Below are 48677 nucleotides of genomic sequence, written 5' to 3'. Positions count from 1 at the left end.
TGATGTCCAAAATTTTGTTTCGTTCACTTACCGAAGTTAGCTACTAAAAACTTTATTGATTACGTTTTGCTTGTTCAGTTTTCAAGGTTCATGTTATCACCGCTTTGTTTCAGCGACTTTATTATCATAACTCGTTTTTAACAAGAAGTCAACAACTATTTCGAAATATTTTTTCTCAAGTAATCCTTCTTGTTAAGGACAAGTAATAATATATAATATCATTCATTTTAAATCAAGCTTTTTTTGAAAAAAACTTTAAAATCTTTTTATCATCTATAACAAACAAAATTATACCGAATAGAACAATTAAACCACCAATGATTTGCGTTGCTATTAAATACTCTTGGAAAATAAAAATCGCTAATACCGCTGCACCAATCGGTTCAAATAAAATAGCTATTGATACAACATTCGTACTTACGTATTTAATAGACCAATTAAATACTGTATGACCTAATAAATTTGGTACAATTGCTAATAAAATAAACCATATCCAATCCATTGTTGCGTATGGACCGAATGACTCTCCTTTAATAAGTACATATAAAAACAACGTAATCGTACTTACTACATAAACAATCATGGTATATGTCACAAGTGATAGCCGTTTACGTACATCTTGACCAAATAATAAATAGGCGGTAATAAGTGCACAAGCGATAAGTGCAAGTATGTCCCCATAAAATGCTGAACCGCTTAATTTAAAATCTCCCCAACTTATCAATACACTTCCGATTATAGCAATCCCACCTGCAAAAATTGTTTTCACAGTAATTTCCTCTTTAAAGAAAAAATATGTACCAACAAACGCAAATAGTGGCTGTAGCGTCACAAGAACCGTAGAACTCGCAACAGAAGTGTAGTTTAGTGATTCAAACCACAGAATAAAGTGGAATGATAAGAATATACCCGCAATTGAAGAAAACAACCAATCCCGCTTCGATAATTGTTTTAACTCAGCAGTATATTTCCAAAAAAATAATGGTGCCATGATTATCACCGAAAACAACATTCGATAAAAGGCGATGATGCCCGCTTCCGCATTTGCTAACTTCACAAAAACGGCCGATAAAGAAACAGCCATAACACCGACAAAAATAGGGATATACGGATGAATTTTTGGTTGCTCCATTGAATTCCACCTCCAGTTGAAAAATGCTTATACATCAACAGGTTCGTGATGTACAATACAAAAAAGTAATGCACATATAATAATGACAGCTTGCATATCTCTTAGCAATACGAAATATCGGTGGAGGGTTGAGAATGGGAACACTATTAGAAAATATGATTACATATGAAGTTGGCATAAAATTAGTCATTGCAGCCACATTAAGTTTAGTAATCGGTATTGAAAGGGAATTAAAAAAGAAACCTGTGGGATTGAAAACGAGCTTAGTTATTGCGACGTTCAGCTGTCTACTAACAATTATTTCGATTGAGACCGCCTACTCAACACCCCCAAGAGCAGATATTAATATTACAATGGATCCACTTCGTTTAGCAGCACAGGTGGTGAGTGGCATCGGCTTTCTTGGAGCAGGGGTTATTTTAAGACGCGGTAATGATAGTATTTCAGGCCTAACAACTGCCGCGATGATATGGGGAGCCGCGGGTATTGGAATAGCAGTTGGCGCAGGTTTCTATATGGATGCTACATTAGCTGTTATTATCATTGTCTTTGGTATTGAAGTATTGTCCCCATTCCTTATGAAAATCGGACCAAAACGAATTCGAATGAGAGAGATATCATTAAAAGTCCAGATTGAGGATGATTGTCATGCGGAATCTTTTCTTCAGTTTTTAAAGGAAAATAATATTATTATTGAAAACATACGAATTAAAGATATACCACTAAGAAATGATACTGTATTACATGAATTGGATTTACGATTATCATTAATTATCTCAGATAACTTACTGTCGTTTTACCGTTCATTGCGAGCCTTATCTTATGTAGAAAAAATTGAGATGGAAATTTTAAACTAGTTGGAGGAAACTTCTATGGCAGAATTATTGAAACTATTAAAAGATGGCAATAAACCCTCCCTCCTGGCTGCATGTGTCAATGCCTTTTTAGGGATCATTAAAGGCATTGCATTTTCATTCACAGGGAATGTTGCCATGTTTGCAGAAATGATGCACTCACTTGGCGATGCAGCAAATCAGTTATTCGTTTATATTGGTTCAGCACTTTCAAAAAAAGCACCTACGAAGCAATTCCCTGGTGGGTTTGGTCGAATCGTTAATCTAGTATGTCTATTCGCCGTCATTATTGTAGCAATTCTTTCTTATGAAACTGTAAAAGAAGGCTGGCATCATTTCATGCATCCTTCTGGTGAGTCAAAAGGAATGCTCATTGCACTTGGTGTTTTATTTATTGGGATTGTGTTAGAGAGCACAGTACTTGCTAAAGCAGCTGTCGAAGTGTTACATGAGGCTGGGCAAGAAAAAGCTGGCATGGCTTCTATCGCTAAATCATTCTCTTATTTAAATCGCGCCAAACCTGCAACAAAGTTAGTGTTTATGGAAGATTTAGTAGCCACAGCTGGTAATGTATTAGCATTTGCTGCTATTTTAATTGCACACTTTACAGGGTGGGTAAGAATTGAAGGCCTTGTATCAATCATTATCGGCTGTATGATGTTTTATGTAGTCGGCAAGGTATTTCTTGATAATGCTCGCGGTGTTATCGGTGAAACGGATGAGGAAATGCTCAATCATATCGCCCACCTGGTAATGGGTAATCCTAATATTAAAGACATTGTACGTTTAGAGGTTGTTAAAGAAGGTGAGTTTTTACATGTCGAGCTCGTTGCAGAAGCTGACGCTCATTTATCACTTGCTTACTTAGATGATGTACGCGACCATTTGACAGCGGTTATTTTAAGTCAGAAAGGTGTATCAAAAGTAGCCATTTTATTTGATGAAGATGATGGTCAATTCAACTGGATACATGTCGGGGACAAACCAACAAGCTCGACGACTGAACATTAAAACAATAGCCAATTGCCTTATTTCAGGCAGTTGGCTATTGTTTATACAGGTACTAAATGATACCGTTCACGTTTGATTTTTATTTCACTTAAGCGATCAGATATTTCCTCACTACTAACAAAAACATGGTTTGTCACCATAAAAGTTAATAACATTTTTAATGCAATGATTTTTTTCACACCTTGTTGTTGGATGACTATTTTAGAGAATTTTAATGTTGCTAAACGATTGGCTAAGGCGTATTCTTCAGCTTTTGAAATCTCACTTCCATCTGCATGACACCCTAAAATAAAATTACCAGCATGGGAATCCTTCAACACATTAGGATGCATAGATTGGTAATGCACCTCTACAATTGAATCTTCAGCATTCATCATTTGATGGGCGACCAAATAATATTTTAAAGCACCTTTTAAATCAATCGCGATCGCTGTATCCGCTAAAATTGTCCGATAATAAACTAGAACAATTTCAGCATTTCCTATGTAAGGCTCCACTTCTACAACGATTTCACCAGAAGGACGTACAAATAATTGTACAATTGCTTTATTTACACCATCTGTACATATAATATTTGTCTGGCCGAATTGGAGACTCTTGAAAAATATACTTTTATCAACAATATATCCAGTGACAATTTCTTCATTTTCAATAATCAGCGACTTCGCGTCAATTCCCAACACTTTTATACAATTATGCATTTTATAAACTTGCTGTTGGAATGGCGTTTCTATACAATGCAATGTGACAATTCGGTCTTCAATCAATTGTTTCAACATTTTGTTTTCTCTCCAATCTTTGTTTAATATTGACTTTATTTTAATAAAGCTAGTTGAACAAATTCTGAACAATCCTACAATTAGCGAGAGAATGCGACAAAAAACCTGTTGTTTCCTATAATTTGAATTTACAACCAACAATCCCTCTACTTTGTTTTTCGACAACTAATGTTAATTAATACCAAACAATTTTTCCGAATATTCTGAAATTACAAAATACATAGATATAAAGGATTACATTTTTACTCTATTAATACAAATTTTAAATATCAACTTATTTTATATCGGTCTATTTAATTATATTGTAGTACTAAAGAAACTACCACGACAAATTTCAACATTTATCGTTAAGTTTTCTTAACCTTTGCAAAAAAATGTGAGACTACAAAGCGTAGCCTCACATTTACAATATTAAAGAGAGTTTTGTAAAATTGTACGGACATCTTCTTCCTGTAACTTATTAAAATTACCAAAAGGTCCATTATGCATGGCATGTTCCACAATTTGATTGAATTTCGAATCATCAATATCATAATCTGCTAAGCGACTTGGTGCACCTAATGATGTCCAAAATGCTGATAGACGGTCGATTCCTTCATAAGCAACTTCCTCTGTTGTTTTACTCGTCCCATCAACACCGAAGACACGTATCGCAATTCCAGCAAAGCGCTCTGGATTTACCGGTACACTTAAACGCATCCAATGTGGCTGTAAAATAGCTAAACCACCCGCATGTGGGATATCATAAATCGCTGATACAGCATGCTCGATATCATGTGATGCCCAATCGCCGCGAGAACCCATCGATAAAAAGCCGTTTAAACCTATTGTTCCAGCTAATAGAATCGTTTCACGTAACGCAACATTCTCTAAATCCTCAATTAGTTTTGGTGCTGTAGCAATTACTGTACGTAAGACACCCTCACACATTTCATCTGTGATTGGCGTATTCGTTGTATTATGGAAATATTGCTCAAATACATGTGACATCATATCAACCATACCGTATACTGTATGATTTTTCGGTACTGATACAGTGTACGCTGGATTTAAAATTGAAAATCTCGGAAATGCTGCTGGACTACCCCAGCTTAACTTTTCTTCGGTTGCGGCGTTCGTGATTACAGAACCAGCATTCATTTCAGAACCTGTTGCAGCTAGCGTTAATACCGTTCCTAATGGTAATGCCTCTTTTGCAAATACCTTTCTCTTTACGATATCCCACGTATCACCATCATATTTTGCACCAGCAACTATTAATTTTGAACAATCAATAACGGAGCCACCACCGACAGCAAGGACAAGATCAATACCTTCTTTTTTACATATATCAATACCGAGACGTGCTGTCTCAACACGAGGGTTCGGCTCAACACCGCTCAATTCAAAAATTGTTTTATCCGCTTTTTGTAATTTCTCAATGACAGCATCGTATAGACCGTTATTCTTAATGCTACCTCCCCCATACACAACCAACACCCTATTACCGTACTGCGTTAACTCCTCTGATAATTTCTCTAGTGCATCTTCACCAAAGTGTAATCTAACTGGATTATGGAATGTAAATGAATTCATGGAAATCGCCCCTTTCTAGTTGGATTTTCTCATATTTATAAGAGGGAAAGCAAAGATTTAAGCACCCTACTAAACATGTATCATGTAATCGGCATAAACTTTGACAATTTTATCGGGAATAGGCACACCTAATTCTTCTTTTAATTTTCTCTTGATTCTCTCATAACATCGTACACACTCTTGTTTTTTATTTTGCACGGTTAAAAATCGCAATAGTAAATACATATAATGCTCATTAAATTCATCTAATTCTAGCATTTTTTATAAACAGTTTAATTTGAGCAATGGATTGATTTCATTCGTCTTTGTGATATACGTTTCAAGTAAATGTAATACGCTTTGTTTTAAACGTAACTGAATTTGAAATGCCCAAGGGTATTCCTCATCTTCTAAGAAGTCCCCTTCATAGCAGTTTAAAAGCTGCTGTATAGACCATTCATCATGATTTTCACGTTCTAACAATTGACTAATCTCTGCATAATCACTATCGATTTCAATATTCAACTGATAATGATTATTGATTAATTGAGAACCTTTACTTTGACATGATAAGTTCCAAAAGCAAGACCCTCTTCATTCTCCTGAACAAAGTCATGCCAGTTTGCAGGTACATCAATCGTCATACGCCTATCTTTATAGGTATCCAAAGACTCCTGCTGTGAAATTAGGACATTCGGATAAAAGGACCATTCCCCTTCAAGTTTTACAATGTTATTCTTTTGTAACTGCCCCTCTTCAATCGTTACAGCACCATCTACTACAATTTGTGGGTTTTCAGTGGAAAAATAATGCCAATTCCCTATAAAAAATACAACTATAAACAGCATGATAATGCTCACGATAATCAAGATATTTTTTTTCATTATCAAGCCTCCTGTTAAACTATTAAGTAAGTAAGAAATCCATCTGACAGTTTGTATAGAGCGAACCTTTTATAAATTACACCAATGATATTGCTTATTTACATTTTCAATTAACTTGCACATATTCGTTATGTAAAACACGACTTTCTACTATTATATATGTAACGCCTTATATCGGCTCCTATCGTAAACTCTATCATAGGACTATTGAACAAAATCTGAACATCTATCAATTTTAATTTAAAGATTGCATGAGCCCATACTAGGTCAATATTTTTCATTAGCACAGAACGATTAGACGGCAGATGATGTACCTATTTCATATTCTTTTTAAAAAGAACTTTTAGTAGCTATGTTAAAAAACAAAAAGCGCCACAAAAAAAAAAAAAAAAACGAACCATCCCATTAATTGGGAATGATTCGTTTTTCATTTATATATTGATTAAACCCATCCACGGAAGCGAGATGCTTCTGCAGTGCGGCGAACACCTACCATGTAAGCAGCTAAGCGCATGTTAATGTTACGTGTAGTCGCTGTTGTATAAACATTGTCAAAGGCTTCAACCATTTTTTTGTAAAGGCGTTCTTCTACTTCTTCTTCTGTCCAGTAGTAACCTTGGTTATTTTGAACCCATTCAAAGTAAGAAACTGTAACTCCACCAGCAGATGCTAATACATCTGGTACAAGTAGAATGCCACGTTCAGTTAAAATTCTAGTAGCCTCAGATGTTGTTGGACCATTCGCTGCCTCTACTACAATGTTTGCTTTAATGTTATGAGCGTTGTCGGCAGTAATTTGGTTTTCTATTGCAGCCGGTACTAAAATATCACAATCAAGCTCTAATAATTCTTTGTTTGAAATTGTGTTTTCAAATAAAGTTGTTACTGTACCGAAACTATCACGACGATCTAATAGGTAATCGATATCTAAACCTTCCGGATCATGGAGTGCACCATAAGCATCAGAAATACCGATTACTTTTGCACCTAAATCATGCATGAATTTTGCAAGGAAGCTACCCGCGTTACCGAAACCTTGAATAACGATGCGAGCACCTTTAATGTCAATTCCACGTTTTTTTGCTGCTTCTTCGATAACAATTGTTACACCTTGTGCAGTTGCACGGTCACGACCTTGCGAACCACCAAGTACAAGTGGTTTACCTGTAATGAAACCTGGTGAGTTGAATTCGTCCATACGGCTGTATTCATCCATCATCCAAGCCATGATTTGTGCATTTGTAAATACGTCTGGAGCTGGAATATCTTTTGTAGGTCCTACGATTTGACTCACTGCACGAACATAACCACGGCTTAGGCGTTCGATTTCGCCCATAGACATTTGGCGCGGGTCACAAATAACGCCGCCTTTACCACCGCCATACGGTAAATCAACAATCCCACATTTCAATGTCATCCACATTGAAAGCGCTTTAACTTCTTCCTCAGAAACAGCTGGGTGGAAGCGTACGCCACCTTTAGTTGGTCCTACAGCATCATTATGTTGCGCTCGGTAACCAGTGAATACTTTTGTTGTACCGTCATCCATTTTAACTGGGATGCGGACTTGTAACATGCGAAGTGGTTCCTTTAATAATTCATACATTGCTTCGTCATAACCAAGTTTATTTAAAGCATCTTGAATGACATCTTGAGTTGATGTGAACAGATTTAAGTTTTCAGACATATTAAATCGCCTCTTTGTTTTTATTAATGATAGTATATCGGCATCATTGTAACACACTTCCGAATTAAAATGTGAACATTTTGTTAAAGTTTAAAAACTTTTTCAATTTGCGCGATTGACCAATCTAAATCTTCTTGTGAAATGACAAGTGGTGGTGCAAAACGAATTACTGTATCATGTGTTTCTTTACATAATAAACCTAATTCTTTGAGCTTTTCACAGTATGGACGAGCTGATTCTGTTAGTTCCATTCCGATAAATAATCCACGACCACGAACTTCCTTAATAACAGGGTTATTAATATTTTGAAGCTTTCCTTTGAAATATTCGCCAAGGTCATGTGAACGCTCTGCTAGTTTCTCATCTAGTAATACTTTAATTGATGCAATCGAGACTGCACAAGCTAAAGGATTTCCACCGAAAGTAGAACCATGTGAACCTGGGTTGAATACGCCTAAAATGTCTCGGTTTGCAGCAACACAAGAAATTGGGAATACACCGCCACCTAAAGCTTTCCCTAAAATATACATATCCGGTTCAACGTTTTCCCAATCACATGCAAACATTTTACCAGTACGTGCTAGACCAGCTTGGATTTCATCAGCGATAAATAACACATTGTTTTCACGGCATAGCTCACGAGCAGCTTTTAAGAAACCTTCTGAAGGAATGACAATACCAGCTTCTCCTTGAATCGGTTCAATTAAGAATGCAGCTGTATTTGGTGTAATTGCCGCTTTAAGCGCTTCTAAATTACCATAATCTACAAGTTTCACATTTGGTAGCATTGGACCGAAACCACGACGATACTCTTCATCAGAAGATAAAGATACAGCAAGCATTGTACGACCATGGAAGTTCCCATTACATGCAATTAGTTCTGCTTTGCCATCTTCTACACCTTTTACATCGTATGCCCAACGACGAGCCGCTTTAAACGCTGTTTCTACTGCTTCTGCACCAGTGTTCATCGGTAATACCATTTGTTTATTCGTTAATGTCCCAACAAGCTCATACCACTCACCTAGGTTTTCGCTATAGAAAGCACGAGAAGTTAATGTCACTTTGTCAGCCTGTTCTTTTAACGCCGCGATGATTTTCGGATGTCTGTGCCCTTGATTGACAGCTGAATAAGCTGATAACATATCTAAATATTTGTTACCTTCTGGATCTGTTACCCATGCACCTTCAGCCTCCGCTATAACGATTGGCAGAGGATGATAGTTTGCAGCACCATAATTTTGCGTTTGTTCAATTACTTGTTGCGATTTTGTCATATAGTATTCTCTCCTTATACTTCATGTTGAAATAGTTCTATAAAAGAGAGAGACAGGCTAAGTCTTTTTCGAAGCCCATCTTTCTCATCAATAAGGTCTCTTTATAATGTTAAAAATTAAAGCATTTCTGAAGTCGTTTTAGCTTGCATATGAAGTTGTAAGTAGTCAGGGCCACCTGCTTTTGAGTCAGTACCTGACATATTAAAGCCGCCAAATGGTTGGTAGCCAACGATTGCACCTGTACAACCACGGTTGAAGTATAAGTTACCCACATGGAAATCTTCACGTGCTTTTTCTAAGTTCATACGGTTCGTAGTAATGACCGCACCCGTTAAGCCGTATTCTGTATCGTTTGCAATTGCAATTGCTTCGTCAAAATCTTTTGCTTTCGCAATGGCAACGACTGGTCCGAAAATTTCTTCTCTCATGATTCGTGCTGAAGGATCTACATCTGCAAACACTGTTGGTTGTACGAAGTATCCAACTGAGTCGTCTGCTGTACCACCTGCAACTAGGCGACCTTCATTTTTACCGATTTCGATATACTCAGTAATTTTATTGAAAGCTGCTTGGTCAATAACAGTTGCCATAAAGTTGCTGTTGTCTGTTGGGTCACCCATTGTTAATGCATTTGTTAGCTCTTGTACACGATCAACAACAGTGTCATAGACATCTTCTACGATTACTGCTCGAGAACAAGCTGAACATTTTTGACCTGAGAAGCCGAATGCAGATTTTACAATAGATTGTGCAGCAAGCTCTAAATCTGCTTCTTTATCGACTACGATCGTGTCTTTACCGCCCATTTCAGCGATTACACGTTTAATCCAAATTTGGTCGTCGTTATGTGTTGCTGCACGTTTATTAATGCGTAAACCAACATCACGAGAACCTGTGAAGCTGATAAATCGTGTTTTCGGGTGATCTACTAAGTAATCACCAACTTCTGCACCTGAACCTGGTACATAGTTCACTGCACCTGCAGGAAGACCAGCTTGCTCTAAAACTTCAATGAATTTATATGCCACAACAGGAGTTGTTGAAGCTGGTTTTAATAATACTGTGTTCCCTGTTACTAAAGCTGCAACAGTTGTACCTGCCATAATGGCAAACGGGAAGTTCCAAGGTGAAATAACTATACCAATCCCTAAAGGAATGTAATCATAACGGTTATATTCACCTGGACGACTTTCTACAGGTTGGCCGTCTTTAAGACGTAACATTTGGCGACCATAGTATTCTAAGAAATCGATTGCTTCTGCTGTATCAGCATCTGCCTCATTCCAAGGTTTACCTGCTTCTTTTGTTAATAATGCAGAGAATTCATGTTTACGACGACGAATAATCGCTGCCGCTTTGAATAACACATCAGCACGAATAGCTGGATCTACTTTTTTCCATGTTTTAAACGTTTCATCTGCTACTTGCATTGCTTTTTCAGCTAATTCTTGGTTCGCCTTCGATACGCGACCAATCACTTCTGATTTCTTTGCAGGGTTATAAGAAACAATTTTATCTTCTGTTGTAATTCGTTCCCCACCAATAATAAGTGGGTAGTCTTGCCCTAAATAACCTTCTACTTTATTTAATGCTTCTAGATAAGCATTGTGGTTTGCCTCTTGAGAAAAATCTGTAAATGGTTCGTGTTTGTATGGAATCATACTAAAATCCTCCCTTTGTGAGATGTAAAAGTTTAGTGTGCAAAAAACATTGACGCAAATTTTTTTTGCGTATAGAATATTCTTACACTTATTATAATGCAAAATTTTGTTGCATATTTCAAGTAAAAAATTTTTGAGGTGCAAATTTTATGAAAAATTCAGAACCTTTACTACCTTTTTATGATTTTATTGCAACGAATGTATCCGTTGGTATCCATGCAATTGACGTGACTGGCAAAACAATTATCTATAATACAAAAATGAAAGAAATCGAGGGCTTTCATTTTGATGAATTAGCAGATCGATCAATAATTGAACTGTTTTCTTTTCGTCAACATGAAAGTACTTTAATGCGTGTTTTACAAACGGGCAAGAAAGAAATAAATGTAAAACAAACTTACTGGAATAAAAATGGACATGAAATCACGACTATTAATGATACATTTCCGCTTTTTGATGAAAAAAAACTAATAGGGGCTATCGAATTTGCACGTGATATTACATCACTCGAAAAATTAGTGTATCAACCACTTCGCCGCTATGATGAACCTTTAACATTTGACATGATTACTGCCGTGTCAGAAACGATGAAGCAAGTAATCGCTAATGCAAAAAAAGCTGCAGCCGTAAAATTACCCATTTTGCTAATAGGGGAATCTGGTACGGGAAAGGATTTAGTTGCAGAGGGAATTCACCATGCTGCGTCGGCCGATCCAGAGGCGTTTATAACACTATTTAGTCGACGCTCTGCGCAATCGGTTCTTGATAAAGTGAAAGAGCTTTTACAAGATGACAAGGGCTATACATTTTTCTTTGAACGTATTGACTTCTTAAGCCTGGACTTACAAGAACAATTATTAGCATTATTACAGTCTCTTCCACAATCGAAATACATGTTGATTGGCAGCGTAGGCAGTGACCCGATTACATTAATCGCAGAGAAGAAACTTTCAAAATCGTTGTATTATTTTTTCGCAACAATGGCTATTACAATTCCGAATTTAACAGATCGAAAAGAAGATATTCTACCGTTTGTCGATGATTATTTTAGCAGACACCGCGAACGTTTTGCATCAAATGTGCTAGAGCTTGCACCTGATGTTCAAGTATTGTTCTTACAATATGATTGGCCTGGAAACCTGAAGGAGCTTGAGTTATTACTGGATGAAATTGTGTCATTTATGACAACGGAGACAACGGTTACCCATGATTTACTACCGCTTCATTTCCGCTTTAAAGTACAGCAGCAAGACGCATCAGATCGCGAGCCAGAGTTCTTTATGTTTCAGCAGCAAAATGATGTCATGCCGCTTGATGCTTATTTACGTGAAGCCGAATCCTATTATGTGCAAAATGTATTGAATTTATATGAAGGCAATATTACAAAAGCTGCAGGTGCGCTTGGTATGAGTCGACAAAACCTACAATATCGAATACGAAAAATCAAGAAACAGTAGCTTTGGTGTGAAGAGATGGCGTCAATTGTTAAATCATGTAGCCTATATAAAAAAAAATGAGGATGCTTTCACATGAAAGCATCCTCATTTCTTTATTGTCCTGACTGTTCGATCCAGTCCTGTAATTTGTCTTTTAGAGAGTTAAAACCATTGGCATCTGACTCGTCTACTCGGTCCTGCAATGATTTACGCGGTGGCGCATCTTTTTTTCGTAACGTTGCTGGGCGTTCTTGTAAAGCTCGGATCGATAAACTAATTTTTTCGACCGCTTCATCGATTTCAAGTACCTTTACTTCTACTTCTTGCCCAACTGATAAAAATTCACTCACGTCTTTTACAAAGCCGTACGTAATTTCGGAAATATGCACAAGTCCTTGTGTTTCTTCATCAAGTGCTACAAATGCACCGTACGGTTGAATACCTGTAACTTTTCCGGTTAACACGTCTCCTAATTCATATTTTTTTACCATAACCTTTGCCCACTTTCTATATGTTTGCTACGTATATATCACGTTAAATTATAACATAGGTAAATAAGTGGGGCAAAAAATCGTCTTATCAATCACTAATCTCTATTATACGATAATGACCTTCCTTATTGTACGATACTTTTATGATAAACTGTCTGCCATACTTGTCCTGATACCCTTCAGTAACACGGACCGCTACAATTGGCTGAATACCATCATATTCACCTAACTCACTAAATACATCTAAGCTTTTTATCTGTTGTAACGTGTTTGCATTAATTCGCGCATCTTGCATCAATAAAGATTGTTTCACTGACTCATTTCCATTAATGCTTGCATATAAATAAAGTGCAACTAAGTTAATAGGCCGTAGTTGGTTAATGATTGCTTCATCACCGTTCATTGTATATTGCTCATAAATTGCCTTAATTTGCTCCTTAATTGATTCATTCATACCAACAATGTTAAAATCACTATCATTTATATAGCCTATTGTTTCTTCACGTCTCTGCAATAATATCTTCCAAATTTCAAATGTAGATAATTGTACCAATGTTTCAGAGTATCTGTCTTGTTGAATTTCTTTTAAGATCTTTTCAGCAAAAACTCTCATTATCTCTCCATAGGTCCCATCAGAAACCTTCTGTAAAAAGTCAATATATTGTTCATTCATTTCGCCCGTCTTCGTCGTAGCTGGATAATTCTCAGTACCTTTCAATAAAGCCAACCAAGTATTTTCGAAGTTCTTTCTTATCAACTTATAATTAGGAGATCCTGCATTCAAATTAACTAGTAATGAGCGTTCCATTATTTTTAAGGATTTCAAAGTTTCTTCTCGTGTGTAGCGTAAGTCATCCGCTAATAGTAAATCTCCCTTTTGTAAGTATTCAAAAAAACCGAAAATATCTGGATGTAATTGATTTATATAGTTCGGTGCAAATTCCCCATCTATTGGATTTGCTTTAAAGTAAAATACTCCTACTTCATCCATATGAAGTTCCATAAATTGATTGTTTGCCGCTTCAATAATTACTTTTACATCAGATGGTAACTGTTCTTTATCTTTTGTCTTCATTAAAACATGGGCATACGGTTCAAGGAGCTTACTGTAAAAACGCTCAAGTTCTTCAACAGATTTTACGTATATTCTATAAACTTCATACGATTCGTCAAAGGTTAAACTATTATAATTCTTAACGCTCTCCAACGCCCTCCTGGGTGTCATCAAATCATTGAATATAACTTCTTCGGTACTCTTTAAATACTCGACATCGCTTGACAACAAATGCAAATTACTTTTTATATAATAATTTAGCGTTGAATCGGCAGTTTTAATAAATTCAAATGCTGCCAGTTCATCTGCAGAAACTTTCAACTCTTTTCTAATTTGCTCTTTTTTACTTTGATATTTTTTAGTAATATTTTCAATCCACTCATCATTTTCTACTTTCGTTGGAGCCAATTCCTGCGGTTCTTCGCTCTGTAAATTTTCTGGTTGCTTAATAAAATACGGCATCACCAACACACCAACTAAGAGCACACTAGCTATGCTAACCGCCCAAACAGCTGGTTTTTGCCATTTGGCGGGGTGCTTCTGTGGTGAGGACACAATTTGCTTAGATGGGGCGACTTCCTCTGTTTTGATTTGCGCGAATACATCTACTGGATCTAATTGGGGTTCCATGCGGTCGTATGATTTTTTCAAGAGCGCCATGCGTTTGTCAAATTGTTGCTCATCCATTTTCTATACTCCCTTCCTGCATCAAAACTGCTTTGAGTTTTTCTTTTGCACGTAAAATACGAACTTTTACTGTTGACAACGAAATGCCAAGCACCTCTGCAATTTCCTCGTACTTTAATTCGTGAAAGTAGAATAATACGAGCGGATAACGATATTTTTCATCGAGTGTTTGAATGGCGTTATGCAATAACCTGTCTTCCTCAAAATTAAGGACATGCCTTTCCGCTGAAGCACTAGGAATATGTTGCAGTGTGCTTAGCAACTCCTCTTTTGCTTGCTGCCGTTGTTCCTTTCGATAATAATCACGTGTCGCGTTGAGTGTAATTTTATAGAGCCATGTGGTAAAACGGTCCTGCTTAAACTGATGTAAAAAACGATATAGCTTTACAAACACCTCCTGTGAAACATCTGCTAAATCACTGCTATGTACGCCACATTGAAAGGCGAATTTTTCAACTGTTCGCTGGTGAATACGAATTAGTTCGATATAGGCTTCTTTATCACCTTGCTGTGCCTGTTCAATTAATTCAGATTCAGTCACTGTTCTCCCCCCTTATTTGCTTTGTGTGTATGTAACGAAGTATATCTCCTAATTGTTACATATTTAAGTGAATTTGGATTCCCTCGGATAAATGCTGGTAAAAGTGCTGATTGTTGGAGCTGGTAGACCGATAGATTTGTCGTATCACTTGTTGTATAGCCTGTGGCGCTGGTTGAATCCTTTATCGAAGAAAGCTGTTCAATCTATAGTCAATTTTCAGATATTTGCCTTGTGTTATGAAATTTTTGCGGTAAAATAAAACTTTAGTATAAGGAGGCTTTATTTTCGTGTCATCAAGAGATCAATTTACATCTAAAATAGGATTTATCTTAGCAGCTGCTGGCAGTGCCATCGGGCTAGGAGCAATCTGGAAGTTCCCCTATATGGCGGGGACAAATGGCGGTAGTGTATTTATTCTGCTGTTCATTTTATGTACATTCTTTATCGGTTTACCCGTGTTAATTGCTGAATTTATGATTGGTCGTCGTGGACAAAAGGATGCCGTGACATCATTCAAAGAGCAAGCGCCAGGAAAACCATGGTATTTGATAGGTTGGGGCGGCATGATAATTGCTGGTTTAATCTTATCTTTCTATAGCGTTGTTGGCGGTTGGATTTTAAGTTATTTAGGGCGTTCACTAACGTTTCAACTAAATAATGGTGGCAATGATGCCAATTACGCTGATTTGTTTGGAAGCATTATTTCTAGCCCATTTGAAGCAGTACTTGTGCAAGGATTATTCTTGCTATTAACCATTGCCATTGTTTCTGGGGGCATTAAAGGCGGTATTGAAAAGGCGAGTACGTGGATGATGCCACTACTGTTCATTTTCTTCATCGTATTAGTGGTGAGATCATTAACACTTGATGGTGCAATGGAAGGCGTAAAGTTCATGTTCGTACCTGACTGGTCTTACCTGAATGCTGAAACATTTTTAAAGGCACTCGGTCAAGCATTCTTCTCGTTAAGTGTCGGTATCGCGGTCATGATTACCTACGCATCTTACCTTTCAAAAACAGAAAAAATTGGTAATTCAGCGATAAATGTAGCCTCTATGAATATCATCATTTCGCTACTTGCAGGCCTTGTCATTTTCCCAGCAGTGTTCGCTCTTGGATATACACCTGATCAAGGACCTGGTCTGGTATTCATCATCTTGCCAGCTGTCTTTCAACAATTACCGCTTGGTGGCCTGTTCTTAACCATTTTCTTTATCCTATTACTATTCGCCACTGTAACATCTTCCATTTCAATGCTAGAAATTGTAGTTGCAATAGCGATTGGGGACAAGCCTGAAAAACGTAAAAAAATTGCATGGATTGGTGGATTCATTATATTCATCTTCGGTATTCCAAGTGCATTGTCATTTGGTATCTTATCCGATGTGCAAATTTTAGATCGTTCTATCTTCGATTTTGTTGACTTTATGACGAATAGTGTTGGTATGCCAATCGGAGCTTTACTCATCTCCATCTTTGCAGGTTATTACTATACCAAAGATATTTCTCGCAAGGAGCTTGCTTCATCAAGTTTAATGTTTAATATTTGGTATATTTTGATTCGTTATGTATCACCTATTGCGATATTGCTTATTTTCATTCAAGGTATACTTCCATTATTTTAATAAATAAATAAATAAACCTCGCACCGTCATAGGAGCGAGGTTTATCATCAAAAACAGTTCAGCATAGTTGAACTGATGCTAAGAACTTGAGCAGAAAACTACTGTACACTTAAGAAAAAACTAGAATTAGTATTATTGTCTTCACCTTAATTGGAGGAGACTTTTATATTAAATAATACACTTTGCTTCAAATTTAATGGCAATGAGTTTGTACGAAATGGCTACACAATCTTCAAATGGAATCCATTGTTCAAACGAATGCTCATATGTTTCTTGAATAACTTTTGCTAGTGCTGAAGGATCATCAATCCCTTGCAGTGCTGCTACGACATCAGCTGTTTCCGTATCATAATGGTCTGGACCTAAGTGGAATGGATCCCATTCCTCTAGCAGATGCACGGCTGCTCGATTCATTTTAATATTTTCCAAAATACTCACCTATTATCCTTTTATCATACTCGTATGATACCATAGGAAATAAAAAAGAAAAGAGTGATTTGCTTGTCTATTTTCGATAATACAATTCATCGTCGTCATTCAAACTCTGTAAAATGGGACGCAATAGAAAAAGTATATGGGTTAAAAGATGCTTCTGAAATATTACCGATGTGGGTAGCAGATATGGATTTTGCTCCACCAACAGCTGTGTCACAGGCACTGCAAGAACATGCAAAAAATGCTGTTTTTGGCTATAGCTTTATCGGTGAGCAAGCACTACAGTCAATTATTGACTGGCAGAATACTCGTCATGATTGGCACATTGACAAAGAATCTATTTTATTCAACAACGGTGTCGTTTCTGCTTTAGCAACTATCATAACAGCTCTTACAAAACTAGAAGATAAGGTGCTTATTTCATCACCTGTCTATCCACCATTCTATAACATACCTAAAAGTAATGGTCGAGAAGTTGTTTCATGCCCCTTAGTAGAAAAAAACGGTACATTTGTCTATGATTTTGAAGCATTTGAACAGGCTCTAACACAAAATATAAAAGCTTATATTTTATGTAATCCACATAATCCAGGGGGCTATGTATGGGATGAAGCTACATTAAAAGAAATAGTTCGACTATGTGCAAAATATGATGTTCTTATTATTTCTGATGAAATTCACTCAGATTTAATGTTAGATGGCGCAGTACATACACCTCTTGCAAAGGTTGCAGGAGAAGAAATAGATCGTATTATTACATGTATGGCACCGACGAAAACTTTTAATTTAGCAGGCATTCAAGCTGCCTATACGATTGTGACAGATAAGAAAAAGCGTGCGCAATTAGAGGCCAGCAATATGGCTTGTGGGCAAGGCTCATTAAATAGCTTCGCACCGATCGCCATGCAGGCTGCCTACACAGAAGGTTCTGCATGGCTAGAGGAATTACTTATTTATATTTCTAAAAATATGGAGTACGTAATTGCAGAGTTAGAACAAGTGCCTGGCATTCGTATTGAGAAACCACAAGGCACATATTTACTTTGGATTGATTACCGAGAGATGGAAATCGACGAAAAAGTGATGATGCAACGTTTGCTTGAAATTGGTCAACTTGCATTAGAGCCTGGCACAAAATACGGAGAAGAAGGTCGTGGACTCCTTCGTATGAATGTTGCTTGTTCTTTTGAAACTGTAAAAGATGGCGTTGCCCGTTTTAAGCGAGCATTATTATAATTGTCATACCGAAAAGTATTCTATCATATATGTTGGACACTCTTAAGGATATCTCAAGCATTTGGGATATCCTTTTTATGTTTAGAAACAAGTGAAAGAGGAAAAAGTTTCTATACATAAGTGAGGTGTATTAAATGGCGTTAGCTCCTTTAACAATTGAACGTGCTTATATGACTTTTTTATTCCCATTTGCTTACCATATGCAATGTAGAGACCAGCTTTGTATTGAGCTAACAAAAGAAAATTTTTCGTTCTTCACCTTACAAAACAAATCTTTGGAGGATGACTTCTACGGCGAATCCATCTCAATTTGACTCCTGGGGGGTTAGCGTGATGCCTGAGACTACAGACTCAGGCCACGCCCCCGGAAAGCGCCGGCCGTAGCGGACATCAACGCTCACAGCAAAAAAGTGTTAGATCGACATCAGTCAATCTAACACTTTTTCTCTTTTGTTCCAGCCTCTTCTTTTAGATATTTTGGTGATTGCTCGTATCTTTTTTATCAGCTAAAATACGTGCTTCGATTTCTTTTGATTTGATTTCTTGTTTTTTAGAAATTTTACGGAAAATAATAAACACAGCTGTACATAAAATGAGCATTAATAAAAATTCAAATGCTGCAGGAATGTAGCCTGATTTATCTTCAGGGATATATAAAAATTGATACATTAGTTGTTCCATGTTCTCTACACGTCCTTACAATTATTATTCAAAAACTGTAATTGACTCAATTTTCACATCTTCTAATGGCTTATCACGGCCGTCTTTTTCTACTTCCGCGATATTATCAATAATGTCCATACCTTCAACAATATGCCCGAACACTGTGTGTTTATGGTCTAACCATGGTGTACCGCCATTTTGAGCATATGCTTCGATAATTTCTTCTGGGAAGCCAGCGCCTTGTAGTTGGCGTAGCATGTCACTTGGAAGGTGCTTCATTTGAACGATAAAGAATTGAGAACCGTTTGTATTTGGACCAGCATTCGCCATTGAAAGTGCACCACGTAGGTTGAACAATTCATCAGAGAATTCATCTTCGAAAGAGTTACCCCAGATTGATTCACCGCCCATGCCTGTACCAGTTGGGTCGCCACCTTGAATCATGAAGTCTTGGATAACACGGTGGAAAATAATGCCGTTATAATAGCCAGATTTTGCATGGCCTAAGAAGTTTTCAACTGTTTTAGGTGCTTGCTTAGGGAATAATTTAATTTTGATAGCACCTAAAGTTGTTGTCATTTCTACTAGTACTTCACCTGTTTGTACTTCTTTTGTTAATTGTGGAAACATGGGAGTCTCTCCTTTTAAAGTAAAATTTCAGTTTCAACGGAAATGATCATACCTTCATCATTTCTGACCTCATATTAGTCTAACATAATTCCTAAAGGTTTTCTTCACCAAAGTATTGACGATTTTTGCACTTTTAACTTCAGTCAGCAAAATTTTTTGTATCCCATTCACAGTGGGCAGATACAAATTTACTACCTTGAATCGTAATTGCTTATTGGCTTAGAAATAGGTCCGAACGAGTATTTGGAAACCATCCAAATTATGTTATTCTGTTGAAGGACTAATATGCAGACTGGAGGCACACATGAAAAAGGCTTTTGGTTTTTTTATTATTATTTTATGTCTACCCTTCCTTTGGTGGATTAGCACAAATATACGGGTAGAATTAGATACAGCAATAGCACATGAGCAACAGATTGAAAATGCTATCCATTTACCAGTTGTACAAGCACAGCTTCCCGTTACACTTATTGATCACAATGGACAAACATTTAGTGAAGAATATGTCGAATGGCGACAACCACTAACAATACAAGAGATTCCACAAATTGCCCAGGAAATTTTTATCGCCAGTGAGGATGCCGATTTTTATGAGCATATTGGCTTTGACCTTAGTGCTATCACACGTGCCATGGTGGTCAACTCTAATTCAAAGTCAACTTCTCAGGGCGGTAGTACGATCACACAGCAGCTTGTTCGTATGCGTTATCTATCAGATGAAAAAACGTATGAGCGAAAATTGACTGAGCTTTTTTATGCATATGAGCTTGAAAAAGAGTTTGATAAAGAAACTATTTTAACTATGTATTTAAACGAATCGTATTTTAGTAATCAGGTTTATGGTATAGGAGCTGCTGCAACGTATTATTATCAAAAGCCAATCCAAGAATTATCGATTGCCGAGATTGCTTTTATTTCTGCAATCCCCAACAATCCATCACTCTATAATCCTTTGAAAAATTTTGATTATACAAAAGAAAGACAAGAACGTCTTCTAGATACACTTGCGGCAAGCGGTGCTATTACCTTAGCTGATGCGGCTGCTTATAAAGCAGAAACAATTACTTTAAACGTTAAAAACAAAATTCAAAGCTATCCAATGTATAGCACATATGTCTTACAAGAACTACGCTGGCTTGTTGCGGACAAAGAAGGTTATGCTGATCGTCTTGCTAAGACGCAAAATGAGGAAGAAAAGAAACAAATACAAGACCAGCTAGACCATCGTCTTAATACGCTATTTCAAAATGGTTTAACAATCCACACTGCACTGGATCCTAACAAACAAGCGCATGACGAGGAACGAATGACAGCAATTTTAGGTGCTGGACAATTACAGGCTGCTGGTGCGGTTATTGATAATAATTCACGAGAAGTCGTCAGTGTTTATGCTGGAAAGAATTACGAAAAATATGATTATCACCGTGCCTATCAAGGTATGCGCCAACCAGGTTCTGCCTTTAAGCCATTAGTCGTATATGCACCTTTTTTTGAAACGACAACGCACACACCAGATTCCATTGTCAATGGTGGACGTTATTGCGTCGGTTCATTTTGTCCAAAAAATTATGGTGGTTACTTATATGGGGATGTCCCAATTCGTATCGCATTCCGACACAGCTACAATACCTCAGCACTTCGTCTATACAATACAGTAGGTGTTGAAACAGCGTTTAGTTACCTTGATCGTTTCCACTTCCGCTCTATCGTAGCAAAGGATCATGATTATGCAGCAGCATTAGGAGGGCTAACTTATGGGGTTACTGCCTTAGAACTAGCAGATGCCTATACAAGCTTTATAGACGGCTCTTATGTGCTTGCTCATAGTATACGTAAAGTAACGGCAAATGATGGCACAGAGCTATATAGTTGGAATACAGAGCGCGATCAAATTTGGTCTCCAAAAACAGTAAAATATATGCGAGCACTGTTAGATGATGTTGTTGCAAACGGCACAGGGCAAGGTGTGTATAGCAATAGTGACTATGTCGGCGCTAAAACGGGCACGACTAATGATTATCGCGACTACTGGCTTGCGGGTTTAAATAGTAAATACACTGCAGCTGTTTGGCTTGGCTATGACAAACCACAGTCCATGGAGAAGCTAGAAGCTTACAAAATACATCATCAGCTATTTAATGTACTGCTAGATTAATGGTTGATGTTGCCTTGCTTAAAAGCATCATGAAGAAACTGTTCTAAAAATAACAAATCCTAAAAACCAACGATTCGCCATGTTCGTTTGGATTTCCTTAATCGTCTGACGCAAAGAACGAATACCAAATATATATTAAATAAACGTCATTTTATAGAACAATAGGATCAAGACTAGGTCGTCTAACTTTAGAATAAAGAGATGCTACTAATGGATAGATAAAATTAAAATCAATAGCAGCTTCCAATATGCGTACTAAATGGTCTTCAGGCACCATTTGATCAATTGTCAGCATTTCTAATTGAATGTCGTTCATTACTACTATTTTTCGTTATCCTATCCATCACCTCAGTCATTTATAGACGACCACGAGTTGATTGGCGCACACGTAGCGAGTGTAGCTGACGGCATTCGCCTTTCGCTACAGAGCAAAGCTTCCTGCCGAAATAGCATGAGCTGAAGCCATGCCCACCAAAAGCGTCCGCCGTAGCGGAAATCCACGGGTTCATATAGATCCTTCTATTTTTTTTAAAAAAAGACTGTAAACAACTCAATTTTTTGAGTTTGTCTGCAGTCTGAAATAGTATGCTAGGAGGACTCCTAGTATACTATTTTTTTGCCATATAGAAAGATGAAATAGCATTTAGTTGTTATTTTTCACTTAGCAAATGGTAAGCTCGCCAATAGCCCGTTATACAATTTCAAAATCACATAAACTACTAGCGACATTAGTAATGTCCACAGAAGAAGCTCAAATACTAGTAATCCCATCGTTCCACCCATCGATATAAAATGACTCATTTTATAGATGAGGTAAATAAAATATACAAATACAGTGATGATAAATATACCGGCTAAAACATAAATGGATTGAATAGCAAATGCGGAACACATGGCACCAATAAATAGGATGACGTAACCACCTCGCGCTTGACTCACCGTTGTACCTTCACTATCTTTTGAGAAAAATAACATACCGAGTTCATGAATTGTCTCGCCAATTAATTTTAATGCCGAAAACATCATAAAAAAAATCATTGCAAACACAATTAGTAATAAAAAACGCAGCTCAAAATCCGATAGAAATTCACGCATGCCAGTATATACGCCGATGGATTGAAATATTCGTAGCGATTCTCCAACTGCATACATACCAAAAGTTAAACTGAATAATAAAATAGTGATTAATGGTAAGTAACCATAGATATAAGGATTCCTCATAAAAATTTTTTTCCTCTTTTTTAGTTGATAACTTCCTATTTATAATATAGCGAAAATTCTTCCATTATCGCAAGCTAAAACCCAATGGTACATATGCATTACCTTTGAAAGTACGTTATAATTACTATACTTACTTGCATAAAGGAGGGTTTTTTTGTTACAAGTACTTTATATTTTCATCCCTATGCTTGCTGCGATATTAGTGCCATTCTTATATAAAAGCATAAAAAATATTCATACAGGTTGGTTCGTTCTTGCAGTACCTGCTACACTCGCAATTATTTATGCTTCTTATATTGCGGAAGTTGCAAAGGGTGAAGTATTCCTAGCTACACTTCCTTGGATTCCTTCGCTTGATATTTCTGTCATTTCCTATTTAGACGGACTTAGCTTGCTATTCTCATTACTGATCACCGGAATCGGTTCACTAGTTGTGCTTTACTCGATTTTCTACTTAGATAAACATAAAGAAAAACTACATAATTTTTATGTTTACTTATTATTATTTATGTCCGCCATGCTAGGGGTTGTACAATCTGATCATTTAATTACTTTGTACTTCTTCTGGGAATTAACATCGATATCATCTTTCTTACTGATAGGCTACTGGTACACACGCGATGCTTCTCGCTTCGGTGCACTGAAGTCAATGATGATTACTGTCGGCGGCGGATTGATGATGTTAGGTGGATTTATTCTTCTTTATTTAATGGGAGGAACGTATTCAATTCGTGAACTCATTGTAATTGCACCAGGTTTAGTGGAGCATCCATTGTTTACATGGGCGTTAGTACTATTGCTATTCGGTGCATTTACGAAATCTGCTCAATTCCCATTCTACATTTGGTTACCAGACGCTATGGAAGCACCAACACCCGTTAGTGCATACCTCCACTCTGCAACAATGGTGAAAGCTGGTATTTACTTAGTTGCCCGCTTCACACCAATTTTTGCCGTTTCCGAGCTTTGGGTGTGGCTCGTAACAGGCGTAGGTTTAGTAACGTTATTCTGGGGATCTTTCTTTGCCGTGAAACAAACGGATTTAAAAGGTATTCTTGCGTTCTCTACTGTCAGTCAGCTTGGACTAATTATGTCGTTACTGGGCGGAGCTGCAGTCGCATTTCATGTGAATGGTACAGCTGATTTAGTGTTTAAAATTGCAGCCTTCGCAGCCATTTTCCACCTGATTAACCACGCAACATTCAAAGGTAGCTTATTCATGATTGCAGGTATTATCGATCATGAAACGGGCACGCGCGATATACGGAAGCTCGGTGGGTTAATGAGTATTATGCCACTCAGTTTTACAGTTGCAGCAATTGGAAGCTTCTCGATGGCAGGCTTGCCACCATTTAATGGCTTTTTGAGTAAAGAAATGTTTTTAACAGCGATGCTAGCACTTAAGGAATTTGAATTGTACGGCTTTGATACATGGGGCGCTCTCTTCCCAATCGTAGCTTGGATTGCAAGTATTTTTACATTCATCTATAGTTTCTACTTTGTGTTTAGAACATTCACTGGACAATACAAACCAGAACAGTATGTGCGTAAACCACATGAGGCATCAATCGGCATGCTCATTTCACCGATGATTTTAGCAGCGTTGGTTGTCATAATATTCTTCATTCCTAATTTAATTGGTGATACTTTTGTAAAGCCAGCTGTTCAAGCGATCCAGCCGTTTTTATATGATTCACCTGGCGATATTGATATCCATGTCGCAGCTTGGCATGGCGGCTTTACACCTGAATTGTTTATGACAATAGGTATTGTGATTATCGGTGTTTTATTGTTTGTCGCCTTACCAAAATGGCAGGGTCTATACAATTTATTCCCACGCTCGCTGACATTCAATAATGCCTATGACAAAATTATGCAAGGATTAGATGTTGGTTTAAATCGTGTCTCACGTCTTTATATGACAGGCTCAATGCGCCACTACTTACTTTATATGTTTAGCGGTATTGTAGCGATCGTGTTAGGTACTTTATTTGTGAAAGATGCCTTTTCAGTTTCCTTTGAAGGGGCCGCACCCATTCGTTCGTACGAACTTATTTTAATAATCGTCTTAGTAATTGGTACTGCTACAACGATAGTAGCAAAATCACGTTTAACCGCAATAATTGGACTCGGTTCAGTTGGGTATACGGTTGCATTATTTTTCGTTATTTTTAATGCTCCTGATTTAGCGTTAACGCAGCTTGTCATTGAAACGATTTCTGTCGCATTATTCCTACTGGCATTTTATCATCTTCCAAAGCTTGGGAAACGAGAAGAGCGTATGCGCTTTCAGTTAAATCGTGCGATTATATCAATCGCAGTTGGCGTAATGGTAACGTTAATCGCATTATCAGCGCACTCGCAAAAGCTGATCCCATCCATTTCAAAATATTACGAGGAAACAGTTTATTCCAAAGCAGGTGGAGGGAACATCGTCAACGTTATTTTAGTGGATTATCGTGGTTTCGATACATTGTTTGAAATTACAGTATTAAGTATTGCGGGTATGGCTATTTTAGCAATGATTAAGCTTCGCATGAATAGAAAGGGGAAAGCACATGAAAACAAATGATGTGATTCTTCAATTCACAGCAAAAATTGTGTTCTTCATTATTTTCTTCTTCTCCATTCATATTTTTATGGCTGGACATTATACACCAGGAGGAGGCTTTGTGGGTGGGCTTTTAACATCCAGTGCCATTGTATTATTAGTACTTGCCTTTGATCTCAAAACTGTACGCACGGTTTTACCTTTTAACTATACGTACTTAACGGCAACGGGTTTATTATTAGCACTTTCAACGGCAGCGTTTCCAATGTTTATTGGAAAGCCATTTTTCACGCACTTCTTCGACTATTTCGATTTACCGCTTCTTGGCAAACAGTCATTACACACGGCTATGCTCTTTGATGGCGGCGTTTACTTGGTTGTTGTCGGCGTTACGATGACCATTATTCAAACGATTGGGGAGGATGAATAATGGAAATAATTATGGCGTTTGTCATAGGCTTCTTGTTCATGGCAGCGGTTTATTTAATATTATCTAAAAGTTTATTGCGCATTATTATTGGAACGGGTCTACTCAGTCATGGGGCTCATTTGCTTATTTTAACGATGGGTGGTCTTGGAGGAGAAGCACCGCCGGTTTTAACAGAAGGTGCAAAAACGTTTGCTGATCCGTTACCACAAGCACTCATCTTAACAGCAATCGTTATTAGCTTTGGCGTAACAGCATTCTTCCTTGTACTTGCATACCGTTCCTATCAAGAGCTTGAGACGGATGATATTAGTTTAATGAGAGGAAGTGATGAGAATGAATAACTTCCTTTTACTACCGATTATCATCCCGTTCTTCTTCGGTATGATTTTAATGTTCGGTCAGAAAAATTTAAAATACCAGCGCACATTTGCGTTACTCGGAATTGGACTAGCACTCGTATCCGCAATTTCACTTCTGATAAAAGTAAAAAATGAAGGCATACAAAAAGTTACATTTGGTGATTGGCCTGTTCCATACGGTATTACGATGGTGTCGGATATGGTATCGGCATTGCTTGTCACAACGACACTTCTTATTACTTTTTTTGTCGTGTGGTATGGCTTTGGCGCAATAACGAAAGAGCGTGAACGCTTTTTCTACTATCCTGGTATTATGTTTATTTTAACTGGCGTAAATGGTGCCTTTACGACAGGTGATATTTTTAACTTATTCGTATTCTTTGAAGTCCTCTTAATGTCATCGTACTTATTAATTGTACTCGGTGGCGAAAAGCAACAGCTTATGGGCTCTATCAAGTATATTTTAATTAATGTTATTTCATCGGCATTATTTGTCATTACAGTTGCTTTCCTCTACTCCGTTGTCGGTACGTTAAATATGGCGGACATCGCTGTAAAAATCGGAGAAATTGACCAACCGGGAATTGTGACAGTAATTGCTGTATTGTTTTTAATGGTATTTGGGCTGAAAGCGGCGATTTTTCCGCTTTACTTCTGGCTCCCAACATCCTATGCTGCCGCGCCTATTCCAGTATTAACTCTATTTGGCGCATTGCTAACAAAGGTTGGAATTTACGCGATCACTCGCACCTATACATTGTTTTTCGTATATGACGTATCGTATACACATGATTTACTAATGGCATTAGCCATTGCCACTATAATTGCAGGCTGTATAGGTGCCCTTGCTTATTTCGATGTCAAACTCATTATTATTTACAACATTGTCATTGCTGTAGGGGTTATTTTATTCGGTGTATCTCAAATGAATGAAATTGCACTTAAAGGTGCGATGTTCTATTTAATTCATGACATGCTTATAAAAGCGGCGCTGTTTATGCTAATTGGCATTGTAATTTATATTACTGGCACATCTGATTTACGTAAAATGGGTGGGCTTATGAAGCAGTATCCGGCACTCGGCTGGTTCTATTTAATCGCAGCTTTTGGTTTAGCTGGGATTCCCCCACTAAGTGGCTTCGTCGGCAAATTGTTAATCGTACAGGGGGGCTTTCAAGCTGGTAGCATGTGGAGTAGTATTTTCATTTTAGCTTCTTCCCTTCTTGTCTTGCTTTCTGTCATTCGCATCTTCCTTTACGCCTTCTGGGGGGAAGAAAAGGAGACACAAGGTACAGTGGATAAAAAAGTCTATACTACTCTATTTGTCCCTACTGTGTTACTAGTACTAATTACAGTAGCATACGGTGTTGGTACGGAATGGCTTACACCATTTATGGACGATGCTGCCAAACTATTAAATGACCCATCTATTTATATAGATGCTGTTATGAAGGAGGATTAGCACTATGGCATTTCAAATCATATTAAATTTTGTTCTTGCCTTTGTTTGGATGTTCCTCTCTTCTAATTACACAGCAACGGGTTTTCTTGTTGGATTCATACTTGGCATTATATTACTTGTCATCATGAGAAGATTTTTTTCATCACGACTGTATGTTTTCCGAATATGGGCAATCATAAAACTTACTGTACTCTTTCTAAAAGAATTAGTATTAGCGAATATACAAGTACTACAAGTTGTCTTAAAGCCAAAGCTGGATATGCAACCCGCATTTTTTGCTTACCCTACTGTTTTAAGAGAAGATTGGGAAATTACCTTATTATCAAGTCTTATTACATTAACTCCAGGGACAGTAGTGGTACATGTATCAGACGATGCAAAAACATTGTATGTGCATGCGATTGATATTAGTGATGTCGATGATGCCATTGCATCTATTCGAGATTCATTTGAAAAAGCGATTTTGGAGGTGAGTAAATCATGACGACGTTTATTATGGCTACGATTGTAGTGATTTGCTTATCGATGATTGCCGTGATTTATCGTATGGTGAAGGGGCCTTCTGCATCTGACCGTGTCGTAGCACTGGATTCACTAGGTGTGACACTAATCTCGTTAATCGGATTGTTTTCAGTATTGGTCGAAACAAGCTTCTTCCTGGAGATTGTATTATTATTAGCGATTCTATCGTTCATCGGCACAGTTGCTTTCTCTAAATTCATAGAGAAAGGAGATATCATTAAACGTGACAATTCTCGCTAATGGCTTAGTTATTTTTTTCATTTCTGTCGGGGTGCTATTTATTGTCGTGACCGCCATCGGGCTTCTTCGATTACCTGATTTATATACACGTGCACATGCTGCTTCCAAGAGTGCAACACTTGGCGTAATGTGTGTACTGATTGGTGTATTCTTTCACTTTTGGCTTATCGAAGATCATTTTAATCCCCGTATTTTACTAGGTATTTTATTCCTATTCATCACAGGTCCTGTGGGTGGTCATATTATGACCCGTTCCTCTTATATTGCAGGTGTTAAGCCTTGGAAAGGAACGGTACGAGATGACCTTGCATCTGAAATTGAAAAGATGAAAAAGGAGCAAGGAATTAAATAAATCTATTACAACTTTGTATTTTAAAATAAAAACGACAACACGATGCACCAAGCAACGTATTGTCGTTTTTATTTCACTATATATATCCTTTTTTTGTTAAAATAGCGGTTAGTTGCTCTACACATTCCTCAATAGAATGTTGCTCAGTATCTAAAATAACTTCTGGATGTTGTGGTTCTTCATAGGGTGCACTAATCCCTGTAAAGTTTGGAATTTCTGCATTGCGTGCTTTTTTATAAAGACCTTTCGGATCACGCTTTTCACATATCTCCACGGAGCATTTTACAAATACCTCTAAAAATTCGCCCTCTTCCACTAAATCGCGTACAATTTGACGATCAGCTCGATAGGGTGAAATAAAGGCCGTCAGAACAATTTGACCGCTCTCTATAAAGAGTTTAGAGACTTCCCCGATACGTCGAATATTTTCCTTCCGATCTGCTTCGCCAAAGCCTAAATCATTATTTAAACCATGACGCACATTATCACCATCTAATACGAAAGCTTGATTGCCTCTTTCAAACAATGTGCGTGCAAAAGCATTCGCTACAGACGATTTCCCTGAAGCAGATAGGCCTGTAAACCATAAAATAAAGCTATGGTGTTTGTTTTGTGTACGACGCTCTTGCTTTGTAATAGAAGACTCATGCCAAACGATATTTGTAGTCAATTTAGTACCTCCTTACGCATACCTCTAATCAGCACCTCAACAACCTCAGCTCGACTAAAAGTACTTGGCGGAACCTCGCCATTACGTAGCATTTCTCGCACCTTCGTACCCGATAAAATCACATGAGAGGTGCTATCGTGAGGACAAGTTTTCGTTGTTGCCATTCCCTCACACTTACTGCAATAAAAGCTGTGTTCGAACTTTAGTGGGACAATTCCTAGTTCAGTTTCTGTAAATTGTTCAAAGATTTTTTGTGCATCATACGTGCCGTAGTAATCACCCACACCTGCATGGTCACGTCCGACAATAAAATGCGTACAGCCGTAATTTTTACGTACAAGTGCATGAAAGATAGCTTCCTTTGGTCCTGCATAGCGCATAGCTGCTGGGAATACGCCTAATTGGACACGGTGCTTTGGGTAATAATTCTTTAGTAGGACTTCATAGCTTTCCATGCGAATGGCAGCAGAAACATCATCGGATTTTGTTTCACCTACTAATGGATTTAAAAATAGCCCATCGATTGTTTCTAACGCAGCCTTTTGAATATACTCATGCGCACGATGGACTGGATTACGTGTTTGGAAGCCTACAATTGTTTGCCATCCCCTCTTCGCAAATAACTGACGTGTTTCAATTGGGTCAAATGAATAGGCTGGGAATATTTTCTCAAGTCGCTTTATTAATGTAATTTTACCGCCTAGATAAATGCTTGGACGATCATGTAATTTTTTCACACCAGGATGGGCTAAATCCTTTGTACCATACACAAGTAACGCCTCTTTATGCTTATCTGGCTCATAAATATCAGCTACCACAATGACACCGTAAGCCTCGCCAGCATGTACTAGCTTTACCTCATCCCCCACTTGTAGGCTTGCAGCAGTTTCTTTCGTAACAGGTAGCGTAATGGGAATACTCCAAACAATACCAGAAGCTAGGCGTGTATTTTCTACAACAGATTCATAATCTTCCTTTGTTAAAAAACCATCAACTGGACTGTAACCACCAATTGCAATTAGCTCTAAATCACTCAGTGCCATCACATCAATTTCAATTTCTTTCTTAATGTGTGTAATTGACTTTTCTGGATTATAGGCTTGCACTAAAGTACCGCCATGTGGTTGTAAACTCATGTAAATTTCCCCCTATTTCAATTAAAATACTTTGTTTTATATTAAATACCTTCACCTGCATCATATATTGCACGTTCTTCTTCACGCACTGTACGCATTAAACTAATCGCACCCAGCGTTCCGACAATTATGCTTCCCATTAAGACGATGGCATATAAATCCTTCTCCATAAAAAGTTGGACAAGGCTATAAGAAATCGCCAATGAAAAGATAGGTGACACAATCCAAATACGAATAATTTTTTTCACAATATGCTTATGAAAAATTTGTTTACCATTTTTAGCCATACCCATTCCAATAATAGAGGAGGATGTTACTTGCGTTAACGGTACTGGAAGACCGAACACAGAACTTATGCCAACTAGCACTGCACCTGTAGTTGAAATAAGAATTCCTTCTGCTTTTTCAAAACGCACAATTTTTTTCCCGTTTGTTTCTAGTACCCGTTTGCCTAGAAGCATCGCACCAAGCGCTACAAAGGCACCGCCTAGCCAAATTCCATTTGTCACAGTCATTATACCTGCACCAACAAGTGGACCAACTGCATTGGCGACATTATTCATCCCAGCTGAAAAGGCTTCAAAAAACCCAGCAAACACTAACAGAACTGTTAGTATAGGGCGGTCTTTAAAATATCCTCTAGTTTTCATTTTATACAGCAATTTCCCAAAAAAGAGTGCAACGATAAATGCTATGATTGGCACAAGCACCCAAAAAGACATGATGATTAGCAATGATTGAACGTAAAGCACTTTGTAGGCAATCCCCACACCTACAACTGCTCCAACTGTTACTTCACTTGTCGATAACGGAATACCTAAAAGATTGGCAAGAAATAAAGAACTCGTCGCAGATATTAAAATAATAATGACGATTTTTACAGTAATATACTCTTGTGGCATAATACCTGAGCTGATCGTCTTCACAACTTCGCCACCACCAAGCACCGCTCCAGCAAAAACACCAACTGCACAAATCAACAGTGCTTGCCAAGCCTTCTTTATCGCACCTGCTCCGTAAGCAACTCCCATCGATGCAGCAGCACCACTTGCACCAATATTCATCGCAAAAAATAGACTAATAGCAATGGCAATGTATTCTAGCATGGCAACACTCCCTTATTCGTGTAACCCGCACTCAGTTTTTCCAGATCCTTGCCATCTGCCTGAACGTAAATCATCCATAGTAAATGCTGGTTGTGTACAGTGTTCACAGCCTATGCTTGGATAACCTTTGTCATGTAATGGGTTGTACGGCAAATTATACTTTGATACGTAACGCCATACATCCTTCCAGGTCCAATGAATAAGCGGGCAAATTTTAATTGACTTAAATTTTCCATCCAGATTAATGAAATTCGTATTCATTCGCGTCGGGGATTGCTCACGACGTAATCCCGATATCCAAGCCTTTGCACTCGATAATGCCTCATTTAAAGGCAACATTTTGCGAATTTCACAACATTTGTTTGGATTCGTCTTCCATAGCTCATTACCAAATTGATTTGCTTGTTCTTCAAGTGTCAGTGCTGGTTTTTTTAAAATAATATTAAGCTGTGGATATTTTTCCTTTACTCGATCAATCGTTTCATATGTTTCCTTAAAATGAACATCTGTGTCTAAAAAGACAATGGTTGCGTTTGACTTTATTTTTGAAATGAGGTCAATTAAGACAATCCCTTCAATTCCAAAGCTACAGGCATAGACGATTTCTTCTCCATATTCTCCATAACTCCAGCGTAAAACCTCTAACGCACCCTTATATGTCTCATCCTGTTCAAAGACGATTGTTGGCTCTTGCCAAGTTGCATACGTTAACATGTAATCCCCCTCATAAAAATCAAATTACGCCTCGGCGTAATGGAACTTGTCGCCTGATTTCACTCCTGCTCGTGCAAATAAACATATGTACGGATTTTGAATTGGACATTAGCCTGCACGATGCGGAGCATTTCGCTAAAACCACAGGACGACTTACTTTGCTAAAGTATTGCTCATTCAGTTAGCAATTGGACGCCCCACTAACTCAACCTAAAAAAGGCGCTCTAACAACAGGCACAAAAATACTACATGCCTCCGTTAAAACGCCTCTAGTTTGACTAGCCAGCTCATATTGGTGATTGTGTACTGGTCATCTACACCTCATACAACTATCACATTTATTATATTTTAATATATACCACATTTCACCCAGTAGTCAACTAGGTATTTTGAAAAAAATAAACTTATTTGCAATACTATCCTAATTCTTCTTGCTCTTACTGCTTTGTACCATTTGGCTTATGCAGTATTTTATTCATGCTAGTTGTCTTTTGCTACATGTACCATCTTACTTCATTAACACTATACGCCTAAATAAACAAAAATGACGAATGTATAATAACATGATTACATTTAAAAACCACCCGGATTGTTATTATTATAGAATGACCCTGAACATTAGATGTGACGAGTAGCATTCTGCCCATCAGCAGTTCACTCACTTTTCTAAACTATCTTTTTTTCTCAATTCCTTGTTGACTAATAGGAAATATATGTTTAATGTATAACTATGATTTAAGACAAATAAATAATAAGCTGATCAGAGAATCTGAAGGCCATCTACCAAAAAACTTACTACTGTAAGTTTGATAGATGGTCTTTTGCGTTTTTTGACAACAAAGGAGAGATTTTTATGAAGAAAAGAAAACATATTTTTCAATCGTTTGCACTATTTGCTGCATTAACACTGGCCTTAACAGGATGCAACACTAAGTCCTCCGACGAAGATGCAAGTACCGAAGAAACAAAAAAATCTGTTGAATTATTAAATGTTTCCTATGATCCTACTCGTGAGCTTTATGAAGAATTTAACAAAGATTTTATCGCTAAATGGAGAGATGAAACAGGCCAAGATGTTTCGATAAAACAATCCCATGGCGGTTCTGGCAAGCAAGGTCGTGCAGTAATTGACGGACTTGAAGCCGATGTAGTCACACTTGCGCTTGCTTATGATATAGATGAAATTTCACAAACGCGTGAGTTATTAAACAAAGACTGGCAATCAGAATTTGACAACAATTCTACACCGTACACTTCCACAATCGTCTTTTTAGTCCGTAAAGGGAATCCAAAGGGCATTCAGGACTGGAATGATCTAACAAAAGACGATGTATCCGTTATAACACCAAATCCTAAAACATCAGGTGGCGCCCGTTGGAATTACTTAGCCGCTTGGGGATATGCAGCAAAGCTGTATAACAATGATGAAGCGAAGATAAAAGAATTTATGACAGCTCTGTATAGCAATGTGGAGGTGCTAGATTCTGGTGCACGTGGCTCTACAACTACATTTGTTGAACGTGAAATTGGGGATGTTTTAATCGCTTGGGAGAATGAAGCCTATTTATCATTGAATGAGCTAGGTAAGGATGAATTTGAAATCATCACACCTTCTTTAAGTATTTTAGCCGAGCCACCTGTTGCAATTGTCGATAAAATTGTTGATAAAAACGGGACGCGCGAAGTTGCAGAGGCATATTTAAAACATTTATATAGTGATATCGGGCAAGAGATTGCAGCTAAAAATTACTACCGTCCACGGAATGCTGACATACTTGCCAATTACCAAGAACAATTCCCTTCACTTGAACTGATTTCAATTGATGATTTCGATGGCTGGGAAAAAGCACAGGCCACACATTTTAAAGACGATGGTACATTCGATGAAATTTACGTACCACAATAAGGAGGCTTTTTATGAGTAGCTTATCATTAAAAAAGAAGCAGGTTCGTGTGATACCCGGCTTCCATCTTTCACTTGGTTACACGATGTTATACGTAAGTTTGCTTGTTCTTTTGCCGTTAGCGATGATTTTTATTAATACTATGTCCTTAAGTTGGTCAGAGTTTGTCAGTATCGTGAGTAACCCACGTGCGGTTGCCTCCTATAAGCTTAGCTTCGGTACAGCGCTCGCTGCTGGCTTACTCAATGTTCTATTCGGCACAATTATCGCTTGGGTGCTTGTACGTTACCAGTTTCCGTTCAAACGTATTATTGATGGACTAGTGGATTTACCATTTGCCTTACCGACCGCTGTTGCAGGGATCGCTTTAACTGCTCTATATGCACCAAATGGTTGGATTGGACAGTTTTTTAATTTTAAAATTGCCTTTACACCACTGGGAATTATTATCGCCCTGACATTTATCGGTTTACCATTCGTCGTACGTACCGTGCAACCGGTCTTGCAAAATATTAGTGCAGAAGTTGAAGAAGCATCTGCAAGTCTTGGCGCAACACGTCTTCAAACATTTACAAAAGTCATTTTCCCAGAACTTATACCGGCAATTTTAACAGGCTTTTCTTTAGCATTTGCACGTGCATTAGGGGAATATGGATCGGTTGTTTTTATCGCTGGCAATATGCCCATGAAAACTGAAATTACACCTTTAATCATTATGACGAAGCTTGAACAATATGATTATGCAGGCGCTACTGCTATTGCCGTCGTGATGCTGGTCACTTCCTTCGTTCTATTATTCACCATTAATCTTATACAATGGCTGGCAAATCGTCGCTTTGTACATTAGGAGGATTTTTAATGGAACATAGTACTTCAATTGAGCAGGCTGCTCCTCAAAAAAATAAGGAAGCTTCAAAGCCTGCAGCTTTACAAGAACCACGTTTTATCCGCTACAGTTTGACATTCATTGCACTAGCCTTTTTAGCTTTCTTTATCGTGTTACCTCTCGTATCAATTTTTATTACAGCCTTTCAAAAAGGGGCAGCTGTGTATTTCGCGGCCATTACGAATCCAGATGCTTTATCTGCCATCAAGTTGACCCTGATCGTTGTCGCTATAGCGGTTCCCTTAAATGCGATCTTTGGTGTCATGGCTGCTTGGGCACTGACAAAATTCAATTTCAAAGGAAAAAATCTTTTGCTGACACTTGTTGATCTACCATTTGCAGTGTCACCGGTTATTGCAGGCCTGATCTTTATTTTATTATTTGGTGCACAAGGCTTATTCGGTGACTGGCTATTTGCCCATGACATAAAAATTGTTTTCGCATTGCCTGGTATTGTGCTGGCTACAATTTTTGTGACTTTACCCTTTGTTGCCCGAGAGCTCATTCCACTTATGCAGGCACAGGGAACATCAGAAGAGGAGGCCTCTATTTCACTCGGCGCAAATGGCTTTAAAACATTTTGGTATGTGACACTGCCTAATATTAAATGGGGCTTATTCTATGGTCTGATTTTATGTAACGCACGTGCTATTGGTGAATTCGGCGCTGTTTCCGTTGTCTCTGGCCATATCCGTGGTATGACGAATACGATGCCACTCCATATCGAAATTTTATACAATGAATATCAATTCTCAGCAGCCTTTGCTGTTGCTTCACTCATGAGTGTGATTGCTATTTTCACACTTATTATCAAAGATATCGTTGCTTGGAAATCAAAATCAATTTAACGGAGGTTACCTGCATGAGCATCCAAATTCAAAACATTTCAAAAAGATTCGGTTCTTTTCAGGCTTTAAAAGATGTATCCATCGATATTCAATCAGGAGAGCTAATCGCATTACTCGGTCCTTCTGGCTCTGGCAAAACTTCACTACTTCGTGTAATTGCAGGTCTTGAAGCATCTGATGTCGGTGAAATTTTATTTGACGGCCACACCATTACAAATCGTCATCCAAAGGAGCGTAATGTTGGATTCGTTTTCCAACATTATGCACTATTTCGCCACATGACAGTATTTGATAATGTCGCTTATGGACTTAAAGTACGGCCACGGAAAACAAGACCTTCGAAAGAAAAGATTAAGGATAAAGTAATGGAGCTACTGCAACTCGTGAAGCTCGAAAATTTTGCAGACCGTTACCCAACACAGCTTTCAGGCGGTCAGCGTCAACGTGTAGCTCTTGCCAGAGCACTTGCAGTCGAGCCTAAGGTGTTGCTATTAGATGAACCATTCGGTGCACTCGATGCCAAAGTACGTAAGGAATTACGGCGATGGTTACGAAAGCTTCATGATGAGTTCCACATTACAAGTATTTTTGTGACACATGACCAAGAAGAAGCCCTTGATGTAGCCGATCGCATTGTCGTGATGAATAACGGACAAATCGAGCAAATTGGTAGTCCAAATGAAGTATACACACATCCAAAAAGTCCATTCGTCTATGATTTTTTAGGGAATGTCAATCTTTTCAAAGGACGTTTACATAACGGTAAGCTGACACATGGCGAATTGTCCATTGATGTGCCTGACACACATGCTCATACACAAGATGATGCAGTTGGCTACGTACGTCCACACGATATTCATATTGAGAAAACAGCTGTATCGGGTACTGTTCCGGTAAGAGTAAGCCATATTCATTTAGTCGGTCCAATTGTGCAGATTGAGCTACGCCGTGAGGATATGGATGAATACTTAGAGGCAGAGCTTTCAAAGGAACAATTCCATACCCTTCAGCTCAAGGTGGGTGACTACGTTTTTGTAAAACCGAAGCAATTAAAAGTATTTTTCCCTGAAGATTTCTCTATATAAAAAGTGATCTGACCCAAGAAAGTTAGACATATTTAGTTAAGCAACTTCTAAGACCTAAGTTCGGTATTCCACCGGGCTTAGGTCTTTTAATTTTTCCTTCATTCGTTTGTGATTGTAATAGTGAATATAGTCTTTGAGTTCCTGTTCAAAATGCGACATGGATTTAAATTCTTATAGGTACAGGAAATTTCGAATCATGCCGGGAGATAAAATATTAAATAGTGCAGCTGTATTAATCGAAGATGTACCTGTTTCGTTCATATAATTAAGTACATTCAATTTATATTCAGCGGAATATTTTGTATAGGGCTTTAAGACAGTCTCTATACCATTTTTCTGATAACGGGGAACCCAGTCACTGACAATGCGACCTGTCACTCCGATATCTTTCGCAATTTCAATCATGGATTCATCTCCATTTAAGTATCGTTGAACCGCTTGAATACGTTGTACAATACTTACTTTTGCCATAAAAAAACCCCGTAAAAGTTAGATTGATGTCTAACTTTTACGGGGCAGTTCATTTGAGAAGATGCTTTTTGATGCTGATAGTCCATCAATATTCAATTTAGAATTTTCTTAGTTTGCATTTTTATCATTATTGCCGAAACTAATCCGATACTAAGTGTTGTAGCAAGAAGAATGAATGCTAATGTAAAGCTACCAGTTTTCATAAAGTAAACAGATATAATGGGCGCAACACTTGTTCCAGCAAATAAAATAACCGTATACATAGAGACTGCAATGCCACCCATTTTCCAGCCTAATTGACCAACAAGTGTCACTAATGAAGGGACAGCAAGAGCAATGCCACTAACAAATATGATACTAATTATGGTTAAACCAATTATGTTTGAAATAATGCTCATCATGATTAGTGCGATAATCGAAAGAGTCAAGGCAATTTTAAGTACAAACAACACATTGAATCGTTTTGCTAATTTTCCTGCAAAAGGTGACATTATCATTCCTAAAATACCAAAAGATCGAATGTAAATTAGTTTCTGACTACTCATTCCAAAAGAAGCACTCGTAAGATACTCACCCAGAATAATATACATACTGACAAAAGACATTAATAGAACGAATGCAATCATATAACTGAATATTAAATTTCCATTGGTAAAAATAGTACCGATCTTTTTCATAGGCTCCCATATATTTTGGATTTGGTTATGAGCCACTCCTTTTGGTAATAACCACGATACTAGGAAGGCTGTAAAAATATACACTATAGAAAGAACATAAAATATTACATGCCAATGAGTATGTTCACTAACATATCCGCTAAATACCTGACCTACAATTCCAGCTACAAGAAATCCTGTGCTTATAAAACCAACTGCTCCTACTTTTTTATCATTTGGAAATACCTCAAGAGTATATGCAAGTGCTACTGGTGAAAATGTAGCCGCCGCAAGTCCCTGTAACCCTCTTAGTAGTAGAATTAAAGAAAAATCATTAACCATTCCTAGTAGCAACGTTATAATACTTAATGAAAAAAGTCCCATAACAATCACATTTTTCCGTCCATATTTTTCTGATATAGCTCCATAGAAAAAACACCCTGTAGCAAATCCAAGTGAAAAAATACTTGAAGTGATGCCTGCTTTGGACAATGAAATATGAAAATAATCACTGAAAAGACTAATAAGAGGTATTGTTAAATATAAACTAGACATAACTACCATCCCTGACCAAGATAAAATAATTGTCATCAGAGAATAATTTGTTTGGTTTCCTGTAATTGCTTTGTTCATAAAATAAATCACCCTTTTTAATTTGATTAACTTATAGTTAGACAATCTAATTAAATGATTAAAAAAATTAAACTGCATCAACGAAGCTACAGTTTAACGTTCCACCTCAAGTCTTCTTTGTATAGATTTAAATAATTTATTAACCAGCTTCTCAAAGACTTTTCGTTCATTGGGTTCCAAATCAATCATGTTAGAAGCACAAGACGACCAATAAGTTGGCAAAATCTCAGCAACAAAAGTACGACCTTCATCTGTTAAACTCACATAAATTTTCCTACGATCTTCTTTACTATGATTCCGTACGACAAGATTTCTCTTTTCTAACCAATCTATCATTGAAGTTGCCGATGCCCTTGTAATCCCTAATCGTTCAGCTATAGCCGAAGGAGTCGCCCGTCTTTCACCATGTAGTGTAAGTAATATTAGTAAGTCTAATTTACTTTCTGTAATTCCGAAAGGAGCCAGCTCAATATCCATTACATCTAAAACGTAGTCACTTAACCACAACAACATTAATCCTAACTTTGCATCTTCTTGATCCGTATTACCCAAAGAAGACGTTTGAATCAGCTCAATATACGGCTCTACGCCTAATACTGGCAAATCATCTTCATTAGTGAACATTTTTTTAAATTTTGTCATTTAATCACCTTTTAATTAGATTATCTAACTATTTATTATTCTAACTATAAATCTAAATTGATGCAAGAAGTTTTATTACCATAAATTTCTTTAATCTAAAGCAACACAAAAAGCATCAACTCATTTTGCTACATGCTTTTTTAAAGAATTTAAACTTAACTTCATCTTCAACCAAATATAAAGGCTGTCCCTAAAGTCACTCAAACAATAGCAATTGTTACCTATATGGTAAAAATCCGCTTCGTTTTTCCGCAGGCGCCTACACGTATTTTTACCTTTAAATCAAAAATAGTATGCTAGGAGTACTCCTAGCATACTATTTTTACTTTTTTACAGCCTCGTATTTTTTCCTTAACTATTATGGAATTGTCGCCCGTCAAATACAGCTTCTACATACCCTAGTCGGATAACGAAATCACCGAAATGCTCGCCTTCCAAACGCTCCTTCGCATAATGTAAAAGTATTGGACGAAGCTCTGCTAAAATTTCTTCTTCACCGATATTTTCGCGGTAAATTTTATTTAAGCGATTGCCTGTAAAGCTTGCACCTAGATACAGGTTATACTTTCCAGGCCCTTTTCCGATAAAGCCTATTTCTCCCATGGCTGCACGAGAGCAGCCATTTGGACAGCCTGACATACGAATAACAATTTCTGTGTCATGTAGACCTGCTTCATCGATAATAGTATCGATTTTCGTAATGAGTGAAGGCAAATAACGCTCTGCCTCAGCCATTGCTAGACCACAAGTTGGTAAAGAAACACAAGCAATTGAATTACGACGTAGCGCGGAGTAGTATGCACCATCTGTTAGCTTATACGCCTCAATAAGGGCTGCAATTTCTTTCTTCTTCTGTGGCGCTACATTGCCAATCATTAAATTCTGATTTGGCGTTAAACGGAAATCACCTGTATGCACTTTAGCAATTTCGCGTAAGCCCGTTAATAGTTGATAATCTGCCAAATCTTTAATGCGACCATTTTGAATGAATAATGTGTAATGCCATTTGCCATCTGCCCCTTTAATCCAACCAAATTCATCACCCGTACGTTCAAAGGTAAATGGGCGTGCCTGTTGCATTTCCCAACCAAGACGACGATGCAATTCTGTGGTAAACCATTCAAGTCCTCGAGCATCAATTGTGTATTTAAAACGCGCATTTTTACGCACTGAACGATTACCATAGTCACGTTGAATCGTAATAATTTTCTCGGCTGTTTCGAGTAGCTTATCAGGTGTTATAAATCCAATGAGGCGGGCAAGTTGAGGATATGTTTCATGATCCCCGTGTGACATTCCCATGCCTCCACCAACTGCTACGTTAAAGCCTACTAATTTCTCTTCTTCAACAATTGCGATTAAACCAATATCCTGCGAGTAAACATCAACATCGTTACTTGGTGGAATAGCAATACCGATTTTAAATTTACGAGGTAAGTATTGTGCTCCATAAATAGGCTCAATCTCTTCGTCCTGGCTATCAATTATCTTTTCACCATCTAACCAAAGCTCATGGTACGCACGTGTTCTGGGCAGTAAATGCTCACTAAGTTTTGCGGACCAGTTGTAAATTTCCTCATGTAATGCTGATTGATTGGGATTGACATTACACATGACATTTCGATTGACATCCCCACAAGCAGCGAGAGAATCCAATAGTACATCATTGATTTCCTGCATATATTTTTTGACATTCCATTTTAAAATACCGTGTACTTGGAACGCTTGGCGCGTTGTTAATTTTAACGATTCATTGCCATATTTCCTTGCCATTTCGTCCATTACAAGCCACTGTGCAGGTGTTGCTGCTCCACCAGGTGTACGGACACGCACCATAAATTGATAAGCAGGCTCAAGTTTTTGACGTTGACGTTCATTTCGAAGATCGCGGTCATCTTGTAAGTAACTACCATGGAATTTCATCAGGCGATTATCATCCTCAGGAATCCCTGAACTTAATGGATTATTCATTGTTCGTTCAAGTGATCCACGTAGATAATTACTTTCTGTTTTAATACGTTCAACATCACTAGGTGTACCCGATTGCGGTGGCAATACAATTTTTTTTGTCATTCTTATCGCTCCTTGTTTAATAAACGTCACGTTGGTAGCGTTTTTGTTGTTTTAAGTCCTTTACAAAGGCTTTTGCTTCTTCCGCCGTTTTTTGCCCTTGCTGTTCAATAATGCGATGTAATGTTTGATCAACATCCGACGCCATTGATTTTTCATCGCCGCACACATAGATTACAGCGCCTTGCTCAAGCCACTCATAGAAGGTCTCTGCATTTTCCTCGATTTTATGTTGAACATATACTTTTTTATCTGTATCGCGTGAAAAGGCAACATTCATTTTTGTCAATGTCCCTGAAGCCAACCAGTGTTGCCAATCAGTTTGGTACAGAAAATCCGTTACAAAATGTTGGTCGCCAAAGAATAGCCATGATTTTCCCACTATACCTAATTCCTCGCGCTCCTCTAAAAAGGCACGGTAAGGGGCAACTCCAGTTCCTGCACCAATCATAATAATGGGTGTATCCTCTTGTTCTGGTAATCTAAAATTCGAATTTTTTTGAACATAAATTGGCAAAGTGTCCCCAACTTGAATGCGCTCAGCAATACGGCCAGAACATACCCCAAGTCGTGCTCGCCCCTTATTTTCATAGCTCACCTTACCGATTGTTAAATGCACCTCATCACTATTTGCCTTTTGACTACTCGCAATTGAATAGAGACGAGCAGGAATTTTGCGTAGAAGAGCAACAAATTGCTGTGCATCCCATGAAAAGGGTGCATAATCTCCGGCAATATCTAGTAAATCACGGCCTTTTACATAATCCTTCCATGCTGTGTCATCTTCAAGTAAAGCGATAAAATCCTCATGTGCTGTGTAAGCACCAATTTTTCGCAATAATGGTTTCGATAAAACTGTGATTTCCAGCTTATTCTGTAATGCCTTTTTTAAGGTTAATGACTCTTCAAATACAGTTACCTTTGACTCTGCATCAAATTGAAGAGCTGTTATTAAAGCATCTACTAAGGATTCATCATTTTCTGGCTGAATTCCTATACTGTCACCTGGTTTAAAGTGAAAGTCTGCGCCCTCAATGGCAATCTCCACATGATATGTTTCTTTGTTTGAACCACGCCCATTAAGATTTAGATTTTCTAGTACTTCTGCATAAAAAGGATTTTTACGACAATAAGAAGATTTAGATTCCTTGATATCTTCTTCACCTTTCTCAGAACTAATTGCTATTTCTGTGCTTCGCAGTAATTCCTGCTGTATAGCTATGAACCACTGCGCTGCAGGCTCATCATAATCTAAGTCGCAATCTGTACGTGGAACGATACGCGTTGCCCCTAACTTCTCAAACTGCTCATCAAAATCCTTACCAGTCTTACAGAAAAATTCATAGGAGCTATCCCCTAATGCCAGCACTGAATAATGAAGATGCTCTAATTTCGGGGCTCGCTTACTATATAGAAAATCATAAAACTGCATCGCTTGATCTGGTGGCTCTCCCTCTCCATGTGTACTGACAACGAGCAATAGATTCGTTATTTTCTTTAAATTATTGGGTTTAAAACTTGCTAAGGAAGCGATTGTTACTTCAACGTCTTTTTCTTTTAATAGCGCTGCGTATTTTTCAGCTAAACCCTGACTATTTCCTGTTTGTGAACCATATAAAATTGTTACTGCTTTAGTAATTGGGGCTACTGTTTGTGGTGATTCCTCAACAATTACCTTTTCGGCTGTTTGTGTTGCACTTAAATAACCATTCAGCCAGATTTTCTGTTCTACTGTTAATTTAGGAAGAAGCTCATTTAATAGCTTTACCTGCTCCTCACTAAACGGACTATTTATTACTTGCAGTTTCAATTTTGCCACCTCACGTATTAATTTTTAAAAATTATCTAAGACTTATTTTTTCTTTCTTTTCAATTAGTACTACGTAGGAATTTTGTACAATTAATGTAATCGATCCGTTGTTCACTGTATTTAAGATTTGTCGGACATTATCTAATGCTAGATTTACATTTTCCGTTCTTTTATCTACCATTATTAAACACCTTCCCCTTAAATTTCAAAGTTGTAATAATTGATGAATACGTTCGACTAAAACTTTCCTAACATTGTCGTCATAGCCTAAGCTTTCACATAAAATAACGTTCTTTTCCTCATAATCCATCAAACGCTTCGCAATGCTCTGACGTAATATACCGGTAAATAATAAATAAGGCACAATAAATACACGGTTGTTGTTATTTTGATTTTGCTGCAACCACTCTTCAAAGGTCGGACTCGTTCCATATAAAAAACACGTATCTACAGTTACATATGCATATTTGTCTCGCAACCTTGTCGCAATTTTTGCTAAATCGAGCTTCACTGTTGGATCACTACTACCACGTCCTATAAGCAAAACACTTGCTTGATCCGTAGGACATCGAGTATCTAAAATACGTGCATGTAGCGTGTCTATTAATAGTTCGTGTACACCGAGTGGCTCACCGTATGTAAACCGAACAGTAGGATATTGTATTTTCGCTTTGTCTATTTCTATGGGAATATCGTGTTTCGCATGCTGGGCGGCTAATAATAAAATTGGCATGATGGCTATGGCTGTTGCTCCACGTTTTATACAGCTCTCTATACCTTCAGCAACGGTTGGTGCAGCTAGCTCTAAAAAACAAATTTCTTGAATCGGTATCTCAATTTCCTGCTGCACATGCTGAAGAAATGCAACAGCTTGCTCCACACCAGCCTTTACCCGACTACCATGTGCAATATATAAAGTTGCCTGCATGAAAACACTTCCTTACACTGAAATTCCCTCTACTAGGGGCTCTGGCATAACATTTTCCAACCAATGAATTTTTTCATGGAGTGTCACCACTTCCCCGACAACAATCATGCTAGGATTTTGAATATTTTCCTTCTGGACCACTTCTACAATATTCGCCAAAGTGCCTATTACCGTTTTTTGTTGTGCAAAGGTTCCCCACTGAACAATGGCTACAGGCGTTTTTTCATCGCGACCGTATTTGAGCAATTGTTGGCAGATGTAAGGAAGATTACCAACCCCCATATAAATGGCAATCGTATCAATCCCCTTTGCTAGACATTCCCATTGAATGCTATCATCTTTTCCTTCTCGCATATGTCCAGTGACCATCGCGAAACTTGAACTTAAGTCACGATGAGTAACAGGAATACCTGCATAAGCTGGCGCTGCAATACCAGAAGTGATACCAGGCACAATGTCAAACGGAATATTATGCTGTGCAAGCACCTCCGCCTCCTCAGCCCCTCTTCCGAAAACGAATGGGTCACCGCCCTTTAGTCGGGTCACAATAAGGCCTTGCTGCGCATAGTTTACGAGTGAACGATTAATTTGCTCTTGAATCATGGCATGTTGATTCGGCAACTTGCCACAAAAAATCAGTTTGGCATCCTTTTTTGCATATGTTAGTAACTCCTTATTAATGAGTCGGTCATACAAAATGACATCTGCTGTTTCAATGCAACGTAGTCCCTTTACTGTAATGAGGTCAACATCTCCGGGACCTGCCCCAACAATATGAACTTTCACCATTTAATCCCCTCCTTTTTCTACTCTCTTCGTAGAGATAGAAAAGAGGCTCATATCATCCAAGGGCATAGCAATGCCTGTGAATAATAGGAGCCTCTAGTTTGCTAGTCAGCTTCATTTTTAATTCTTAGTAATATAATAAGAATAATAAATAATATAGTATATTCTGTCAACACCTAATTTGGAACTTCCTAAATGTTCTTTCATGTAAAAACAACCAGTCACCGATTTATCATCGATAACTGGTTGAATAATTTTTCTACGTCTGTCACATTTAAGTTAATATGGTCTTCCATAACGCGGGAATGGTGGACCAGGTCGAAAATATGGCGGACGTGGTGGATATGGACGATAGTTTGGATAATACGGATAGTAAGGATACTGATTAAATTGTGATCCAACTAAACTTCCTAAAAACCCGCCAAAAAACGGCGCACCAAATGGCCATAAGAAGCCTCCAAAGCCCCCTGGGTATCCTCCGAAATTTCGCATATGTTACCTCCCTTTTTACTCTATCTTATGAAAGAGAGAACATAACCCACGTGTATATCGCCTACCTTATTTTTCTTCTCCTAGACGCTGCACAAAATTAGCCAATGTACGTACCATTACACCTGTACCGCCTTTTGGTCCTAAATCGTGTGTAGCAATCGCATCAGATGTTCCTGCAATGTCTAAATGAATCCAAGGTGTATCGCCAACAAACTCGCCAACGAAACCTCCGCCGAAAATCATGTGCCCATCGCGACCTGGAGAGTTATTTAAATCAGCAACATCCGATTTACGAATACGTTTTTTATCACTTTCTGTTAACGGCAAACGCCATACAAATTCATCTGTTTCCTGGGCAGCTTCCATAAAAGCAGTAAAAAATTCATCATTATTCGCGAGTGCACCTGTCTTATCCATACCAAGTGCTGTAATCACACCACCAGTTAATGTTGCGACATCTATCAATGCAGTAGCACCTTGCTGTTTGGCATAAGTAGTAGCATCAGCAAGTACTATACGTCCTTCAGCATCTGTATTTAAAATCTCTACCGTTTTACCACTATACATCGTAATAACGTCATCTGGTTTAAAGGCAAGGCCTGCTACCATATTGTCAGTAGAACCAATAACCGCAACTACATTTTTATGAGGGCGCAATTCGCCAATAATTTTCATAGCACCTAGAACTGCCGCTGCACCGCCCATATCGCCCTTCATACCGACCAGTGAATCTTTTGGTTTCAAAGAATAACCGCCTGTATCATATGTAACCCCTTTACCAACAAGACCTATTGGATCAGCAAAATCTTCTGTTGCTTTATATTTTAATGTTATTAAACGAGGCTCTTCAACTGAACCTTGATTAACACTTAAAATACCACCCATGCCAAGCTCCTCTAATTGAGCTTTATCTAAAATTTCTACCTCAAAATCATATTCAGCGGCGAGTGCCTCTGCATAATACGCTAAGTCTGACGCTGTTAATAAATTTGGCGGTAGATTAATTAAACTACGCGCTTCATTTACTGCATTTGCATAAATAATACCTACTTCATAGCCAGCAACAACCTCATCTATATCGTCTGCAGCTGTCACAAGATGTACGGCATCCATACGATAATCTACTTCATTAGAAGTTGTTTTATAATGAGGAATTGAATAGTAACCAAGTCCTGTACCTTCACCCGCTAAAAACGCGACATCTGTCACAGTAATAGCATCTGTCGTGAATGCTTCAAGCCAGATAGAATAGTCCTTCACTTTTAAAGCTCGTAGCTCTTTACCCACTAAACCAAATGCAGCACGTAAATCACCTTCTGTTAAGTTTTTGCGCTCATCTAATCCAACAAATAAAATTCGTTTAAGCTTTGCGTGCTCCTTTATGAAGGGTAATTTCGTAATTTTTTTCAGGTCAGTTGATACGTCGCCTGTACTTAACCACGCATTCAATGAATCTCCATAAAATGTTGAAAAGCTTGCCCAATCCTGCATTTGTTCGCGATGTTTTGTGACTCCTACAACCAGCACTTCTGTAGAAATCGTGTCAAATGTTTTTGCTTCTTTTACAATATGCACGTCAATTCCTCCATTTCAATATTTCCATTATACATAACTTTCAAAAAAGAGCGTAATATTTGGCTATTTCTTCTTTTAGAAAATAATGAATGTTATAATAAAAGTAATTTTAAGCGAAGGTTGTGATGTGTGTGAGTATACTTCAAAATACCCCTTTACTGGTCGCCCTCTTTTGTGTTCTCTTTGCACAATTTGTAAAAATTCCTATTCATTTTTTAATGACTAAACAAATTAAATGGAGCCTTTTTACCTCGACTGGGGGAATGCCTAGTTCACACTCCGCATCTGTCACAGGTCTAACAACCTCTATTGCCTACGAAGCTGGACTAAGCTCTCCTATTTTTGCAGTAGCAGCCATGTTTTCATTCATCGTCATGTATGATGCAAGTGGTGTTCGCTATCAAGCCGGACAACATGCAGTTGTCTTAAATCAACTCCGCAAAGATTTTGAAACACTGATACGAGATATAAAAGAATGGCCTCAAATGGATGGGCAAGAAAAAATGGAAGAGTTAAAAACCTTACTTGGTCACAAGCGCAGTGAGGTATTTTTCGGGGCACTGACTGGCATTTTTATCGCCATCATCATCTATCAATTCATACAATAAAGAAAAGGAGTTCACTCAATTTTGAGTCAACTCCTTACTTCTTATACCTACGTCTCGACGTAAGTATATCTAGGTTGTTTCGCATAATGCTTTAACTGTATATAGTTAAAACATTCTATAGCCATTTTTACGTAAAAAAATCATCACAATCCCTGCGACAATTGCACCCGCAAACCCACCAGTTAAAATTGAAATATCTACAACTTGTAGTGCTTGCAATTTATCTAAAAGTGCTGGAAATGCAGTACCTGGTTTAAAAATATAATCTAAAAAGCTTACATCATCTACAATGAAGACAACAACAATTGGATACACAACCGCCATTAACCATGTCATACGCAGTAGCATATTCAATAAGAATCCGATACCAAAAAACATGACGAAAAATAACACAATTGAAATGATTAACTGTACTAATGAAACTGGACCATCCATCTATGTATAACCTCCGTTTTCCTCTCATTAGTTTACCTGATAAAAAGAATGCTTTCAATGAACAAGTCCTTGATTTCGCTTGTTTGTCATATTTAATGTGCACTGAAAGATGTTCAATTTAGTTCTGCTTATTAGTTGTTCACATAAAACAAGTTTATCCAGTACTCTAAAATGTAGACCTATATGATCCATCTCACCAAACATACTAACATTAGTAGTACAAACCTAGGCCATGGTTTGTGCTACTATTTTTTTATAGTAGAAGTGAAGGAAAGCCGACCAGCCTCTGGGAT

General features: G+C 37.8%; 49 protein-coding genes and 3 pseudogenes. 19 read left to right on the top strand and 33 right to left on the bottom strand.

Features of this window, described 5'->3' with window-relative positions:
• Positions 1-232 precede the first annotated feature (232 nt).
• A complete protein-coding gene (locus ACQKII_RS22080) occupies positions 233-1132 on the bottom strand; it encodes a DMT family transporter (protein ID WP_427462602.1) in 900 nt (299 codons plus the stop codon).
• 134 nt (positions 1133-1266) lie between these two features.
• Between ACQKII_RS22080 and ACQKII_RS22075 the strand changes: the two genes are divergently transcribed.
• Positions 1267-1989, top strand: a complete 723-nt coding sequence (locus ACQKII_RS22075) for an MgtC/SapB family protein (protein WP_427462601.1) — start codon at positions 1267-1269, stop codon at positions 1987-1989.
• A 15-nt stretch (positions 1990-2004) separates the two neighbouring features.
• The gene (locus ACQKII_RS22070) at positions 2005-2997 is read left to right on the top strand and encodes a cation diffusion facilitator family transporter (protein ID WP_427462600.1); all 993 of its coding nucleotides are present in this window, start codon (positions 2005-2007) and stop codon (positions 2995-2997) included.
• A gap of 41 nt (positions 2998-3038) precedes the next feature.
• On the opposite strand, the gene ACQKII_RS22065 is transcribed toward ACQKII_RS22070, so the two are convergent.
• The 8 genes from ACQKII_RS22065 to pruA all read right to left on the bottom strand — a co-directional run bounded on the left by ACQKII_RS22065 (position 3039) and on the right by pruA (position 10839).
• Complete coding sequence (locus tag ACQKII_RS22065; protein WP_427462599.1) at positions 3039-3776, bottom strand: hypothetical protein; 738 nt, start codon at positions 3774-3776, stop codon at positions 3039-3041.
• A 411-nt stretch (positions 3777-4187) separates the two neighbouring features.
• Complete coding sequence (locus tag ACQKII_RS22060) at positions 4188-5351, bottom strand: iron-containing alcohol dehydrogenase (RefSeq protein ID WP_427462598.1); 1164 nt, start codon at positions 5349-5351, stop codon at positions 4188-4190.
• Between the two features lie 69 nt (positions 5352-5420).
• Complete coding sequence (locus ACQKII_RS22055; RefSeq protein WP_427462597.1) at positions 5421-5609, bottom strand: BTAD domain-containing putative transcriptional regulator; 189 nt, start codon at positions 5607-5609, stop codon at positions 5421-5423.
• Between the two features lie 3 nt (positions 5610-5612).
• Complete coding sequence (locus tag ACQKII_RS22050; protein ID WP_427462596.1) at positions 5613-5855, bottom strand: hypothetical protein; 243 nt, start codon at positions 5853-5855, stop codon at positions 5613-5615.
• Positions 5856-5872: 17 nt separating this feature from the next.
• Positions 5873-6214: a hypothetical protein gene (locus ACQKII_RS22045; protein WP_427462595.1), complete on the bottom strand. Its 342-nt coding sequence runs from the start codon at positions 6212-6214 to the stop codon at positions 5873-5875.
• A gap of 442 nt (positions 6215-6656) precedes the next feature.
• Positions 6657-7901 carry a Glu/Leu/Phe/Val family dehydrogenase gene (locus ACQKII_RS22040; RefSeq protein WP_427462594.1) on the bottom strand — a complete coding sequence of 415 codons (1245 nt, stop codon included), beginning with the start codon at positions 7899-7901 and terminating at the stop codon, positions 6657-6659.
• 83 nt (positions 7902-7984) lie between these two features.
• Entirely contained in the window at positions 7985-9178 is a 1194-nt protein-coding gene (locus tag ACQKII_RS22035) for an ornithine--oxo-acid transaminase (RefSeq protein ID WP_427462593.1), read from the bottom strand.
• A 116-nt stretch (positions 9179-9294) separates the two neighbouring features.
• Positions 9295-10839, bottom strand: coding sequence for an L-glutamate gamma-semialdehyde dehydrogenase (gene pruA / locus ACQKII_RS22030; RefSeq protein WP_427462592.1), 1545 nt, complete (start codon positions 10837-10839; stop codon positions 9295-9297).
• A gap of 149 nt (positions 10840-10988) precedes the next feature.
• On the opposite strand from pruA, the gene ACQKII_RS22025 reads away from it, so the two are divergent.
• The gene (locus tag ACQKII_RS22025) at positions 10989-12296 is read left to right on the top strand and encodes a sigma 54-interacting transcriptional regulator (protein ID WP_427462591.1); all 1308 of its coding nucleotides are present in this window, start codon (positions 10989-10991) and stop codon (positions 12294-12296) included.
• A gap of 92 nt (positions 12297-12388) precedes the next feature.
• Here the strand turns inward: ACQKII_RS22025 and yugI are convergent, their stop codons facing one another.
• The 3 genes from yugI to ACQKII_RS22010 all read right to left on the bottom strand — a co-directional run bounded on the left by yugI (position 12389) and on the right by ACQKII_RS22010 (position 15048).
• On the bottom strand, positions 12389-12766 hold the full coding sequence (gene yugI, locus ACQKII_RS22020) for a S1 domain-containing post-transcriptional regulator GSP13 (protein WP_427462590.1): 378 nt from the start codon (positions 12764-12766) through the stop codon (positions 12389-12391).
• Between the two features lie 88 nt (positions 12767-12854).
• Positions 12855-14507 (bottom strand): hypothetical protein, encoded by a 1653-nt coding sequence (locus ACQKII_RS22015; RefSeq protein WP_427462589.1) that lies wholly within the window; start codon positions 14505-14507, stop codon positions 12855-12857.
• Positions 14500-15048, bottom strand: coding sequence for an RNA polymerase sigma factor (locus ACQKII_RS22010; RefSeq protein WP_427462588.1), 549 nt, complete (start codon positions 15046-15048; stop codon positions 14500-14502). The genes ACQKII_RS22015 and ACQKII_RS22010 overlap by 8 nt, the downstream gene beginning before the upstream one ends.
• A 287-nt stretch (positions 15049-15335) precedes the next feature.
• On the opposite strand from ACQKII_RS22010, the gene ACQKII_RS22005 reads away from it, so the two are divergent.
• Positions 15336-16673: a sodium-dependent transporter gene (locus ACQKII_RS22005; RefSeq protein WP_427462587.1), complete on the top strand. Its 1338-nt coding sequence runs from the start codon at positions 15336-15338 to the stop codon at positions 16671-16673.
• A gap of 168 nt (positions 16674-16841) precedes the next feature.
• Here the strand turns inward: ACQKII_RS22005 and ACQKII_RS22000 are convergent, their stop codons facing one another.
• Positions 16842-17102 (bottom strand): DUF1871 family protein, encoded by a 261-nt coding sequence (locus ACQKII_RS22000; protein ID WP_143995918.1) that lies wholly within the window; start codon positions 17100-17102, stop codon positions 16842-16844.
• 72 nt (positions 17103-17174) lie between these two features.
• Here ACQKII_RS22000 and ACQKII_RS21995 point away from each other — a divergent pair, with 72 nt between their 5' ends.
• Together ACQKII_RS21995 and ACQKII_RS21990 are read left to right on the top strand one after the other, a co-directional pair.
• A complete protein-coding gene (locus ACQKII_RS21995; RefSeq protein WP_427462586.1) occupies positions 17175-18344 on the top strand; it encodes a MalY/PatB family protein in 1170 nt (389 codons plus the stop codon).
• Positions 18345-18478: 134 nt separating this feature from the next.
• Entirely contained in the window at positions 18479-18658 is a 180-nt protein-coding gene (locus ACQKII_RS21990; protein WP_427462585.1) for a hypothetical protein, read from the top strand.
• A gap of 154 nt (positions 18659-18812) precedes the next feature.
• Here the strand turns inward: ACQKII_RS21990 and ACQKII_RS21985 are convergent, their stop codons facing one another.
• The gene (locus tag ACQKII_RS21985; RefSeq protein WP_427462584.1) at positions 18813-19025 is read right to left on the bottom strand and encodes a hypothetical protein; all 213 of its coding nucleotides are present in this window, start codon (positions 19023-19025) and stop codon (positions 18813-18815) included.
• A gap of 24 nt (positions 19026-19049) precedes the next feature.
• Positions 19050-19637: a peptidylprolyl isomerase gene (locus ACQKII_RS21980; RefSeq protein WP_427462583.1), complete on the bottom strand. Its 588-nt coding sequence runs from the start codon at positions 19635-19637 to the stop codon at positions 19050-19052.
• 304 nt (positions 19638-19941) lie between these two features.
• Between ACQKII_RS21980 and ACQKII_RS21975 the strand changes: the two genes are divergently transcribed.
• Entirely contained in the window at positions 19942-21792 is a 1851-nt protein-coding gene (locus ACQKII_RS21975) for a transglycosylase domain-containing protein (RefSeq protein ID WP_427462582.1), read from the top strand.
• Positions 21793-21846: 54 nt separating this feature from the next.
• Here the strand turns inward: ACQKII_RS21975 and ACQKII_RS21970 are convergent.
• Both ACQKII_RS21970 and ACQKII_RS21965 read right to left on the bottom strand, forming a co-directional pair.
• Positions 21847-22108 (bottom strand): annotated as a pseudogene (locus ACQKII_RS21970) (transposase); the annotation flags it as partial.
• 341 nt (positions 22109-22449) lie between these two features.
• Entirely contained in the window at positions 22450-23013 is a 564-nt protein-coding gene (locus tag ACQKII_RS21965) for a DUF5366 family protein (protein WP_427462581.1), read from the bottom strand.
• Between the two features lie 154 nt (positions 23014-23167).
• Between ACQKII_RS21965 and ACQKII_RS21960 the strand changes: the two genes are divergently transcribed.
• The 7 genes from ACQKII_RS21960 to mnhG are packed head-to-tail and all read left to right on the top strand — an operon-like array spanning position 23168 to position 28929.
• On the top strand, positions 23168-25585 hold the full coding sequence (locus ACQKII_RS21960) for a Na+/H+ antiporter subunit A (RefSeq protein WP_427462580.1): 2418 nt from the start codon (positions 23168-23170) through the stop codon (positions 25583-25585).
• Positions 25572-25994 (top strand): Na(+)/H(+) antiporter subunit B, encoded by a 423-nt coding sequence (locus tag ACQKII_RS21955; protein WP_427462579.1) that lies wholly within the window; start codon positions 25572-25574, stop codon positions 25992-25994. Before ACQKII_RS21960 ends, ACQKII_RS21955 begins: the two co-directional genes overlap by 14 nt.
• The gene (locus tag ACQKII_RS21950) at positions 25994-26335 is read left to right on the top strand and encodes a Na(+)/H(+) antiporter subunit C (protein WP_427462578.1); all 342 of its coding nucleotides are present in this window, start codon (positions 25994-25996) and stop codon (positions 26333-26335) included. The genes ACQKII_RS21955 and ACQKII_RS21950 overlap by 1 nt, the downstream gene beginning before the upstream one ends.
• Positions 26328-27815: a Na+/H+ antiporter subunit D gene (locus ACQKII_RS21945; protein ID WP_427462577.1), complete on the top strand. Its 1488-nt coding sequence runs from the start codon at positions 26328-26330 to the stop codon at positions 27813-27815. Before ACQKII_RS21950 ends, ACQKII_RS21945 begins: the two co-directional genes overlap by 8 nt.
• Before the next feature lie 4 nt (positions 27816-27819).
• Entirely contained in the window at positions 27820-28299 is a 480-nt protein-coding gene (locus tag ACQKII_RS21940; protein WP_143995928.1) for a Na+/H+ antiporter subunit E, read from the top strand.
• Entirely contained in the window at positions 28296-28577 is a 282-nt protein-coding gene (locus ACQKII_RS21935; protein ID WP_427462576.1) for a Na(+)/H(+) antiporter subunit F1, read from the top strand. Before ACQKII_RS21940 ends, ACQKII_RS21935 begins: the two co-directional genes overlap by 4 nt.
• A complete protein-coding gene (mnhG, locus tag ACQKII_RS21930; RefSeq protein WP_427462575.1) occupies positions 28561-28929 on the top strand; it encodes a monovalent cation/H(+) antiporter subunit G in 369 nt (122 codons plus the stop codon). The genes ACQKII_RS21935 and mnhG overlap by 17 nt, the downstream gene beginning before the upstream one ends.
• A 76-nt stretch (positions 28930-29005) precedes the next feature.
• Here mnhG and cysC read toward each other — a convergent pair whose 3' ends face one another.
• Genes cysC through ACQKII_RS21910 form a run of 4 tightly spaced genes read right to left on the bottom strand, consistent with a single transcriptional unit; the run spans position 29006 to position 32555 of the window.
• Positions 29006-29599 carry an adenylyl-sulfate kinase gene (gene cysC / locus ACQKII_RS21925; RefSeq protein WP_427462574.1) on the bottom strand — a complete coding sequence of 198 codons (594 nt, stop codon included), beginning with the start codon at positions 29597-29599 and terminating at the stop codon, positions 29006-29008.
• Positions 29596-30735 carry a sulfate adenylyltransferase gene (gene sat / locus ACQKII_RS21920; protein WP_427462573.1) on the bottom strand — a complete coding sequence of 380 codons (1140 nt, stop codon included), beginning with the start codon at positions 30733-30735 and terminating at the stop codon, positions 29596-29598. Before sat ends, cysC begins: the two co-directional genes overlap by 4 nt.
• A gap of 41 nt (positions 30736-30776) precedes the next feature.
• Complete coding sequence (locus ACQKII_RS21915) at positions 30777-31841, bottom strand: inorganic phosphate transporter (RefSeq protein ID WP_427462572.1); 1065 nt, start codon at positions 31839-31841, stop codon at positions 30777-30779.
• Between the two features lie 12 nt (positions 31842-31853).
• Complete coding sequence (locus ACQKII_RS21910) at positions 31854-32555, bottom strand: phosphoadenylyl-sulfate reductase (protein ID WP_427462571.1); 702 nt, start codon at positions 32553-32555, stop codon at positions 31854-31856.
• Positions 32556-33408: 853 nt separating this feature from the next.
• Between ACQKII_RS21910 and ACQKII_RS21905 the strand changes: the two genes are divergently transcribed.
• The 4 genes from ACQKII_RS21905 to ACQKII_RS21890 are packed head-to-tail and all read left to right on the top strand — an operon-like array spanning position 33409 to position 37278.
• Positions 33409-34461, top strand: a complete 1053-nt coding sequence (locus ACQKII_RS21905) for a sulfate ABC transporter substrate-binding protein (RefSeq protein ID WP_427462570.1) — start codon at positions 33409-33411, stop codon at positions 34459-34461.
• Between the two features lie 11 nt (positions 34462-34472).
• Positions 34473-35306: a sulfate ABC transporter permease subunit CysT gene (gene cysT / locus ACQKII_RS21900; RefSeq protein ID WP_427462569.1), complete on the top strand. Its 834-nt coding sequence runs from the start codon at positions 34473-34475 to the stop codon at positions 35304-35306.
• Positions 35307-35317: 11 nt separating this feature from the next.
• Positions 35318-36193: a sulfate ABC transporter permease subunit CysW gene (gene cysW / locus ACQKII_RS21895; RefSeq protein ID WP_427462568.1), complete on the top strand. Its 876-nt coding sequence runs from the start codon at positions 35318-35320 to the stop codon at positions 36191-36193.
• 14 nt (positions 36194-36207) lie between these two features.
• Positions 36208-37278, top strand: coding sequence for a sulfate/molybdate ABC transporter ATP-binding protein (locus ACQKII_RS21890; RefSeq protein ID WP_427462567.1), 1071 nt, complete (start codon positions 36208-36210; stop codon positions 37276-37278).
• A 54-nt stretch (positions 37279-37332) separates the two neighbouring features.
• Here ACQKII_RS21890 and ACQKII_RS21885 read toward each other — a convergent pair.
• The 11 genes and pseudogenes from ACQKII_RS21885 to ACQKII_RS21835 form a co-directional block, all read right to left on the bottom strand.
• Positions 37333-37464: pseudogene (locus ACQKII_RS21885) on the bottom strand (IS3 family transposase); the annotation flags it as partial.
• A 144-nt stretch (positions 37465-37608) separates the two neighbouring features.
• Positions 37609-37749 (bottom strand): annotated as a pseudogene (locus ACQKII_RS21880) (helix-turn-helix domain-containing protein); the annotation flags it as partial.
• A 92-nt stretch (positions 37750-37841) separates the two neighbouring features.
• Positions 37842-39038: an MFS transporter gene (locus tag ACQKII_RS21875; RefSeq protein WP_427462566.1), complete on the bottom strand. Its 1197-nt coding sequence runs from the start codon at positions 39036-39038 to the stop codon at positions 37842-37844.
• Positions 39039-39131: 93 nt separating this feature from the next.
• The gene (locus tag ACQKII_RS21870; protein ID WP_427462565.1) at positions 39132-39680 is read right to left on the bottom strand and encodes a MarR family winged helix-turn-helix transcriptional regulator; all 549 of its coding nucleotides are present in this window, start codon (positions 39678-39680) and stop codon (positions 39132-39134) included.
• A gap of 351 nt (positions 39681-40031) precedes the next feature.
• Positions 40032-41753 (bottom strand): assimilatory sulfite reductase (NADPH) hemoprotein subunit, encoded by a 1722-nt coding sequence (gene cysI, locus ACQKII_RS21865; protein ID WP_427462564.1) that lies wholly within the window; start codon positions 41751-41753, stop codon positions 40032-40034.
• A gap of 16 nt (positions 41754-41769) precedes the next feature.
• On the bottom strand, positions 41770-43560 hold the full coding sequence (locus ACQKII_RS21860) for an assimilatory sulfite reductase (NADPH) flavoprotein subunit (protein ID WP_427462563.1): 1791 nt from the start codon (positions 43558-43560) through the stop codon (positions 41770-41772).
• A gap of 31 nt (positions 43561-43591) precedes the next feature.
• On the bottom strand, positions 43592-43741 hold the full coding sequence (locus ACQKII_RS21855; RefSeq protein ID WP_427462562.1) for a DUF2292 domain-containing protein: 150 nt from the start codon (positions 43739-43741) through the stop codon (positions 43592-43594).
• Positions 43742-43765: 24 nt separating this feature from the next.
• The gene (locus tag ACQKII_RS21850; protein ID WP_427462561.1) at positions 43766-44488 is read right to left on the bottom strand and encodes a sirohydrochlorin chelatase; all 723 of its coding nucleotides are present in this window, start codon (positions 44486-44488) and stop codon (positions 43766-43768) included.
• Between the two features lie 12 nt (positions 44489-44500).
• Positions 44501-45277, bottom strand: a complete 777-nt coding sequence (cobA, locus tag ACQKII_RS21845; RefSeq protein ID WP_427462560.1) for a uroporphyrinogen-III C-methyltransferase — start codon at positions 45275-45277, stop codon at positions 44501-44503.
• A gap of 276 nt (positions 45278-45553) precedes the next feature.
• Complete coding sequence (locus tag ACQKII_RS21840) at positions 45554-45766, bottom strand: uroporphyrin-III methyltransferase (RefSeq protein WP_427462559.1); 213 nt, start codon at positions 45764-45766, stop codon at positions 45554-45556.
• 66 nt (positions 45767-45832) lie between these two features.
• Positions 45833-47341 carry a leucyl aminopeptidase gene (locus ACQKII_RS21835; protein ID WP_427462558.1) on the bottom strand — a complete coding sequence of 503 codons (1509 nt, stop codon included), beginning with the start codon at positions 47339-47341 and terminating at the stop codon, positions 45833-45835.
• A 125-nt stretch (positions 47342-47466) separates the two neighbouring features.
• Between ACQKII_RS21835 and ACQKII_RS21830 the strand changes: the two genes are divergently transcribed.
• Positions 47467-47949 carry a divergent PAP2 family protein gene (locus tag ACQKII_RS21830; RefSeq protein ID WP_427462557.1) on the top strand — a complete coding sequence of 161 codons (483 nt, stop codon included), beginning with the start codon at positions 47467-47469 and terminating at the stop codon, positions 47947-47949.
• Between the two features lie 105 nt (positions 47950-48054).
• On the opposite strand, the gene ACQKII_RS21825 is transcribed toward ACQKII_RS21830, so the two are convergent.
• Complete coding sequence (locus ACQKII_RS21825; RefSeq protein ID WP_010857490.1) at positions 48055-48384, bottom strand: YuiB family protein; 330 nt, start codon at positions 48382-48384, stop codon at positions 48055-48057.
• Positions 48385-48677 lie beyond the last annotated feature (293 nt).

This window comes from Lysinibacillus sp. NPDC048646, from assembly GCF_050272295.1.
In the GTDB taxonomy this organism is placed as follows: domain Bacteria; phylum Bacillota; class Bacilli; order Bacillales_A; family Planococcaceae; genus Lysinibacillus.
Note: the sequence above shows the minus strand (reverse complement) of the source record. Positions and strands in the feature narration are given on the sequence as shown.

Coding starts and splice junctions, on each gene's coding strand:
- ACQKII_RS22080 (WP_427462602.1), bottom strand. CDS start 1,132: ATGGAGCAACCAAAAATTCATCCGTATATCCCTATTTTTGTCGGTGTT.
- ACQKII_RS22075 (WP_427462601.1), top strand. CDS start 1,267: ATGGGAACACTATTAGAAAATATGATTACATATGAAGTTGGCATAAAA.
- ACQKII_RS22070 (WP_427462600.1), top strand. CDS start 2,005: ATGGCAGAATTATTGAAACTATTAAAAGATGGCAATAAACCCTCCCTC.
- ACQKII_RS22065 (WP_427462599.1), bottom strand. CDS start 3,776: ATGTTGAAACAATTGATTGAAGACCGAATTGTCACATTGCATTGTATA.
- ACQKII_RS22060 (WP_427462598.1), bottom strand. CDS start 5,351: ATGAATTCATTTACATTCCATAATCCAGTTAGATTACACTTTGGTGAA.
- ACQKII_RS22055 (WP_427462597.1), bottom strand. CDS start 5,609: ATGCTAGAATTAGATGAATTTAATGAGCATTATATGTATTTACTATTG.
- ACQKII_RS22045 (WP_427462595.1), bottom strand. CDS start 6,214: ATGAAAAAAAATATCTTGATTATCGTGAGCATTATCATGCTGTTTATA.
- ACQKII_RS22040 (WP_427462594.1), bottom strand. CDS start 7,901: ATGTCTGAAAACTTAAATCTGTTCACATCAACTCAAGATGTCATTCAA.
- ACQKII_RS22035 (WP_427462593.1), bottom strand. CDS start 9,178: ATGACAAAATCGCAACAAGTAATTGAACAAACGCAAAATTATGGTGCT.
- pruA (WP_427462592.1), bottom strand. CDS start 10,839: ATGATTCCATACAAACACGAACCATTTACAGATTTTTCTCAAGAGGCA.
- ACQKII_RS22025 (WP_427462591.1), top strand. CDS start 10,989: ATGAAAAATTCAGAACCTTTACTACCTTTTTATGATTTTATTGCAACG.
- yugI (WP_427462590.1), bottom strand. CDS start 12,766: ATGGTAAAAAAATATGAATTAGGAGACGTGTTAACCGGAAAAGTTACA.
- ACQKII_RS22015 (WP_427462589.1), bottom strand. CDS start 14,507: ATGGATGAGCAACAATTTGACAAACGCATGGCGCTCTTGAAAAAATCA.
- ACQKII_RS21990 (WP_427462585.1), top strand. CDS start 18,479: ATGGCGTTAGCTCCTTTAACAATTGAACGTGCTTATATGACTTTTTTA.
- ACQKII_RS21985 (WP_427462584.1), bottom strand. CDS start 19,025: ATGGAACAACTAATGTATCAATTTTTATATATCCCTGAAGATAAATCA.
- ACQKII_RS21980 (WP_427462583.1), bottom strand. CDS start 19,637: ATGTTTCCACAATTAACAAAAGAAGTACAAACAGGTGAAGTACTAGTA.
- ACQKII_RS21975 (WP_427462582.1), top strand. CDS start 19,942: ATGAAAAAGGCTTTTGGTTTTTTTATTATTATTTTATGTCTACCCTTC.
- ACQKII_RS21965 (WP_427462581.1), bottom strand. CDS start 23,013: ATGAGGAATCCTTATATCTATGGTTACTTACCATTAATCACTATTTTA.
- ACQKII_RS21955 (WP_427462579.1), top strand. CDS start 25,572: ATGAAAACAAATGATGTGATTCTTCAATTCACAGCAAAAATTGTGTTC.
- ACQKII_RS21950 (WP_427462578.1), top strand. CDS start 25,994: ATGGAAATAATTATGGCGTTTGTCATAGGCTTCTTGTTCATGGCAGCG.
- ACQKII_RS21945 (WP_427462577.1), top strand. CDS start 26,328: ATGAATAACTTCCTTTTACTACCGATTATCATCCCGTTCTTCTTCGGT.
- ACQKII_RS21940 (WP_143995928.1), top strand. CDS start 27,820: ATGGCATTTCAAATCATATTAAATTTTGTTCTTGCCTTTGTTTGGATG.
- ACQKII_RS21935 (WP_427462576.1), top strand. CDS start 28,296: ATGACGACGTTTATTATGGCTACGATTGTAGTGATTTGCTTATCGATG.
- sat (WP_427462573.1), bottom strand. CDS start 30,735: ATGAGTTTACAACCACATGGCGGTACTTTAGTGCAAGCCTATAATCCA.
- ACQKII_RS21915 (WP_427462572.1), bottom strand. CDS start 31,841: ATGCTAGAATACATTGCCATTGCTATTAGTCTATTTTTTGCGATGAAT.
- ACQKII_RS21910 (WP_427462571.1), bottom strand. CDS start 32,555: ATGTTAACGTATGCAACTTGGCAAGAGCCAACAATCGTCTTTGAACAG.
- ACQKII_RS21905 (WP_427462570.1), top strand. CDS start 33,409: ATGAAGAAAAGAAAACATATTTTTCAATCGTTTGCACTATTTGCTGCA.
- cysT (WP_427462569.1), top strand. CDS start 34,473: ATGAGTAGCTTATCATTAAAAAAGAAGCAGGTTCGTGTGATACCCGGC.
- cysW (WP_427462568.1), top strand. CDS start 35,318: ATGGAACATAGTACTTCAATTGAGCAGGCTGCTCCTCAAAAAAATAAG.
- ACQKII_RS21890 (WP_427462567.1), top strand. CDS start 36,208: ATGAGCATCCAAATTCAAAACATTTCAAAAAGATTCGGTTCTTTTCAG.
- ACQKII_RS21875 (WP_427462566.1), bottom strand. CDS start 39,038: ATGAACAAAGCAATTACAGGAAACCAAACAAATTATTCTCTGATGACA.
- ACQKII_RS21870 (WP_427462565.1), bottom strand. CDS start 39,680: ATGACAAAATTTAAAAAAATGTTCACTAATGAAGATGATTTGCCAGTA.
- cysI (WP_427462564.1), bottom strand. CDS start 41,753: ATGACAAAAAAAATTGTATTGCCACCGCAATCGGGTACACCTAGTGAT.
- ACQKII_RS21855 (WP_427462562.1), bottom strand. CDS start 43,741: ATGGTAGATAAAAGAACGGAAAATGTAAATCTAGCATTAGATAATGTC.
- ACQKII_RS21850 (WP_427462561.1), bottom strand. CDS start 44,488: ATGCAGGCAACTTTATATATTGCACATGGTAGTCGGGTAAAGGCTGGT.
- cobA (WP_427462560.1), bottom strand. CDS start 45,277: ATGGTGAAAGTTCATATTGTTGGGGCAGGTCCCGGAGATGTTGACCTC.
- ACQKII_RS21840 (WP_427462559.1), bottom strand. CDS start 45,766: ATGCGAAATTTCGGAGGATACCCAGGGGGCTTTGGAGGCTTCTTATGG.
- ACQKII_RS21830 (WP_427462557.1), top strand. CDS start 47,467: ATGTGTGTGAGTATACTTCAAAATACCCCTTTACTGGTCGCCCTCTTT.
- ACQKII_RS21825 (WP_010857490.1), bottom strand. CDS start 48,384: ATGGATGGTCCAGTTTCATTAGTACAGTTAATCATTTCAATTGTGTTA.